We start from the raw sequence: 57,671 nt of genomic DNA, 5'->3' as shown, positions 1-57,671 counted from the left end.
ACGCTTTCCCATCTGCGAGCGAGGGAAAGGCAATCGTATTCAATAAACATATCTATTTTATTGCAGGTCGCAATTTCGATACTGGAATCTCTGATAAAATTTGGAAAAGTTCAAATGGCCAAAACTGGGAGCTGGTTGAAACCAGAACCTCGGGATGCGTTCGATCAGATTTCCTTCCGCGATATGGGCACGCCATGGTCGTTCATAATGAGCAAGTTTGGCTTATTGGTGGAAAAACCACTGATGGCATACAAAATGATATATGGTATTCGAAGGATATGGTCAATTGGCAAGGGGTTTATGCCAATCCTCGAATTCCCAGCCTATTCGACCATACTTTGATACGTACGAATAATAACATTCTTATACTTGGAGGACAATCGCAAACAGATCCTTTACTTGCTGCCAATCCATTCGAACAAATATGGAGTTTGACTACTAATTAAAGAATCTCCAAACTACAATCAACCGGGGCTACACCTCGGTTTTTTGTTTTATGACTTCCGCTTCAAAAAGCACTGCGAAGTGTTTTAATAGTTTTTCCTTCACCTCATCAACATGTACCACTTCTTTGCCCAACTCTACATTCAAAGCGGTTACCGCTTTGTCTTTTATTCCACAGGGAATCATTAAATCGAAATACCCAAGATTGGTATTTATGTTCAGTGCAAAACCGTGCATAGTAACCCATCGACTGGCACGAACGCCCATCGCACAAATCTTACGCGCAAAGGGTGTGCCGACATCTAACCAAACACCGGTTTCCCCTTTTGAGCGTTCGGCCTTAAGTCCGTACTCTGCCAAGGTCAGGATCACCATTTCCTCTAGAAGCCTTAGGTATTTATGTATATCGGTGAAAAAATTGTCAAGATCCAATATCGGATATCCTACAATCTGCCCCGGACCATGATAGGTAATATCCCCGCCTCGGTTGATTTTATAAAACTTTGCTCCTTTTTTGGAGAGCTCATCTTCGGTTACCAAAAGATTTTCAAAATCTCCGCTTTTACCTAACGTATACACATGGGGGTGTTCTACAAAGAGCAAATGATTCGGGGTTTCTTTTTGTTCACTTTCCCTTCGGTTCTTAATCTTAAGATCTACGGTCCGCTGAAATAATTCTTCTTGAAAGTCCCAGGTTTCTTTATAATCTTTAAGTCCGAGATCTTGTATGTCTACCCTTTTGTTCATTGGTACAAAGATATAAAATTGCCAACGCACGAATTACCTTCCAACTAAGATGGGCAATTACTTTTAAAACTGGTTTAGGGCGGACTAATTCGGATTGTTTAAAATAATCAATGCCGCAATGACACCGGGAACCCATCCACAGAGCGTCAAGAGAAATACTATTATAAAAGAGCCACAACCTTTTCCGATGACCGACAAGGGCGGAAAAATAATGGCCAACAAAACACGTAAGCAACCCATTTTTGATTTTTTTGATTTTTTTGATTGATGTAACCGATAAGACGCAAAAATCTATATTTTGTTACATTTATTTTAACTTGGAATAAAGATTTTAGCCGAGCACCAAACCTTAGCATGATAAACCTCGTATCTATAGTATGCGAACAACCCAATTTTTTATGTCAATCACTAACATACTTGCGCTCACCTTTATTTTATTTGCCTGTAGCAAAGGTGAAGATTCACCCCTAATGGCCACCGAAAACCTTAATAACATACAGCAAGAACCTCAAGATACAGATACAAAGCGAGAAAAGTATAATTATCTTGCCCTAGGCGATAGTTATACTGTCGGCCAAAACGTTGATGCCTCGGAAAGTTTTCCCAAACAGTTGGAGAAGTCGTTAGAAAAAAATCTTAATGCCAAGATAAATACCGATATTGTAGCTACTACGGGCTGGCGCACCGACAACCTCATCGACGGTATTGAGAACAGTTCTTTAAACCCATTATATGATTTTGTTACCCTACTGATAGGGGTAAACAATCAATACCAAGGTCAACCATTCTCGCAATATGAGGAAGAGTTCCCGAAATTATTAGATCAAGCCATTGCGTTTGCGGGCAATGACCCCAACAAAGTAATCGTGATATCAATTCCCGATTACGGCTACACCCCTTTTGGAGAAAATAACGGTATGCAAACAATATCAAAAGACATAGATGCCTATAATGCTTTTGCCGAGAGCACGGCCAGTCTTAGGAACGTCACTTATGTTTATATCACCGATATTTCCCGTCAGGGACTTGACCAACCCGAACTGGTCGCAGACGACGGGCTCCACCCTTCCGGCAAGGCTTATAAAATGTTCGTCGATCGAATAGCTCCTTTTATTGTTTCTGCGTTGAAAGATTAGTTCAGACTCGCTATATTTGCAGCCTTAATAACGAATATGCAACTTTCCGAGCAAGAAATCATCCGAAGGGAAAAACTGACCCAGCTAAGAGCACTGGGCATTGACCCTTATCCAGCCGCATTATTTCCGGTGGACACCACTACTAGTACGATTAAAAAAAATTATACCGAAGGAAAAAAAGTAATTATTTCTGGTAGGTTAATGTCACGAAGAATACAAGGTAAAGCTTCCTTTGCCGAACTTCAAGACAGCGAGGGTAGAATTCAGGTCTATTTCAATCGTGATGAAATCTGCACGGGAGAAGACAAATCACTGTATAACGAAGTCTATAAAAAATTACTGGATATAGGAGACATCATCGGTATCGAAGGCGTTCTGTTTACAACGCAGGTCGGGGAGAAAACGGTAATGGTCAAGAACTTTTCGTTATTGAGCAAATCGCTTCGTCCGCTCCCCTTACCAAAAAAAGATGCCGAAGGCAAAGTTTTTGACGAGTTCAATGATCCCGAACAACGTTATCGCCAACGTTATGTTGATTTAGTGGTCAATCCGAAAGTAAAGGATACCTTTATCAAACGGACTAAAATTACGAACAGCATACGTCAATTTTATAATGAAAAGGGTTATCTCGAAGTAGAAACTCCTATTTTACAACCAATTCCGGGTGGTGCCGCGGCACGTCCCTTTTTGACGCATCACAATGCATTGAATATTCCCTTGTATTTACGTATTGCCAATGAATTGTATTTGAAACGTTTAATCGTAGGCGGGTTTGACGGTGTTTACGAATTTTCTAAAGATTTTCGCAATGAAGGTATGGATCGTACCCATAACCCTGAGTTTACGGTTATGGAACTCTATGTTGCGTATAAAGATTACAATTGGATGATGGATACCACGGAGCAATTGCTCGAGAAGGTAGCCATTGATGCCAATGGCACTTCAAAAGTTACTGTGGGTAAAAATGAAATTGAGTTTAAGGCCCCATATGCCCGTGTACCCATATTAGAAGCCATTAAGATTCATACGGGCTTCGACGTTGCAGGCATGGGCGAACAAGAATTACGTGAAACAGCAAAAAAATTGGGCCTAGATGTTGATGACACTATGGGCGTTGGCAAACTTATCGACGAAATTTTCGGTGAGAAATGCGAGCACCATTATGTGCAGCCCACATTTATCACCGACTACCCAAAAGAGATGAGCCCGCTGACCAAAGAACACAGAACCAACCCGGCTTTGACCGAACGTTTTGAATTGATGGTCAATGGCAAAGAATTGGCAAACGCCTATTCAGAGCTTAATGACCCTATTGACCAACGCGAGCGTTTTGAGGAGCAATTGAAACTCTCGGAAAAGGGCGATGACGAGGCCATGTTTATCGATAACGATTTTTTACGTGCCCTGGAATACGGAATGCCACCTACTTCGGGTATCGGAATCGGAATCGACCGGTTAGTTATGCTTATGACCAACAATGCCTCGATACAAGAAGTTTTATTCTTCCCGCAGATGCGACCTGAAAAGAAACAGGTAGAACTTTCAGAAGAAGAGAAAGCTATTGTTCAACTCTTAAAACCAACGGGCAAAATGGAATTGAACGAACTAAAAGGAAAAGCGGGACTTAGCGGCAAAAAATGGGACAAATCGATGAAGGCCCTTGCGAATCATGGCTTGGTAAAAGTTACAGTCGACGGACCAAATAAACAGGTCGAGTTAAAAGCTTAGACGACATCTACATTATTCTATTTCAAAGGAGCTTTTTAAGCTCCTTTTTTATTTTTGTTCCACATAGAAACGCCTAGTTTACCAAAATCGCGCAAAGCAAAGTTCTTCAATGCATACATTCCGCTTGAACAAATTAAATGTTAAATAGTGATGGTATTGCAAATTAATAGCGGCCTTCTTATGCTATTATCTATATTTTAACAAAATTTAGCTATTTTAACTTTGAGTAATAGTTCATAATATTGCACAATTTCATAAATTGAAAAGTTGATTGTATGATTCGCTATTTTGATTAATGGGAAGGAATAAAGCAGAAGATAAATAAATGAAAAAGAACTTTTTTAAAAAGCTTTGGCAGCTAGGTATTGCGGCAATGGTCTTATTCATTAGCGCATGCCAACCCTCGGATAAGGTCGATTTCAGCACTCAGATCAAGCCAATACTCAACAAAAACTGTATCACCTGCCATGGGGGGGTAAAGAAAAACGGGGGATTCAGCCTGTTGTTTGAAGAGGAAGCCTTTGTCAATACGGAATCTGGCAAACCCGCCATTATTCCCGGTGATGCTGCTGGAAGCGAAATGATCAAAAGACTGCACGAAGAAGACCCTGAACTGCGTATGCCCTACGAAAAACCCAAACTTTCAACTGAAGAAATTGAACTATTGACGCGCTGGGTAGACCAAGGCGCCGAATGGGGCGAACATTGGGCCTATTCACTTCCGGAAGAAGTGATTGTGCCTGCGGTAACGGACGAGGCCGGATTTTCGTCAAAAGAATCATCGGAATTTATAAAGAACGGAATAGATAATTTTGTTTTAGCCCGATTAGACGGGGAAGAACTAACACCCAACCCTCCCGCAGCACAAAACATCATAGCTCGCAGACTGGCCCTTGACCTCGTCGGTTTACCACCGAGTCCTGAGCTTTTACAACGATTTGAATCGAACGATATCTCTTATGAAGTTTTGGTCGATACGCTATTAGCTCAAAAAACCTATGGCGAAAAATGGGCGACTTGGTGGCTCGATCTGGCGCGCTACGCAGACTCCAAAGGTTATGAAAAAGATATGGGGCGGTCGATCTGGAAGTATCGCGATTGGGTCATCGACGCCTTCAATAAAGATATTCCGTACGACCAGTTTACCATCGAGCAATTGGCGGGCGACCTATTGCCGCAGCCCACGACCGACCAATTAATCGCTACGGCTTTCCACAGAAACACCATGAACAATGACGAAGGGGGCACCGACGATGAAGAGTTTCGCGTGGCCACCGTCATGGATCGAATAAACACTACTTTTTCGGTATGGCAAAGCACCACCATGGAATGTGTGCAATGTCATAGCCACCCTTACGACCCTTTTAAATTCGAGGAATATTACAAATTGATGGCTTTCTTCAATAACTCAAGAGATGAAGACACCCCCAATGAATCACCCATCCTAAAGTTCTACACGCCCGAACAGCAGCAAAAAGTAGACAAGATCCTTGAATGGACCGCAAAACATGGTAGCGAAAAATCGTTTACGGCCTTGAAAAATTTTATGCAATTCACTGAGCCGGTGTACAAATCTCACTTTTTTAAACAGTTTGATAATGCCGTCTATGACGATCACGCCTCCGTGGTATTTTGGGACGATGGCAATCTTATCATTGACAATGCCTATACAAACGAAGCCAGTTACGTATACCTGAATTATCGCTCTCACTATAACGGCACGAAGATGATTATTCGGGAAAGGGATGCCAATGGCCCTATTTTAGGAGAATTTACGATTGATAAAACCAAAAACAATACCACGGCACAGTTCCCAATCAGAAAAATTGTGGAAAAGACCGATCTCTATATCGAGACCCAGAACAATGCAGCCTCCAAAGAGGCCAATATTCTTAACTTATATTGGGTCGGTTTTGTCGATGATATACCGGCAGCCGATCAGCTTGGATGGGCTGCGGTAAACGCTGCATTTCTAGAACTCTTGAATGCGAACACCGAAACGGTGCCGATTATGGCAGAGAATCCGGAGTATATGCAACGTACCACACAGATTTTTGATCGTGGTGGCTGGATGTCTAAAACCGATACCGTAAAAGCCGGGACTCCGGAAAGCTTGAACCAATGGAACGGCGACTGGCCCGATAATCGCTTAGGACTTTCAAAATGGATCGTAGACAAAAAGAATCCGCTTACGGCCCGCACATTGGTCAATCGGGTATGGCACCAAATCTTTGGCAGAGGTCTGGTTTCCACTGTCGAAGATATTGGATCTCAGTCAGAACCACCATCACACCCCGATATGCTTGACTGGCTTTCTTTGCGTTTTATGAACGAACACAATTGGAGCGTCAAAGCGCTTATAAAAGAAATTGTATTATCGGGCACGTATCGACAAAGTTCGGAGAGTACCCCCGAAATTTACCAAATTGATCCCGAAAACGAACTGTTGGCCCGAGGGCCCAGAATACGGTTGGGCGCCGAACAGATTCGTGACCAGGCTTTGGCCGTATCCGGACTTTTAAGCGAGAAAATGTATGGACCAGGTGTTATGCCCCCACAGCCCGATGGGGTTTGGCAAACAGTGTACAACGGCGCCAAATGGGAAGAAAGCACAGGAGAGGATAGATACAGAAGGGGCGTTTACACTTATTTAAAGCGTACTAGCCCATATCCTTCGTTTCTGACCTTCGATGCTGGTAGCCGTGAAGTCTGCACCATTCGAAGAACAGTGACGAACACACCCTTACAGGCTTTGGTGACCTTGAACGACCCGGTCTATCTCGAGGCATCGTATCAATTGGCCAAAAACAATCAAATGATCGGCGATATTGAAAAAAGTATCGAGAAGACCTACGAAAGAGCTACGCTAACCGAAATCGAACCTGGCACTTTAGAGGCCCTGAAGGAGCTTTACCATAATTCATTGATTACGTTTACCGAAAATGCCGAGGCACCTGAAATGTTCTTGCATTTTGAAGATAAACCAACCCCTGAATTAGGTGCTTTGACCGTGGTGGCCAACGCCATTCTGAATTTGGATGAGTTTTTAACGAAAGCCTAAAAAAGAAACCAACGTGAAAGACATTGTAGAAAGACTGATTCAAGAAAAACTGGCCCGCGAAGCTCAGGAAAAGACGCGAAGACACTTTATTAAATCCTGCGCCCAAGGTATGGGCGGTCTTGCGTTGAGTTCCATTTTTATGGGCTGTGATCCTTTAGGTAAAGCCGCACCAAAAAAACAAATGGCGTTTTCGGAACGCGATTTAAATCCGTTATCCACCCTGGCACCACATTATGGACCTAAGGTGAAATCGGTCATTTACCTACACATGGCCGGTGCCCCTTCACAACTGGAGATGTTCGATTACAAACCAACACTCCAAAAACTTGATGGGCAAGATTGTCCGCAATCACTGTTGGAAGGTAAGAAATTCGCGTTTATCAAAGGAACGCCCAAATTGATGGGACCCCAGGCCAAATTCGAACAAGAAGGAGATTCAGGAAACTATGTATCGGACTTTCTTCCACACTTCAAAAAAGTTGTAGATGAGGTCGCTTTTTTAAAAGCAGTGAATACAGATCAATTCAATCACGGTCCTGCCCAATTGTTTATGCATACGGGAAGCCCGCGATTGGGCCGACCAAGTATCGGGGCTTGGGCCACGTATGGTCTTGGATCTGAAAACCAGAACCTTCCGGGCTTTGTGGTTCTTACTTCGGGAGGTAATTCTCCCGATGCGGGCAAGAGTGTTTGGGGCAGCGGTTTTCTACCCTCGGTATATCAAGGGGTGCAATGTAGGTCAAAAGGCGACCCAGTGCTTTACATCGAAGATCCTGAGGGTATTACGCGTGATTTAAAGAAAAGTACCATTGAAGCGATCAACAAGATCAATAAGGAGGAGTACGCCAAATATGCCGATCCCGAAATTTTGGCACGTATCAATCAATACGAAATGGCATACCGAATGCAGATAGCCGTACCGGAAGTCATGAATATCAACAATGAACCAGAAAATGTAAAGGAAATGTACGGTGTAGAGCCAGGCAAAGAATCGTTCGCCAACAACTGTCTTCTAGCAAGAAAACTGGTCGAAGATGGGGTGCGCTTTGTGCAACTTTTCGATTGGGGCTGGGATAGTCATGGAACCGGACATGATACTGCAGTAGATTTAGGGTTGCGCAACAAATGCCGTGAAATAGATCGCCCAATTGCAGCCTTGATCTTAGACTTGAAGCAACGTGGCCTGCTCGATGAAACCTTAATCGTTTGGGGCGGAGAGTTCGGCAGAACACCGATGCAAGAAAACAGGGGAAATAAAAAAATGGGGTATAAGGGCCGCGACCATCACGGCGACGCCTTTACCATGTGGATGGCCGGGGGAGGCATCAAAAAAGGAGCTTCCCATGGCCAAACCGACGATATCGGCTTCTCAGGGGTTGAAGGACGCGTTTCTGTTCACGACATTCATGCTACGATTCTTCATCTTCTCGGTTTTGATCATGAGCAATTTACGTTTGACTTTCAAGGGAGACCCTTCCGATTGACAGATGTAGAAGGCCACATTATAAAGGAAATACTGGCATAAAATCTCCAAATCCCAAAAAGGAAACTTTTAAAACAATCAACCCGACGAACCAACCAATGATATTATTTTACACCTTATTCTTAGTCGCCAACATACGTTATTTTTTTTCGCATAAACCGCATTACGACCAGAGGGCAGTTACCATTACCACCGAATTCGGCCCACCAAATTATCTACCGACATTACGCTATATACAAGTTCATGTGGCCGACCAATGGAAGGCCAATGTCTATATGATGAAGGCGATAAAAAACGGATGAACATTGACTAAAAGGAACTTTTTATGGACGTTTTAAAACAATTGCTGGGGCGTTTGCATCCTCTCTTTGTTCATTTGCCTATTGGCTTTATCATTTTAGGATTGCTGCTACAATGGTACGACCGTAAAAAAAAGGAGTACCCTTTCGTAATTGGGTTCATTTTTCTTTGGGGTGCGATTACTGCGGTCTTGGCCTGTATTACAGGATATCTACAGTATTTGGGAGAAGGGTACGCTTTTGATACGATTAAATTCCATCTTTGGTCAGGGATTGCTACCGCGGTTTTCTGCTTCTTGATGTACCTGCGCATCAAGAAACCTAAAAATATCGAACTATTCAAACGTATGCCTGTAGCCGCTTTTTCAGTAGTGCTATTGGTCATGATTTCTTTAACAGGACATTTGGGTGGAGATATCACCCATGGTAAAGGGTACTTGACCGAACCACTTCCGAATTCGATAAAATTGGCTTTGGGTATCGCTACCTTTCAAGAAAAAGAAATCGCATTGAACGATGAAAATTGGCAAGAAGCACAATTATATGCCGATATCATTGATCCAATTTTGAACAACAAATGTGCTAGCTGCCACAATCCTAAAAAAAACAAAGGTGAGCTCGAACTGCATTCCCCGGAAGGCATTCTTAAAGGAGGTGAAAATGGGGAAATCATCGAAACAAACAATTCAGGGGAGAGTCCTCTTTATACGCGATTGGTATTACCCCAAGATGACGAAGACCACATGCCACCAAAAGAGAAGACTCAACCAACCAAGGAAGAAATAGCCCTTGTTAAAACATGGATCGACCTAGGTAACCCGTTTGAGGGCTCCATTGGTGAATTAGGAATTGAAAAAAGCTTGCTCCTTTCTTTTTTTCCGAAGAAACACGATTACGATTATCCCGACGTAGCAATCGCTGCCGCTTCACAAGACAGTATAAATAACATCAAATCAAAAGGCATACACGTACAAAATATCAGTAAAGCTTCTAACTTTCTTCGAGTGACGTGCATCAACAAACCCTCATTTGGCGATAACGACTTTCAACTATTAAAACCGTTAGGCCAACAAATTGCTGTTTTAGACCTTGGTGGCACCCAAGTAACCGATGCTATTTTTGAAAAATTGGCGACACTTAAAAATCTAACCGTTCTGAAATTGGACAATACAGCAATAACCGGGGTAGGTATTGAAAAATTGAGTCAACTCGAAAATTTAAAATCAATCAACTTAGCTGCAACAAAATTTGAGGAGAACCAGTTGCAAAAGCTTGCTCAATTCAAAAAGCTACAAGTTGTTTACCTATTCAACAGCGGTTTAAAAAAATCTGGAGTTCAAAACCTCAACAATGGCAAAATTAGTATTGATTATGGTAATTACGAGTTGCCTCTTATTCCATCAGACTCTATAATTTATTAATTTTCAGAACCAAAAGAAAAAACATAGATTAGGGGCTCCAACCGAAAAAAATGAACATTAGCAAAAAATTGGGACTTTTCGTAGGTCCTATCCTCTTTCTCATCATCGTCAACTTATCTTCACCCATCGTTTCTGAAATAGGCGATTCAGTAATTGCCGTTGCCTTGTGGATGGTCATTTGGTGGATTACCGAAGCCGTATCCATTTCGGTCACGGCGTTACTCCCTATCGTGTTGTTCCCCATACTAAACGTAATGACCGCCGCAGATGTGGGTGCCAATTACGGTAGTCCGATTATCTTTCTTTTTTTTGGCGGTTTTGTACTGGCTTTGGCCTTAGAAAAAGTGAATCTTCACAAACGCATTGCCTTAAATATCATAAAAATTACAGGAACCACCCCAAACAAAGTTGTTTTAGGATTTATGATTGCAACGGCATCGCTAAGTATGTGGATCAGCAATACGGCCAGCACTGTGGTGATGCTTCCAATCGCCATGTCGGTTATCGGGCTCTTGATCAATGATGCCGATGGCTTCACAAAAAATGACCGCAATTTTGCGCTAAGTGTAATGCTAGGAATTGCCTTTGCAGCAAATGCCGGAGGTATCGCAACAGTCATCGGCACTCCACCGAATTCGGTTATGATCGGACTTTTGGAAAACGAATATCAAATTGAAATCTCATTTCTTAAATGGATGATAATCGGGCTACCTTTTTCTATTGTTATGATAGCAATTATATACCTGGTAATGACCAAATTGATGTTCCCCAATAAACAACTTAAGTTCACCGCTTCAAAAGAAGTAATTACAGATGAGCTGGCCAAACTAGGCCCTATGGGCGGTAAGGAAAAAATGGTGCTTGTAATTTTTGGGGTAACGGTCTTTTTATGGATATTCAGAACTCTGATCAACAAAATTTTCCCTTCATTGGGACTTACCGATACCATAATAAGCATGTTTGCCGCAATCGCTCTTTTTGCATTACCCTACAACATCAAGAAAGGAGATTTTATAATTCACTGGAAGGATACCGAAAAACTTGCCTGGGGTATTTTAATTTTATTCGGGGGAGGATTAGCACTTGCCAAAGGAATGTCGGTCAGCGGTATTGTCGATATGGTAGCCAATATTATTGCTGCTAGCGATATCAGTGTCTTAATTACAGCCATACTCCTTATATTCTTAATGCTCTTTATGACCGAATTAATGAGTAATGTCGCACTGATAGCCGTCTTGGCCCCAGTGGTTGCCGGTATAGCCATTGGCCTCGAAATACCTATTCTCTATTTACTGATTCCTGTAACCATGGCCAGTAGTTGTGCCTTTATGCTCCCCATGGCGACCCCGCCCAATGCGATTGTATTTGCCAGCGGATATGTCAAAGTATACGAAATGGCACGCATAGGCATCATCCTTAACCTTATTGCTGTAGCATTGTTGATACTTATGTTCGAGTTTGTTATTCCACTAGTGTTCTGACCCTTTACAAACAACAGAGCCGCTTTTATCTAAAAAAAAGCCTTCGCGGGTAACGAAGGCCTGTCATTTATAGATTAAAACGCTTATCTCGCGTACGCATCAAAACCTTTTGGCAAATAAGTTGTGGTATCTAAATCTAGACTGATATTATCATTGAGGTCTATATAGTTAATGCTTTCAACATCCGAAGGATAGGCATATGCATTAAAATCCGATGGTAAATTAGCTTGCGAATCCTTCAAGTCAATCTCATCGCTCTCAATGTATTTTACAGTTTCTATATTGAAATAGAATTTGTAGGGATCAAACCCCTCAGGTAAATAATCTGAAGTATCAAAACCCAACTCAATTTCGGGCTCTTCCTCTATATAGACAATACTATCGATATCAAATCTACCTTCTGTTTTCGGATTGCTTGCCAACATCCCGTTGACAACAAATAATCCTAATACGATACTTAATGTTAAACTCCTTTTAATCATAACGCTTGTAGGTTAATTTATAAGCAAAGATATAACAGGGGTTTTCGACTATTATTGTATTTTCTAATGACCCGAATAAAATATCATAAAGCCAAAAACGGAACATTGGTAATATCTGATAACGAAAATTATCAACTTCTTATTTTAACAAATACTTCTTTACCGTCCTGACACTTTTTCCATACTTTTTTTACGACAAAAAATAGAAGGTTTTTAATGTTAATATTAAGTTAACACACCCAATGACGTTGTAATACTACCATTCATCGATATAAAAAAACATCAAAACTAGCCAAATCAAGCCATGCAATAAGCTTAAAAGTGAAAGCGCCAAGTAACTTCGACCGACGGAATAGGAAAACCTATACCCATAGAAAAAGCCTCCTAAACATATAGAAGGCTTTTATCTGGCTAATTCAAATCTTTTCATAAAGATCCTCTATTAATAAGACCGTCGAAAATTACAAATGTTACATCGGAGGGCTTCATTTCTTAGATCAGTTTATTTTTCGGTACTTTGAAACTTCAATAAATTAAGCTAAAAAATGAGCAAAACTTTACTTCTCAAAATCATTATTGCATTGGTAATATTGGGTGGCCATACCGGGCAAGCCCAAATTTTCAAAAAGAAAGAAACCAAATCTTCGGAAGACGCGCCTAAAAAAGACAAAATCAAACCATATAACAAAGTGATAACAAAAACGGCCAAAACCGATAAAGGCCTTTTTGATGTTCATATTGTCGATGACAAATACTTTTATGAAATACCCGATTCGCTATTCAATAAAGAAATGTTGATGGTCAGTCGAATTTCTAAGACTGCATCGGGCCTCGGGTTTGGTGGAGGAAAAATAAACACTAAAGTATTACGTTGGGAAAAGAAAGCTAAGAAGGTGCTGCTGCGGGTCGTAAGCTATAATATTATAGCCGCTGATTCGCTTCCTGTTCATGAAGCAGTATTAAATTCTAATTTCGAACCGTTACTGTACGCTTTTGACATCAAAGCTTTCAAAAAAGATAGTGTCTCACCGTCTACTGTAGTCGAAATTGACCCCTTATTTGCAAAAGATATACCCGCCCTAGGTTTACCAGAAAGGTATCGCGAACAGTATAAAGTATCAAAATTAGATGAAAGTCGAACCTATATAGAATCTTTAAAGAGCTATCCGCTAAACATCGAGGCCCGAAGTGTAAAAACCTATATCGCCAAAAGGCCACCAAGTAATGGTAGTCTGGGCTCTATATCGGTGGAAATTAACAACTCTATGGTACTCTTACCCAACAAGCCCATGAAACGTCGTTATTTTGATGAACGTGTGGGATGGTTTGCAAGAGGACAGACCGATTATGGCCTTGATGTTCAAGAAAGTAAAACCATAAAATTTTTAGACCGATGGAGACTTGAGATAAAAGACGAGGATATTGAAAAATATAAACGGGGTGAATTGGTCGAACCTAAGAAACCTATTGTCTATTATGTAGATAGGGCCACTCCGAAAAAATGGATTCCGTATATTAAACAGGGTATTGAAGATTGGCAAATCGCATTTGAGGAAGCAGGTTTTAAAAATGCCATTATCGCTAAAGAACCACCAACAGTTGAGGAGGATCCAGAATGGTCTCCCGAAGATGTACGCTATTCCGTTGTACGCTATTTGGCTTCTCCCATACCCAATGCGAATGGTCCGCATGTCAGCGACCCAAGAAGTGGTGAGATTTTAGAATCGGATATCAACTGGTACCACAATGTAATGACCTTATTACGCAATTGGTTCTTTGTACAGACTGCTGCCATTAACCCCGACGCCCGAAATCTTTCCTTTAAAGATAATGTTATGGGCCGATTGATACGTTTCGTTTCCTCACACGAAGTTGGGCACACTTTAGGCTTGCCACACAACATGGGAAGCAGTGTGGCTTACCCTGTGGACTCATTACGTTCGGTGTCTTTTACAAAAAAATATGGTACAGCGCCCTCTATTATGGACTATGCGCGTTTCAACTATGTGGCGCAACCCGAAGATGGTGATGTCGCCTTGATGCCAGATATTGGCATCTATGACAAATATGCCATTCGATGGGGCTACAAACCCATTCCCGATGCATCATCAGAAGAAGAAAAACCGATTTTGGACCAATGGATTTTAGCACATTCAGGAGATCCGCTATATCGTTTTGGTCACCAACAAATGGGCGAGGTTATTGACCCTAGTTCACAAACGGAAGATTTGGGTGATGATGCTATAAAAGCCAGTACTTACGGTATACTAAACCTAAAACGTATTGTGCCTGAATTGCTAACATGGACCTCAGAAAAAGGAAAGAACTACGATGATGTAAAAAAACTATACGGTCAGGTGATTGCTCAATTCAACAGGTATATGGGCCATGTGTCAAATAACATTGGCGGGGTATATGAGCACCATAAAACGTATGATCAAGAAGGCGCAGTATACACCCCGGTAGCCAAAGATCATCAGAAAAACTGTTTGATTTTCGTTCAAGAGCAATTATTTACAACTCCAGAGTGGCTTATCGACGAGAATCTTTTTAACAAAATACAATACTCTGGCGCCTTAGAAACCATTCGAAAAATACAAGTGACTACATTAGACAACATTTTAAGTTTAGGAAAATTACAACGCATTATCGAAAACGAAACCGTCAATGGAAATAGCGCCTACCGATTGCTCGACCTGATGGCTGATTTAAGAACAGGACTTTGGTCAGAACTTCGTGCCGGACAAAAAATTAACACCTATCGTAGAAATCTTCAAAAAGCACATATCGATAGATTGCAATACCTTATGACCGTCGGAAACAAAACTAAAAAACCTGATTTCGGTGGATACCAAAAATCTACCGCCGTAAACACAAATCAATCGGATATTAGATCAATCGTCAGGGCAGAACTTGTTGCTTTGAGCAATTCAATTAAAAGGGCTGCACTAAAGACATCCGATGCTATGAGCCGTTATCACTTAAGAGATATCGAGGCCCGTATAGCGCTAATTTTAGAACCGAAGTAACAGGGAATTTAATTTTTAAAATATATAAAATCCGATAAACGGTAGAAATTGTCGATGAAATAAACATTTAAACCACATTTTTTCTACTTTTGACAACACTAGGGGCCGCATTTCACAACAATACGCTTTTTTCGACCTACAGTTTACCTATCTTAGCTAAAGAATTTTAAAACCCGAATCATGTCACATAAAGTAAAAAGTCTTTTATATTTCGTTTGTTTTGTAGCTGCATTTGCTTTGTACTCTAATATTGAAGACGAAACCACTGAAGTTAATTATTCGGAGGCCACAGAATTGGCTAAAACTGACATAAATCAAATTTCTTCGACAGACCTTCCTGAAGAAAAAATACAGTAATAAATTACCAAACCTATTTCTATATTGTGAAAGGCGTGGATTAAAATCCACGCCTTTTCTTTTACCTCTACCCCAACAGTCGACCCGGTTAAAATAATCATAAAACATAGGCTTCTTTTAAACCTTTGAGATAACTCTGCGTCTTACTTATACTATCATTAAAATAAAAAATATGAAAAATGTAGCACTAGTAGTAATGCTTTTGGTTGGTATGACGGCCATCGCTCAAAAAGCCAAAGATAATCATAGGGGGGCGATGAAAGATCTGACCCCAGAACAAGTAGCAACCCTACAAACAAAACAAATGACCTTGGCCCTAGATCTTTCACAAGCCCAGCAATCAAAAATTCAAGCAATAAATTTGGAAAATGCCAAGCTTCGTAAGACAAAAATGGAGGAAAGAAAAGCGGCCAGAAAAGAGGGTGATGCCAAGAGACCCACTTCTGAAGAGCGTTATGCCATGAAAAACGAAATGTTAGATCATCAAATTGCCCAGAAGGCTGCAATGAAAAAAATACTTTCGGAAGACCAATTTGAAAAATGGTCAAAGATGAAACATGCCAAGCGAAAGGGTTTTCGCGGTAATAAAGACAAACAGCGCGCTAGAAAGTAAAAAGCACTATAAAATTTGGGTCAACTTTAAAAAGTTGACCTTTTTTTATTTAAAAAATTCTAAAACCTGCTTCAATAGCCCGACTAACATCATTGAGCCATAAAGGCCCAGGCCCTCTCCCTCACACAAGCCTCTTAATTCTATTTCCTTTAGTAGATATTTAGAAGCATATTTTTCGTCTACTATGTATCTTTAGCACTTAGATTAAACATACATTTCATCATGATGAAGAACAGCCATAAAGAATCTAGTTTCAATAGACGTACGTTCGTAAAATCTTCATTGATTGGCGGAATTTCGATTTCGTTCCTTCCTTTTTTCGCTAGCTGCGAGCAAGAGACCTTGAGTTACGACTTGGCTTTAGACACTCCCACAAAATTGTTTGATGGCAAAAGATGTTGGACCCACCCACGTGCTGGCATCGTACCTGGCTTAGGCACGAATGGAAACCCCAAAGTAGTAATGACCATGAATAATCTAGATTTAGCGGGCAGTGATGTTTTCTATGGAATGTTCGAACTTTTTACTAATAACTTGTCGAAAAATTGGTCTGCACCAAAAGAATTAAAATCATTGGCACCTAGATTCGAAATTATTAATAACATCGAACGACCCGTAGCATTAAGTGATTTTTGGCCTAAATGGCATGCTGCTTCAAAAACGCTATTAGGAACAGGGCACACGGTGGCTTATACTCCCGATTGGAAAGTAACCAATCCGCGACCTAGACATACGGGGTACGCTACTTATGATGTACAAACCAAAAAATGGAATGATTGGCAAAAACTTGAAATGTACGATAACGATAAGTTTTTCAATTCAGGGGCAGGGTGCGTTCAGCGTTATGACCTCGAGGACGGCAACATATTGCTTCCTATATATTTTAGTCCGAAAGGAAAAAACGCAAGAGTTACTATTTGCAAGTGCGCTTTCGATGGAAAAAAACTAACATACCTTTCCCATGGTACCGAACTTAATATAAATGACAAAACACGAGGCTTAGGAGAACCTTCATTAACCAAATTCAAAGACAACTACTTCTTGACCATGCGCAATGACAAAAAAGGTTTTGTCTCACGAAGCCAAGATGGATTGCACTTTGAAGACTACCACCCATGGACGTTCGATGATGGCACGGAACTCGGCAGCTATAACACCCAGCAGCATTGGTTAACGCATAGTGAAGCACTATTTCTAGTATACACTCGAAAAGGAGCGAACAACGACCATGTCTTTAGACATCGGGCACCACTCTTTATGGCAGAGGTCGACCCCGAACGGTTATGTGTGATTCGAGCGACCGAACAAATTCTTGTGCCTGAAAGAGGTGCCCGTTTGGGAAATTTTGGCGTCACCGATATATCAGCCGATGAATCATGGGTAACGGTGTCTGAGTGGATGCAACCGGAAGGTGTCGAAAAGTACGGCAGTGATGGCAGTGTTTTTGTAGCAAAAGTGAAATGGACTAAAAAAAACAACCTTTTTTCTAAAACATAGGGCGAATCGAACAGATTATCATGCATTAATTGATACCTTCATAGTTGTGCATGCATATTATAAATATTAAAAGTAGAATGATTCCCAAATAAAATAAAACGTAAGATGAAGATCTTTTTTTTGATTTTTACATTAGGCTCAATAATGACATCTACCGCACAAATCAAAGTCATTCTTGATACCGATATCGACTCTGACGTAGACGACGTACAGGCCTTGGCCATGCTGCATTCTTATCATGAATTAGGAATGATAGATTTGCTAGGGGTCGTTGTGACGAGCTCCGATACGTTTTCATATCAATGTGTCGATGCCATAAATACTTATTATCAACGCCCTGATATCCCCGTTGGGTTTTTAAAACAACAAAAAACACTTAACAACTTTTCAAAATACACAAAACAGATAAGTACAGCCTTTCCACACGATATCAAGTCAACAAATCAAACTACAGAATCGGCGCGATTATACAGAAAACTCTTAATAGAAAGCGAAGATAATTCAGTCATTATCGTTACAATCGGTCACTTGACTAGCCTTCAAAATTTACTGCAATCAGAAGGCGATGATCTCTCTCCACTGACCGGAAAAGAATTGGTAGCGGAAAAAGCAAAAAAATGGTTGTGCATGGGTGGCACATTCCCTGAAGGAAAGGAAGCCAACTTTTATCGTCCCGATCCCGCCGCTACTTTCTATTGTCTAGAGAACTGGAACAAAGAGGTTATTTTCTCTGGGTGGGAAGTCGGAAATCAAATTCTTACCGGAGGAGCATATCTTAAATCACGTTTGAACCAAGACAACCCCGTTTATCTTGGGTATGAGTTGTATAACAAATTTGCAGGAAGACCGGCATGGGATCAAGTCGCCGTAATGCTTTTAGATGAAGCCACGGCCCTAAACTATTTCGATATCGATTACAAAGGATATGTCACGGTACAGAGAGATGGCAGCAATAAATGGCACTCTGGCAAACGCCTGCCCGGAACCCATCATGCCATCGTTTCAATCAAAGAAGGAATCGACCCGAAAGATATCGCCCGAACCATGGATGACCTTATCCTTAATTTTAATTCAAACTAATCGTTTACCATGAAATATGCCTATACCATTATCTATGTAGATGACGTGCCTTCTACCATAACTTTCTACAAAAAAGCTTTCGGATTTGAAAACAGATTCATTTCACCCGAGAATGACTACGGAGAACTGAAATCTGGCTATACGACCATAGCCTTTGCCGCCACCGCATTGGGAAATTCAAATTTCAAAGACGGTTTTGAAAAAAGTACATCAACAAAAAAACCTTTCGGTGTAGAATTGGCTTTTACAAGTGAGCATATTGAAGCAGACTTTAAAAATGCCATCAATGCCGGTGCCACGGAATTTGAACCGATAACCCAAAAACCTTGGGGACAAAAAGTAGGTTACCTGCGTGACAATAATGGATTTCTAATTGAAATATGCACTCCAATCAAAGCAACCTAACTTCAAAATCACATGACTCGCTACTAGAATGTTAAACTATCTAACGCAGCAATTGTTTCATCCAAATCACCATAACTAAGGGCGTCGTTCAGAAAATAGCTTTCAAAAGCACTGGGTGGCAGATAGATACCTTTATCTAGCATTCCATGAAAATATTTTCTAAAATATTCATTGTTCCCTTTAGCCGAGCTTTCAAAATCGACAACCGGAGTATCAGTGAAATGTACTGATATCATTGATCCATAGCGATTGATTTGGTATGGCACACCTTTACTTTTCAGCACATTATCAAACCCCTCATGTAAATGTTCGGTCTTATCGGCAAGACTTTCAAATACTTCCGGATGTTTTTCCAGTTCGGTCAGCATAGCCAAGCCTGCGCTCATGGCCAAAGGATTCCCACTCAAGGTTCCCGCTTGGTATACTGGCCCTTCTGGGGCCAAATGTGACATAATTTCTTCACGTGCAGCAAAAGCCCCTACAGGTAATCCTCCACCAATGACCTTGCCGAACATCACAATATCGGCATTGATTCCTAAGGACTCTTGAGCCCCTCCTTTTCCTAAACGGAACCCCGTCATCACCTCATCGAACAACAATAAAATACCTTCTTGATCACAAATCTCCCGTAATCCGTTCATAAAACCTTGCTGTGGAATAATACACCCCATATTTCCAGCGATAGGCTCAATAATTATAGCGGCTATTTTGTCTTTGTTGGCAGTCACCAAAGCCCGAACACTATCGAGGTCATTATATTTTGCCAGTAGCGTATCTTTTGCCGTGCCCTGGGTTACCCCTGGACTATTTGGGCTTCCAAAGGTTACCGCCCCACTTCCTGCTTGAATCAAAAACGAATCGGAATGCCCGTGGTAGCAACCAGAAAATTTGATAATCTTGTCTTTGCCCGTATACCCTCGTGCCAACCGTACCGCACTCATACAAGCTTCGGTACCGCTGTTCACAAAACGTATCTTATCAATATTCGGCACCATGGAAACGGCCAGCTTGGCCAATTCAGTCTCAATTTCCGTCGGCATACCAAACGAGGTTCCTTTTTTCGCTTTTTCTACTACCGCATTAATTACGGGGGCATGGGCATGGCCCAAAATAAGCGGACCCCAAGAGGCGATATAGTCTATAAACCTATTTCCATCTTCATCATAAAAATAGGCTCCTTTGGCTTCCTTTACGAAAATTGGATCGCCACCGACAGCTTTAAAGGCTCGAACTGGTGAGTTCACACCACCTGGAATATATTTTTTGGCCTCAGCAAACAAGGCGCTACTTCTTTGATATTGCATAAAATGTTAGTTATAAGATTCGGTCTTTACCGTAAGTTTTTGACCTATAGAAATAGTGTTTCCCATCATGTAGTTCCAGCGTTTAAGCTGATCGACCGAAACTTGGTACCTTTTTGATAATGAATAGAGCGTATCACCTTTTTTTACTACGTGCACCCTATTTTCTTGGCCTGTAATTTTAGAGTTTTTAGCTATAACTTCGTGTTTTCGGCCATACCCTTGATTTATAACGGCCTTATCATATTGCCCCAAATCATAACGTTCGATAAGCGCTATCAATTTGTGGGGGTATCGTTTGTCGGTAGCGTAACCCGCCTGTCTCAAGCCCTTTGCCCATCCTTTATAATCATCAGTACGCAAATCAAACAAAAAGGAATAACGAGAACGTGTAGTCAGAAAAATACTATGGTCGCGATAAGAGTACATCGGGTGATTGTATTTTCTGAAGCACTCTCCTTTTTCATCGTCGTCGTGGTGGTCAAAATCACCCTGCCATCCCGTGTGGCATTTGATCCCGAAATGGTTATTGGTTTTCACTGCCAAAGCGCCTTTCCCAAAACCACTCTCTAGCATACCCTGTGCAAGCGTGATACTGGCGGGTATTCCGTATGCTTTCATCTCGAACTGGGCAATTTCGGCAAAGGTCTCAATATATTGATCCACGTTAGCTATTGGGAATTTTTGAAACCTTCCATTATCTTCAGGAAAGGGATAATCAGTATTTTGTTTTGGTGTTTTATCCTGCGGCTCGGCAACTACCGTAGGAGTTGTTTCTTTATGGGACTTGTTATAAGTCGTCTTTTTTTTCGCTTTACAGCCAATCAAGAAGATTCCTAAAACTAGCGTAACTATCAATTTTTTCGTCATACGGCGATCAATGGTAGATTTTTTTTCTCTAAAATTTTGTTCATTCCCGAAATACCCTGTAATCCTCCAGTGTGAACAGCTAATATTTTAGTACCTGCTAAAAAGTAGTCGTTTCTAATCATCTCAAAGAGACCGAACAACATCTTTCCAGTATAGATGGGGTCAAGGGAAATATGGGTCTCCCGTTGAAAATCATTGATAAATGCAATGAGTTCTCGCGATACCTTGGCATACCCCCCAAAATGGTACTCCGTTTTCAAAGTCCAATTTTCCTTACGTACAAATTTACGAATATCTTCGTTTAAAAAGTTGCCTTTTACCGCCGGGAAGCCCAAAACTTGCTGTTCGGGGTTTGATGCATTGACAATTCCTGATAAGGTACCTCCGGTACCAACAGCACAACAAATATATTCAAAACACGCATCCTCATGAGTTAAAATTTCCTCACAACCCCGTATCGCCAAGGTGTTCGTACCGCCTTCCGGCAACATATAATATTGGCCAAACTCTTCCTTAAGACCATTCAAAAATTCAGGCTTTTCTTTGTCTCGATACGCTCGCCTATCCACAAACTTAAACCGCATTCCGTGTGTACTTGCCAATTTAAGGGTAGAATTTTCATGCCATTTAACAGCAAGCTCGTCGCCACGAATCACACCAATTGTCTGAATACCACTCAATTTTCCTGCATAGGCCGTTGCCGCAATATGGTTGGAATAGGCTCCGCCAAAGGTCAACAAGGTGTCAAAGTGCTGGGACTTGGCCTCAAGAATATTGTATTTTAGTTTTCGATATTTATTCCCTGATATCAATGGATGTATCAAGTCTTCCCGTTTTATAGAAAGAGACACTTTTTTTTCTTTAAGAAGAGGAAGGTGAACGGGTTGATTTTCAATCTTCAAAGCGAACATTTTTCATCGCCAAAGATATTTAATAAAACTGAACATTTTTCGTTCGTTCAAATAATCAAGGTTTTTCTCATTATCGTAGGCTTCCCGCTCAAAACTTACATTCTGGTAACCTATATATCTATCCATATAAAAAATAGATTTCAAAATCCACTCAACGATATAAAAGATGTAAAAAGGGGCAATCAAGAGTTCTTGCTGCTGCTTCAGATGAATTTTCTCATGGTTGATGAGTACAATATCTTCTTTCAGCGCGTCGTTCTTAAGAAAAATGAAAGGCCATAATGAAAGCCCAACATAATTTTTATAAAAGAAATGTTTGAAGACTAAAATCATAATCCAGTTTTTAAACGTGTTATGACAAAGTTAATTGTAAACACACTTTGCAAATATAAGTAACCACTTTTCTTGCCAACAATTGCCTTAATTCGTTCAACTGCATATTTACTCCATAAAACCGGCGGTTTAACGATATATAAGGATGCTTTTCAACACATATTTTGTAATTTTATAGCCCTATGAAGAAAATAATTGCTGTCGAAGAAGGTGATTTCTACCTTTCAAAAGAAGGATATAGGGTCTTTACCGAACGATACCATCTTAAAAGAGGTTATTGCTGCGAAAGTGGCTGTCGACATTGCCCTTACGGATACAACACCAAGACCAACTCAAAATAACTTTACCCTCATCGACAATAGCCTAAAAAGTATTCGGCACAGTTTTTGAGATATTTTAAGATAAATTTAAACGTTATTTAACTCCAAAAAAAATTGCTATGAGAAGAATAAAAATCTTAGTGCTTCCCGTACTTGCCATGGTGTTTATGGCCTCTTGTACTTCGGTACGCGTTTTGTCCGATTACGATAGGGAAGCAAACTTTACCACCTACAAATCGTACGCCTTCTACAAAACCGGCATTGACAAGGCTCAAATTTCCGACCTCGATAAAAAACGGATACTAAAGGCCATTGACGCGGAATTAAGTTCCCGTGGTTTTGTAAAATCCGAGAATCCTGACATTTTGATAAGTATTTTTACCAAGGAAAAAGAACAAGTTGATATTTACAATAACTATTGGGGCGGTTTCGGCTGGGGCTGGAACCCTTATTATTGGGGACCCGGCTGGGGCGGAAACAATGTTAGCACACGTACCGAAGGTTCTTTATACATCGATTTGATAGATGCCAAGAATAAAGAATTGGTATGGCAAGGCAAAGGTGTAGGAAACCTTGGCAACATAGAGAATATTGCTAAAAAAGAAGAACGCATTCGAGAGTTTGTGTCTCAAATTCTTCAAGAGTATCCACCGAATGCCGTGGCAGCCAAATAACACCCATTACTAAAAAATAGCTCCAAGTATATTATAGAAAAGTCCCCGCTTCAAAAGAAGCAGGGACTTTTTGTATCTTTATAATACGTCATTCGCCATGGTAAAAAAGAAATATACATATACCGATGACCTACGAGAGCAATCCTATACTAGACAAATTACCCGAACACCTAAAGCAGTTCATCAAACCACAGAACTATAAAGATTATACGGCTATTGACCAAGCTGTGTGGCGCTATGTGATGCGCAAAAATGTCGATTATCTAAGTGCAGTAGCCCATGAATCATATACAGACGGGTTAAAAAAGACAGGCATCGCTATAGACCATATTCCGAATATGTATGGTATGAACCGTATTTTAAGAGAAATAGGCTGGGCAGCTGTTGCCGTAGATGGGTTTATTCCACCTGCTGCTTTTATGGAGTTCCAAGCCTATAATGTACTGGTCATTGCTTCTGACATTCGACAATTGGAACATATCGAATATACACCTGCACCAGATATCATTCACGAAGGTGCTGGCCACGCTCCGATTATTGCCAACGCCGAGTATGCTGAATACCTAAGAAGATTCGGCGAAATTGGGTGCAAGGCTATTTCTAGCGTCAAAGATTATGAACTATATGAGGCGGTACGATATCTCAGTATTATCAAAGAAGCACCGGATACCCCAAAGGAAGAAATTGAAAAAGCCGAAAAAGCAATTGAGGTATTGCAAGAAAATATGGGCAAACCCAGTGAGATGACGCTAATTCGTAACCTGCATTGGTGGACGGTAGAGTACGGACTTATCGGTTCGCTCGACAATCCCAAAATATATGGAGCGGGGTTACTGTCTTCAATTGGCGAAAGTGCTTGGTGCATGACCGATAAGGTTACAAAGCTCCCCTATTCATTGGAAGCCGTGAAGACCTCGTTTGACATTACCAAACCACAACCACAACTCTTTGTAACGCCTGATTTTGCATTTCTGAGCCAAGTATTGGAAGACTTTGCCAATACAATGGCTTTACGAACCGGCGGACTCGACGGCATACAAAAACTCATTGATTCTCAATCTTTAGGCACGGTGGAGCTAAGCACTGGACTTCAGATTTCCGGAGTTTTCGATAGTGTCATTGCACACCAAGGGCAGCCAATCTATATACAAACCAAAGGGGAAACGGCATTGGCTTTTCGTGAAAGGGAACTGGTAGGCCACAGTGCGAAACGACACTCCAAAGGATTCGGGACGCCCATCGGAAAACTCAAAGGCATCAATCTGGCTATTGAAAACATGAGTCCGCGTGACTTAAAAGCCTATAAAATTTATGAAGGGGAAACCGTTTCATTGGAGTTCGAAGGCGGAATTCAAGTTTCCGGACAAATTATTACAGGTACAAGAAATCTTCAAGGAGCGATTTTGCTAATTACTTTTAAGAACTGTAGTGTAACGTATAAAGACAATACCATTTTTACATCCCCTTTCGAATTATATAGCGTAGCAGTTGGCAAAGAAGTTGTATCGGCCTTTAATGGGCCAGCAGATCTTAAAAGTTTTGATTTGGTGACCCACACCCTACCTCCACCGGATCATAAGCCAGAAGCTTCTGAGCAGCAAAAGTCGCTTGAACGATATTACGAGCAAATTCGACATTTTAGGCAAGGAAAGAATACTACTATTTCACGCAATAAGGTTTTTACCGAACTACAAGAAAAGCATCCCTCAGATTGGCTACTTCCAATCGAATTATACGAGCTTGCCAAAAATAATGGTGATGAACGCTTTGCTTTAGAAATTAAAGCGCATCTCGAAAAAATAAAACACGACTGCCCGGGAACGGGACGGTTGATAGATGATGGGTTAGCTTTAGTGAATAAAAAATTAGTAACTTAACCCCTGTTATTTTTGGTTTGGATTAAATTAGGAATTATAAAAATATAATACAAAATGGATTGGACACGTAGAAAATTTATAAGCACTGGATTTATGACTACCCTCGGTGGTGTCTGGTTAAGTAGCGGTTTTGACAATCTATCGTTTCAATCTGGTCCTAATAAATTACCTGGTGGCTTTTGGCCAGTTATGATGACTCCCTTTAATGAAGATTTATCCATCGATTACCCAGGGCTAAAGCGATTGATTCGTTGGTACGAAGATGCCGGTTCTACAGGCCTATTTGCAAATTGCGGTTCAAGTGAAATGTACGACCTAAGTAATCAAGAACGTATAGATCTCACGAAGTTTGTGGTTGAAAACACCAATCTTCCTGTAGTATCTACAGGAACTTTTTCGGGGCAAATAACCGAGAATGCCGATTTTATAAAGAAAATTCATGATACGGGGGTTCAAGCGGTCGTTTTAATACCCTCCGTGATGGTCAAAAAGGAAGAAACGGATGCCGAACTACTACATTCGTTCGAAGGTATTCTGAACCAGACTGGAAACATTCCCTTGGGCATTTACGAATGCCCTAGTCCCTATTCTCGTAAGGTCAGTCCTGAAATACTGAATCAACTTCAAAAAACCGGGCGTTTCCTATACTTTAAAGATACAACGTGCGATGCAGAATTGGTCGCCCATAAAATAGCAATAACTTCTAATTCTTCTTTAGGTATTTATAATGCCCATTCGCCTGATGTATTGCATTCTATTCAACACGGCGGTGCAGGCATGTCTTGTATTGCCGGTAATTATTATCCTGAATTATTCTCTTTTTTATGGGAAAATGGAAGAGATAAAGAAGTCTCGAAATCGGTTAAAAAAGTCAATGACTTCATTCTCAAGAACAAATCTGTCATTGGTAAGAAATATTCAATCGGTGCCAAGTATTTTATGAACCTACGCGGGCTTGAATTGACCTTAAACAGTCGGAAAAAAACCCAACCGTTGGACAGTTCTGATAAAGCTAGGTTAGACTTGCTGTGGAAAGAGCTTTCTGTATTGGGCGACGAAGCGCTAATTAATCTTGTAACTTATTCTTAAATAGAAAACGACCCGCCCAAAGTGAGGTTGTTCCGATGCTGTCAATGTCATAATAAGGGCAGTTCTAAAATCTACCCACGCAAAATGAAAGAACTATTTTTTATTGCCATCCTTTTTGTATTTCACACGCAAAGCTCTTTGTCTCAATTTGAACCCAACTATGAGGAGAGCAAAATTCCCAATTTTGACCTACCCGATCCATTAACCACTTTTGATGGTAAAAAAATAAGCCGAAAAGGGCAATGGAAGCGTACAAGAAGACCAGAACTGTATGCTTTTTTCGAGGAAAACGTCTACGGAAAAATCCCTGCCGAATTCAACGATTTTTCGGCAAAGGTTCTGGAGCAAGGGGATAATGCCATAAATGGAAAAGCCAAACGCCGTCAGGTCGAACTTTCTTTCGAGAAAAATGGTAGAACATTGCAATTCACGATGTTAATCTATTTACCTAAGAACGTGAAGAAGGCACCCATTTTTTTAGGCTATAATTTTCTAGGAAACCACACGATTGCCGAAGATGAAAATATAATAATCTCAAAGGCTTGGGCTAGAAACAGTGACAAATATGGTATTTCAGGCAACAAATTCACTTCAGCTACCCGCGGTATTCGAACGAATCGTTGGGCGGTAGAGAAAATTTTAGACGCAGGGTTTGGCTTAGCCACAATTTATTATGGGGAAGTGGACCCCGATAAAGATGATTTTTCCGATGGTATTCATCCTTTTCTCTATAATCAAGGTCAACAAAAACCAGATGACAACGAATGGGGAAGTATTGCGGCCTGGGCCTGGGGATATAGTCGGGCTATGGATTATTTCGAAAAATCAAAGGAAATCAATTCGTCAAAGGTTGTAGTTTTCGGACATTCGCGATTGGGTAAGACTGCCTTGTGGGCCGGCGCAACCGATGAACGGTTTGCCGCGGTTATCTCAAATGATTCCGGTTGCGGTGGAGCCGCGTTGTCAAAACGCAAGGTTGGCGAGACCGTTGGACGTATCAACGATATTTTTCCATACTGGTTCTGTACTAATTTTAAGGCATACAATAATAACGAAGAGGCCTTACCGGTAGACCAACACGAATTGTTGGCGCTAATTGCACCGAGACCTTTATATGTCGCCAGTGCCAAAGAAGACCAATGGGCAGACCCCAAAGGTGAATTTCTTTCGGCTTATCATGCCTCTGAAGTGTACGGGTTGTTTAAAAAAGAGGGCATTCCCACAGACCAAATGCCAATGGTCAACCAGCCTATTCAAAACACACTCGCCTATCACATCAGAACCGGAATTCATGACGTTACAGACTTCGATTGGGAACAATATATAAAATGGGCCAAGCAGCAATTATAAGCCAATCATTCAATCTTTGAGCATAAGCTCATGAAGGTTTTGATCCACGATTTGATCTCGATAGATCAGGGTCCACCCCATAGAATTGGTCAAAATATAGAATTTCGAGAGTTCGCTTATCAATCGGTTCTGAGCGTTTGTTTTTAAAGATGATAGTGCTACTTTCTTCATTAAAGAAGCATGTACATTCTTTTTAATTTTGTTGTAGTCAGATTCGTTGAATTGGTTTAAGTAATCGGCCGTGACATCGTAATATTCAAAATCAGGATAAATTTTAATTTCGGCTTCCGGAATGCTTTTTAAACGTAAAACTTTTGTCTGCTGATCAATTTCCATATCCAATTTACTTAGATCATAGGCCACCGTAACTTCTGCATTCACCACAACCAATGCCTTTTTGTGTGCCGTAATCAATGGCCCAAAGAGCTGTTGTGAATCTTTGTAGTTGTAAACCTCGGCAAAATGCCCCTCGGTAACGATCAGTTTTGATACGTTGTCGATTTGTTGCTGAATCAACATAGAGTTTTCTTGAAGAATAGATTCACTTTCCTTTTCCTCAGAACAAGACCTGAAGATGAACACCACTGCCAACGTAACCACTACACCGATAAAGATTTTTTTCATAAAAATCACGAATAGTCAAGTCATGTACCACTACGAAATACCTAGTACAAACTTTTCAAAGTATATTTCAAAGGTACAGATTGCTGTGTACTTTACAAGGGCATTAAATTACAACGCTTTTACCTTTAATTGTTCTCTGGAAGGAAGTTAAAACGTCATAAAAGGATATGCTTGCCGAAGATCCCTAACCTTCGCTTCTAGACCTTTTTCAAATTTTTTGTGTTCCTCAGACGCAGCATTGAACGGTCGGTGCGACCTTCCCTTTTTAACAACATCAACTTTATCCATCGTAGGATAAGCGCTTTGTACAATGCAAATTGACTTGAATTTCTCCCAGATATAATCGATTGCCAACTCATTCGGGTGTATCATATCGGCCTTATAAAAACGATAATCCCTGAGTTCGTCCATCATCAGTTCGTACGAAGGGAAATATCTTTCGCATACGTTCTGGGCAATAGATTTTTCAAGAACTTCATGAAGGGCCGCAATAAGATGCGCCTTGCTTCTTTGATTCTCAACGAAACCATCTTTTAGATGACGCACAGGGGATACCGTAAAAATAAAATTGGTATTCGGGTTTATTGCCCGTGCATGCTGCATAGTATTTTCAATACTGGTGGCAATTTCGTGCACTGACAGGAGTTCTTTTGTGAATTTTTTCTGAGGCACTTTATGACAATTAGCTACAAAAGCCCTTTTTTCGACATGGCGGTAGGCCCATGCGGTTCCCAAAGTAATGACCACATGCGTTGTCTTCGCAATTTGTTCTTTGGTGATTTTCAGCCGTAAATTCAATTTTTTTACTAATTTTTCTTCAGATGCATCACTTAAATCTGAATGGCTATCAAAGCAATGCCACCGTTCATTGTGAAAAAAAACTTCGTCTTCGGTATATAAAACATCCCGAACCGCCCTTGAAACAAGGTTCTCAATCGAGAGGGGGTGAAATAAAATTCCAAAAGGGTTTTGAATGTTTCGAAATTTGAAATAATCTAATTTTCTTCCCAGATGTTGTGCAAAACACGACCCTATCAGTAACAGTTCGCTATCGTAACTGATTTGATTTTTTTCAGGTTTTAACGGTATTTGGGTCTGGAGTTTCATTTGAAGAACTTCTTTAATCGAATATTAGACATCCCTCCAAAAGTAAGAACATACCATATTATCCATAACAATTTCAAACAACGCGCACTATTCTATCATCCTGTTATGATGCAAGATAATCCTTTCCCTTTTCCAAAGCCTCAACAATACCCGCTGGGTTTTTACCCCCTGCAGTAGCAAAGAAAGGTTGACCGCCGCCGCCGCCTTGAATATATTTGCCGAGTTCCCTGACTATGGTTCCCGCATTCAAATTTTTCAGGGACACCAATTCCTTAGAAATATAGCAAGAAAGCAGTGCCTTGTTGTTCTGCTCGGTTGCAAATAACAGAAAAAGGTTGTCTTGATTATTTCCCATTTCAAAGGATAAATCCTTGATTCCAGCCGCATCGAGGTCCAGTTTTTTCGCAAGGAATTTAACGCCATTAATCTCTTGTAATTCTGTCTGCAATTCGCCTTTCAGATTCTTTGCCTTGTCTTTTAACAACTGCTCTACTTCTTTTTTGAGCTTAGCATTTTCCTCCTGTAGATTCACAACTGCCTTTACCGGATCTTGTGCATTATTGAGTACATCTTTAATCTCGTACAGCTTTCTATTATTATCAAAATAGAAATCTTTCACGGCATCGGAAGTTATGGCTTCAATACGCCGAATACCCGCAGCAACGGCACTCTCTGACCTAATTTTGAAATGCCATATCTCTGCCGTGTTCTGCACATGCGTACCGCCACACAATTCGATAGATTTCCCGAACCGTATTGTACGGACCGTATCGCCATATTTCTCACCGAACAGGGCCATAGCACCTTCTTCGATTGCTTGGCTCATCGTTGTATTTCTATCCTCTTGCAAAACCAATTGTCCGTCGATGCGTGCATTCACAAAATTCTCGATTTCTCGCAGTTCTTCGATAGTTACCTTTCCAAAGTGGGAAAAATCAAACCTAAGGTATTTTGAATGAACTGCGGAACCCTTCTGTTCGACATGTTTTCCCAGTATTTCCCGCAGTGCTTGATGCAATAAATGGGTGGCGGTATGATTCGCAGCTGTGCGATGTCTTTGTTTCTTATCAACGACTGCCTTAAAAGTGGCATTTAAATCTTTGGGAAGGTTCTTGGTAAAATGTACGGTTTCATTATTTTCCTTTTTAGTATCTAAAATATAAACAACATCCCCCTGTGAGGCTTCCAAATAGCCTTTATCACCAACTTGGCCACCCCCTTCAGCATAAAATGGGGTCATATTAAATACCAGCTGATACTGTTCACCTTCCTTTTTGGAGACTATTTTACGATACTTCACCAATTTCACATTGGCATTCAACATATCATAACCCACAAATTCTTGTTCGACATCGTCGCTCAGAATAGTCCAATCAGATTTTGATATTGCAGAAGCTGATTTCGAGCGATTCTTTTGGGCCTGCATTGCAGTTTCAAAACCCTTTTGGTCAAGAGTATAGCCCTTCTCACCAAGAATCAGTGCTGTTAAATCGATAGGGAAGCCGTAGGTATCATAGAGTTCAAAGGCTTTTCTACCATCTACTTCTTTGCCTTTTGTACCCGTTATTATAGAATCTAAAAGAACAAGACCTTGATCTAGGGTATTTAAAAAAGAATATTCTTCTTCTTTAACCACATTCTCGATCAACTGACGTTGTTCTTTAAGTTCAGGAAAAGCACTCCCCATAGTATTGACCAAAACCGTGACCAACCTATACATAAAGGGCTCTTTCGTATTCAAAAACGTAAATCCGTAGCGTACCGCCCTTCTTAAAATTCTTCGAATGACATAACCGGCACCAGTATTACTGGGCAATTGTCCGTCAGCGATTGAAAATGCCACTGCCCGAATATGGTCGGCAATTACGCGAATAGCAATATCTATCTCCTCTTCTTTTCCGTATTCGGAATTGGTTATCGTCTCTATTTCACGAATGATCGGCGTAAAAACATCAGTATCATAATTTGAACGAACACCTTGAAGTACCATGCATAATCGTTCAAAGCCCATTCCTGTATCAACATGCTTGGCGGGTAAGGGCTCCAATTCACCATTGGCCTTTCGGTTGTACTGCATGAAGACCAGATTCCATATTTCCACTACTTGAGGGTGATCTTTGTTTACTAAAGAAGCCCCTGAAACTTTAGCTTTTTCTGCTGCTGTGCGAATGTCAACATGAATTTCCGAACACGGGCCACAGGGCCCTTGATCTCCCATTTCCCAAAAATTGTCTTTTTTGTTGCCCATGATGATACGATCCTCAGGCACAATGGCTTTCCAAAGGTCAAAAGCTTCGTTATCCATTTTCAGGTTATCGGCATCTTGGCTTCCTTCAAAAACAGAAACATAGAGACTCTTGGGATCCACTTTACAGACCGAAGTTAAAAACTCCCAGGCCCAGGCTATGGCTTCCCCCTTAAAGTAATCTCCAAAACTCCAATTTCCGAGCATCTCGAACATTGTATGGTGGTATGTGTCTTTACCTACTTCCTCAAGATCATTGTGCTTTCCGCTAACGCGTAGACATTTTTGAGTATCGACCATGCGGGTACTTTTTGGCACCGAAACACCTAAAAAGAACTCTTTAAACTGGTTCATTCCTGCGTTGGTAAACATCAAAGTAGGATCATCTTTGATGACCATCGGAGCAGATGGAACTATTTTATGGTCTTTTTCTTTGAAAAAGTTTAAGAATTGATTCCTTGTTTCCTTGGAAGTCATAGAAAATGCTAAGGTTTTACAAATTTTAACGGTTTCTACAAAACAATTTTTATATTTGTTTGTTCTGTTAAAACGAATGCACAAAAATAGGATAAAATCCCTTCATGTCTAAGGTAAAATATTATTACGATCCCGATACGCTTTCATACCGAAAGATTGAACCCCAAAAATCTAAGCGGTATCGTAATTTTGCGCTGTTTTTTTTAGGCTCAATGCTTTTTGGACTTTTGTGCCTAGTCTTGTTACTGAACACTAACCTTATCAACACACCAAGAGAATTATCGTTACAACGTGAAGTAAAGAATTACGAGCTACAATTCGAGCTTTTGGACAAAAAGATGGAACAGATCGAAGAAGTCTTGGCCAATATTGAAGACCGTGATAATAATATTTACCGTTTATATTTTGAAGCCAACCCTATACCGGAAGAACAAAGAAAAGCTGGCTTTGGTGGAATAAACCGCTATAAATCATTGGAAGGGTTTAACAATTCGGAAATGATTATTGCCACTACCAAACGTTTGGACATCATTAAAAAGCAAATGGCCATTCAATCAAGGTCTCTTGACGAAATCACTAAATTAGCAGCAGAAAAAGAAAAGCTCTTGGCTGCCATACCGGCCATTCAACCCATAAGAAATGAAAATTTAAGGCACATGGCTTCAGGTTACGGGTGGCGTTCCGACCCTTTTACCAAAGCTCGAAAAATGCACCGAGGCATGGACTTTTCTGCCCCTAAGGGTACACCAATTTACGCTAGTGGAGATGGAAAAGTGACAAGAGCCGACAATAACGCTTCTGGTTTTGGCAAACATATTCGCATAGATCACGGTTACGGCTACATGAGTCTTTATGCCCATTTGAGCAACTACAATGTAAAAAGAGGGCAAAAAGTAAAACGTGGTGATCTTATTGGGTTTGTAGGAAATACGGGGCGTTCAGAGGCACCACATTTGCACTATGAGGTATGGAAAGACAAAGACCGAATCAACCCGATTAATTTCTATTATGGCAGTTTAACAGCAGCAGAATTTGAAAATATGCTGAAATATGCCAGCCAGGAAAACCAATCATTGGATTAATGAACATAGAGCTACCTGAAAAAAGATATTATGGTATTGGTGAAGTAGCCAAAGCTTTTGGCGTGAACACCTCTTTGATTCGATTTTGGGAAAAAGAATTCGATGCCTTAAAACCCAAGAAGAACGCCAAAGGCAACCGTAAATTCACACCCCAAGACATCAAGAACCTTCAGTTAATCTATCATTTGGTAAAAGAACGTGGTTTCACTCTTGAGGGAGCTAAAACCCACCTTAAGGAAAACAAGCAAAAAACATTGAATAATTTTGATATTATTCAAAAGTTGGAGCGTGTTAAGACCGAACTTTCCAAAATAAAAGACCAGCTATAATTCACTCTTAACAAACTGTATCATGAAAAAGGGATTAATAATTTTAATAATTCTCGGGGTCATCGCATTTGGCCTTTACAACTGGGCCGTTGGGTTTAATAATACCGCCGTGCAATATGAAGCGGATGCAAAAACTGCATGGTCGAATGTAGAAAGTGCCTATCAGCGAAGAAATGACCTTATCGGCAATCTGGTAAAAACTGTTCAAGGTGCTGCCGATTTTGAACGCGGAACTTTAACCGATGTTATCGAAGCCCGTGCAAAAGCTACTTCAACCACCATCGATGCAAATAATCTTACCACGGATAATATTGCAGCTTTTCAACAAGCCCAAAACGGACTTACAGGCGCACTAAGTAAACTGATGGTCGTAGTAGAGCGTTATCCCGAATTAAAAGCAAACCAAAATTTCTTGGAACTTCAGTCGCAATTGGAAGGTACCGAAAACCGAATCAATGTTGCCCGTGACCGATTCAATCAGTCAGTCAACATTTATGATGTGCACACCAAACAGTTCCCCGGCAAACTTTTAGCCGGGTTGTTCGGTTTCGAAGAAATGGCACGCTACAAGGCCGACGCGGGATCAGAACAGGCACCAGATGTGAACTTCGATTTCAATTGATCATATGTCAAGAGTAGAAGATTTTTTGTCGGCAGAAGAAGAAAAAGAGATTGTACAGGCCATTCTAGAAGCCGAGAAAAATACTTCGGGAGAAATACGGGTTCATATTGAACCACATACGCGTTTAGACCATTTTGATCGTGCCAAAGAAGTTTTCCATCTACTCAAAATGAACAACACCAAAGAAGAAAATGGCGTATTGATTTATGTCGCGGTTAACGATCGGAAGTTCGTAATATACGGAGATGGAGGTATCAACAAAGTCGTTTCCAAAGATTTTTGGAATACCACCAAAGATGTTATCGAAACACAATTTAAACAAGGTAATTTCAAACAAGGCATTATCGACGGCATCTTAAAAGCCGGTAGCGAATTGAAATCGCATTTTCCATGGAACTCCAACGACACAAATGAGCTAAGCAATGAGGTATCTAAAGGTTAATCTTTTTGCCTATATCATTTTTTTGTGCACCCCAGTGGTGGCTCAGTTTCAAATCCCCGAGAAGCCTACGAAACAAACGAGTGTTTACGATTACGTCGACCTTTTACCGCCAGGGCAAGAACAACCTCTTGAACAAAAACTGATACGCTATTCCGATAGTACATCAACCCAAATCGTAGTCGCCATTATTGCATCTACGGAAGGAGAGAACATCTCTTATCTCGGTGCCCAATGGGGACAAAAGTGGGGTATTGGCCAAGATGGCAAAGACAATGGTGTATTGATTCTTTTGGCCAGAAACGACCGTAAAATTGCAATTAATACAGGCTATGGTGTCGAAGGCAACCTTACAGATGCCCTATCGCGCCGAATCATTGAAAGTGTTATTATTCCCCACTTTAAATCAAATAATTATTACGAGGGGCTAAACGATGGTGCAGATGCCATCTTTAAAGCTCTAAAGGGAGAATTCAAAGAAGAACGTTCCTTTGATGACAGCAGTGGTTTCCCTTTCGGTTCGCTCTTACCTGTGCTCATTTTCTTTATTATTTTGGTTATTCTGTCTACTCGGAATCGCAGGGGCGGTGGCGGCAGTGGTGGTAAGCGCTCTTCAGGGCTCGACCTATGGGACATTATTATTCTAAGCAATATGGGTCGTGGTGGTTATAGCGGCAAATCTAGTGGCGGATTTGGTGGTGGCGGCTTCGGAGGTGGAGGCGGTTTTGGCGGTGGCTTTGGTGGAGGTGGCTTTGGTGGCGGCGGTGCTTCAGGAGGATGGTAACTCGAATAAAAACAAGCCTACAGTGTACTGTTTCAATTCAAAACTTTATAACCTCAATCAACATTGTCAAACCATACTCTTTTGTAAAAAAGGAGCTATACCATTCAATTATTTGAATATAGATTGTGAAACACAAAATTACCTATGGTTTCTTAAATATACTACCCCATTGAATACCCAAAATATTTAGGTCCCCGCTGAGATTTATTAGAAACTCCTTATTTTTTTTAGAGCGGTGCAAAGGTCAAACTTCCAATCGAAAAAAACTTCAGGCTACATTCTATAAGATCGCCCACGGCCACCATTTGGCTTTTTACCACCGAACTGGTCAAATTTATAAGTAAAACTGGCCATAAAATACTGCTGCAAAACAGTACCTTGATAATCTTGAATAAAATCTTCCCCCGTGGTTCTACGGGTATTAATATTCTGATCCAACAGGTCATAAGCGAGCACCTTAATTGTGCCTTTTTGTTCCAACACTTGAAGACCAAGGCTCATATTCCAGAACAGCGCATCTTTTCTAAAACCGGGACCTACATTGCCGTTATAGCTGTATCTCAAATCATTGCCCCAAATCAAGTTTTTGGGCCAATACGAAGTCATTCTTAAATTGGCATTTTGTGAGGTAAACTTGATATCCTCTATTCCCTCCAAATTGTATCTGGTATTATTAAAAGATATGCCATACCCTGGTTCGATCTCTAAAAGCTCCTTAAAATTGAATGTAGTAGAAATTCGTGGAGATACGTCAAACCTTTTTGCCCTTAATTCTACGCCGTTTGTAAAACTGACCTGTTGGCCAAAACTAAGACTCGGTCTTATGTTAAATTTTGCCGTAAACGTGCTGTCTTTTTTTATCTGCTTAGAATATCCTGCGCCTCCATAACCACTATAATTACCATCTATATTTGTAAATCTTGTGGTACGCAAAAAATTCTCGTCGGTAGTAGATATAGCAGAAACCCTGTTTTTCTGGAATTCGACTCCTGAATACACATAAATACCTGTACGCTCTTTCCAATTGAAATTGTTATAATTAAAACTGATGTTATGCTCTATCCCTAGGGATAAGTTCGGGTTACCAATAACAATATTCAACGGGTTATTAACATTCGGAACCGGTTGTAATTGATTAACAGAAGGTACATCTAAACTAGTCCGATAGCGGGCATAAAGCCGGTTATTCTTACCAATGCTATACCGCAATCTACTGCTAAAAAGTAAATTCTCGTAGTCTTTGGAAAACGAAGAATTTTGCTGAAAATCTTGGTTATCTAGATTGGTAAATCGATACGAGGCCCTAACATTAAAATTCAATTTTTCACCATTTATCCGCAGGCCGACCGAAGGTGTTTGTTGTACATTCTTAAAATTAAAATCAGAGCTTAAGGCCTCATTAAAGGCTGTGTATCTATTTGTACCTTCTTCGTAATCCATGACTTCCTTTCTATTATCCCTGTTATCATGGCTATATTCATATTCAAAATCAAAGGCCACTACTTCGTTCAGGGGCTGTCGATATGATACTTCAAGGTCGTACGAATCGCGTTTGTTATCAACATTGGAAAGTTGGTCGAGGTTTTCTTCACTGGGATCATCCCCGAAAACTTGACGATTGGAAACCAAATTAGAAATGTTCTTATTTTCTGTATTGGTGTTGGAAAAGGAGAAACTCACGAATCTTCCAAGGGTATCCAACTTCTTCATAATATTGAATTGGTTGGAGAAATTACGTTGAAACCCATCGTCATCAGAAGTCCGTTCATTGCTATTGATCAACTCTCCATCAGCATCCGTTGAAGTAGCGTTGTTAATATTCTTCGAAGTTGTTCTATTTACGCTCATGGAGGGCTCTATCGAAATTCGAAGTGTTTCATCAATATCATACTCTATATTGGCCCCTCCGCGGTTTGAATTTGTAGTACCCTTAAAGCTTGATTCGCTATCGCTGAAATAGCGACGATCGGGCAAAATATTCTCCCGACTGGTTTTTTGGTTGTTATAATTGTCACTATAGGCGAAAAAATAATTACCATCTATTTCGTACTCCCCTTTCTTCGCATTTGCGTAACTGCCCCCTACATTGGACGAAGTGGTAATTCCACTGCCATAATTATTAATTAGACCCGATTCTCGCGCTCCAGAATATCCTCCCCTGGTATTCCCGACCATATCATAAATTTCATCAAAGGAGAACCCCGAATTATTTATGTTGTTCGAACTCGCAATAAAACTGATCCGTTCTTTATTATTAAAATAATTGACTAGACCATTGGTTTGATACCTTTCATCTGTGCCGTAGCCTGCCGCGATTCTGCCCAAATACCCTTTATTCTTATCTTTTTTAATGGTCAGGTTTATGCTCATATTCTCCCCTTCGCCATCTTCTCCCGTAAACTGTTGCTTCTTAGTCTTGGTCTCGGATATTTGTATTTTATCAATAACTTCCTTTGGCAGGCTTTTGGTCACCACTTTTGGATCTTTACTGAAAAATACCTGTCCATCGACCAATATTTCATTGACCTCTTTTCCGTTTACCGTAATCTTACCATCAGTATCTACCTCTACCCCAGGCAGCTTTTTTAATATTTCCTCAACCGTAGCATCGGGTCGTACACTGAAAGAATCTGCATTGAATTCAAGTGTGTCTTTCTTTATCGTTATGGGCACCCGTTCCCCCAACACCTGAACACCTTTTAGTTCTTGAGCCTGTTCTTCCATTTGCACGGTAGCCAAATCAATGGAAGGCTTAATGTTAATTTTCATAACCAAGGTTTTATACCCATTATAGGAAAAGAAAACGTTGGCTTCTTTTAAATTCGTTTTGCCCTCTAACTCGAACGATCCATCGCCTTCCGAAATACTATAGGTAATCAATGTGCTATCTTTTATTGATTCGGCGTAAACCGTGGTAGCCTCGAGAGGCGTCTTCGAAAATGCATCTACAACTTTACCCTTGATAATAAAATCTTGGGCGTTGGAAAAACTAAAAAATAAAATAAGGAAGCAGAAAGGAATAGCTGAATTGTTCAAACTGAAATGTTTTTTAATCGATGATGGCTTGATGTTTTCAAAATAAACTAATCTTATAGTTTAAAGGTGTACGGTTAACATAACTTTAATAGTGATGAATCAATTCTTCAGGTTCAACAAAGTGCAATGACCGGAAAAACTATTTTTCATCGTTAATTGATGTCAAAAAAAACGAATACCGTTCCCATTCGATTTTTTACCGCCAAACTGGTCAAACTTAAAGGTAAAACTTGCCATGAAGTAGCGCTGCAAAACAGTACCCTGAAAATCTTGAACAAAGTCTTGTCCCGTAGACCTTCGCGTGTTGTTATTTTGGTCGAGCAAGTCGTATGCCAGTATTTTGAATGTACCCTTATCTTTGAACATTTGTACCCCTAGACTCATATTCCAAAGTAAAAAGTCTCTATCAAAACTGGGGCCTACATTTCCATTATAGGTATAACTTATGTCATTGCCCCACACCAGGCCTTTTGGCCAATAGGTCGTAGTCTTAAATTCAGCCGTATGGGAAATGAAATTAACATCTTCAAAAGTATCAATATTGTATTTGGTATCGTTGAACCCAATACGATACCCCGGTACAATTTCCAGCAATTCTTTAAAATTTAAAGTAGTAGTAATTCTCGGCGTTACCGACCATATTCGTGCCTCTAACTTATTACCGTTATTGAATCCAACATCTTTTCGATAACTTAAATAAGGGTTGAAATCTACCTTTACGGTTAGCGTACTATCTTTTTTAAACTCTTTAGAGTAACGGGTTCCCAGCTGTCCGTTTTGATTGCCTTTAACATTAGTATAGGTTGTAGTTCGCAAGAAATTCTCATCGGTAACCGTAACCGGAACAACTTTTTCTTGGTCTGCCGACAACCAAGCATATATAAAATACCCGGTTCTCTCTTTCCAACTATAATTATTGAAGTCAAAACTTACACTATGGCTTACCGAGGGATTAAGATTCGGATTTCCTATAATTACATTAAGCGGGTTATTGATATTTGCTACCGGTTGCAATTGGTTTATCGTAGGAAGATTCAATCTGGAATAATAACCCATATAAATTCGTTTGCTCTGATTCAGGTTATAATTACCAGACGCCCTAAACAAAAAGTTATTGTATGTTTTGGAGAAAGAGCTATTTCGGAAAAAATCTTCATTCTCAAGTTTTGTATTCATTAAACTTGCCGTAACCCCGAGACGAAGTTTTTTCCCATTTCGACTCAGTGTCAAAGAAGGATTATGTTGTCGGTTCTTAAACGTAAAATCAGAACTTAAGGCCTCATTAAAATCAGTGTATCGACCTACGGAACTATCAAAATCAAAGACCTCCCTCTTATTATTGTCTGTATTGTTCCGGTATTCATACCCAAAGTCTAGAAACAGTTTGTCTGCAAGAACCTCACGATAAGTGACCCCAAACGTATAGTTATCATGCTTGTCGGTTACCATGGTGTGTTGGTCAAGTATCTCTTGAATAGGACTATCCCCTAAAACCTCCCTAGTAGATTCAAAATTGGTAATATCTTTATTCTCCCGATTATTATTTGAAAAGGAAAGCCTAACGTAACGACCTAAAGTATCAAGCTTTTTAAAGAGGTCTATGCGATTGTTGAAATTACGCTGTTTCCCTTCACCTACTGTATATGTATCATTACGGTTGATTACCGTACCCGTCTCATCTGAAGAAACGGTGGACCCGGCATTTGAAGAATTAGTACGATTTACGCTCATCGAAGGCTCTATTGATATACGTAAAGTTTCGTCAATATCGAATTCAAGGTTGGCGGAACCTTGATTAGCCGAAGTGGTACCTTCAAAACTAGACTCAGAATCGGTAAAAAAGCGCCCGTTCGGCAGTATATTCTCTCTAGAAGTTTTCTGATCGTTATAAGAATCACTATTCGCATAAAAGTAGTTTGCATTGACCTTATATTCTCCTTTTTTAGAATCGGCATAACTAGCGCCTAAATTCGAAGAGGTTGTTATTCCCTCACCAAAGCCAAAGGATAGCCCGCCAACTGCAAAACCACCATCACTGTTCATGCTTATTCCACCTCTCGTTCGCCCCATCATACCATAAATCTCATCAAAGGAAAATCCTGCGCTGTTGATATTATTGCTTGATGCAATGGCGCTAATTCTTTGTTGACCATCAAAAAAATTCAGAAGCCCATTGGCCTGATAACGTTCATCTGTTCCGTAGCCCCCTGAAAGCCTTCCTAATACGCCTTTATTTTTGTCTTCCTTAATGGTGAGGTTAATGGTCTTGCTATCGCCATCACCCTCTTCCCCGGTAAATTCTTGGGTTTTTGTTTTGGTACTGGTAATTTGTATTTTATCAATAACTTCCTTAGGCAAACTTTTGGTTACTACTTTGGGATCCTTACTAAAAAAAACCTGTCCGTTTACCAAAACTTGGCTTACCTCTTTGCCATTTACGGTAATTTTTCCGTTGCTATCGACATCTACCCCAGGCAACTTCTTTAACACTTCTTCGACAGTTGCATCAGGTCGTGTCTTAAAAGAATCAGCATTAAACTCTAACGTATCCTTTTTTATACGGATTGGCACGCGTTCGCCTGTCACCTCAACCCCTTTTAGTTCCTCGGCTTGTTCCACCAATGTAATTTCCCCCAAGTTCACCGATGGTTTCAGCTCAACTTTTCTAAGGGTGGTTTTATAACCATTGTACGAAAAGAAAAGATTAGCTTCTTTCAAGTTTGTTCTACCATCAAGTTCGAAAAAACCCGTTTCATTTGAAATCGTATAGGCAATTAACGTGCTATCTTTTATTGATTCAGCATACACCGTGGTAGCCTCAAGTGGCTCTTTTGAAAGAGAATCAACCACTTTCCCGTTAATACGGAAATCTTGAGCGGTGGTCAAAGCGCAAAATAGAATGAAAAAACACAGGGCAATAGTAGACTTGTCCAAATTGATTTGATTTTGATTGATGAATTGATGCAATCAAATTAAACTAATCTTTTAGTTCTAACCCTCCCGGTTAACATAACTTTAGTAATTGATATTCAAAATTTTGTGATAAACGCCCCCCAAATGGTACTTGTAACCTATGGAAAATAGGGATAATAAAATTCAAGGCCAAAAGTTAAAAACCAATGACAAAAAATCATAGTATCGCAATTAACAACGCTACTTTTTACGCATAAAAATAGTAACCGGCACTCCGGTGAAGTCAAAATTATCGCGCAGTTTGTTTTCTAAAAATCGTTTATACGGGTCACGAATGTATTGCGGAAGGTTGCAGAAAAAAGCAAATTGCGGGTAAGGTGTGGGCAACTGGGTACAAAATTTGATTTTTACATATTTGCCCTTATAGGCCGGAGGCATATTGTTCTGAATAATAGGCAACATCACATCATTTAATTTTCGTGTCACCACCTTTTTCGACCTATTTTCATATACTTGTATGGACGTTTCGATAGCCTTAAAAATACGTTGCTTCGTTAGTACCGAGATAAAAATAATGGGAACATCGGTAAAAGGTTCGATGGCCTCTTTTATTTTTTGGGTATACTGCTTCATGGTATTGGTTTCTTTATCCTCTACCAAATCCCACTTGTTGACCAAAATAACAACACCCTTATTATTACGATGCGCCAACCAAAATATGTTTGATACCTGACCATCAAACCCTCGGGTAGCATCCAACACCAATAAACAAACGTCACAATGCTCAATGGCACGAACCGATCGCATGACAGAATAAAACTCTAAATCTTCCCTGACCTTCGCCTTACGACGAATACCAGCAGTATCCACTAAATTGAATTCAAAACCGAATCGATTATATCGTGTATCGATACTATCTCTAGTGGTACCGGCAATATCAGTGACGATGTAGCGCTCTTCCCCTATCAAAGCATTTATAAAAGATGACTTACCGGCATTTGGTCTACCGACAACGGCAAATCGGGGTAAATCTTCGACCACTTCCTCAACATCGGGAAGCACCTCTACCAAAGCATCTAACAACTCCCCGGTTCCACTTCCGTTGATGCTTGACAAGGTGTAATATTCCCCCAGTCCAAGCGCATAAAATTCAACGGCATCTGCGGCCCTCTGTGCATTGTCAACTTTATTAATTGCCAAAAAAACAGGTTTATTTACCTTACGAAGCAGCTTTGACACATCTTCATCCATGCCCGTAACTCCTGTTTCTACATCGACCATAAATATAATGGCATCTGCTTCTTCAATGGCAAGCTCTACTTGAGTGTCTATTTCTTTTTCAAAAACATCTTCACTACCTAGCACATAGCCGCCTGTATCTATCAATGAAAACTCTTTACCGTTCCAGTCACTCTTACCGTAGTGACGATCACGTGTCACCCCACTGACAGCATCAACAATAGCCTCTCTGCGCTGAATCAAACGGTTGAAAAAAGTAGATTTTCCAACATTGGGTCTTCCTACAATAGCCACTATAGCACTCATTCTTTGAATTTTGCGACAAAAGTACCACTAAATATCCGAGGAAAAAATGCTATCTCTTAGAACCTGTTTAAAAAGCAGAGGGTAATTAGAAAAATGCAAAGGGAAATTACATGGTTAATATACAGTCTTTACAAGGCCGATTTCCATCAAAGAATCATCGCACCGTACTTATTTGATTTCATAAATCGAAACCGTATTCGAAACTTCATTGGTAATGATTAACAGGTTTTCACCGTTGGGAGATTCTTCTGCAGGAATGACCAACAAGCCTTCTGGCCCGACATCTTCCGTTTTAAAAATCCAATCTAGGAATACAGGTGCCAAGGGGTTTGTTATATCATAAACAAGGGAACCCCCAGTTCTTTCCAATCCTACGAACAATAGTGTCGCATCACCAATTTTCAACGTGGTGACCGCCTCTGGTTCAGCCCCTTTGTCGTCACTTCGCCCATCGGCTTCCCCTTCATCATTATTAAATAAGAAAGGCGCAATATCAAAAGTTCTTCGCCCTATATCATCTCCGCTGTCATATATTACCTGCCCTTGCGTGCTCCAAATGGTAAATGATCGTGCCCCATAAGCATAGATACGGTCAAAATCACCATCTCCGTCGATATCCCCATTTGCCGAAGTAGTTTTCAACCTTCCTAAATTTTCTTCCAGTTGCAATTCCGCAGCGTTTGGAAAAACCGAAGCGTCCAAGGTAAGGTCTTTAACGCGTTCTTCTTCCGAATAGCCATCATAATCACGTGAATCACCTTCATTGGCCGAAATAATATAGCCTGTTCCATCAATTTCCGTAAAAGTAATGGCATCGGGCATATAGAATCCAAGCACAGGCCAAGTTTGAAAATTACCCACAATACCGTCTTCATTGCTGACATCAAGAGCATTCTCTGCCAAACTATGGTCTTTGACCCCTAGCCCGAAAACATCTACTATGGTCATGGCATTCAAATCAACCACCGCCATTCCGTTGTTCTCTTGCAAACTAATATATGCATGTTTACTATCTTTCGAAACAGCAACATATTCAGGTTCAACATCTTGCGATAAAATGGCCGCAGGACCGAATACCCTAAACTCATCGCCGATATCCTGGCCGTTGAAGTTGGTAAAAAACAACGTATTGACTTCATTCTTGGCAACATCTATAACCGTGACCGACCCTTCGGGATCTACCGTATAGTCATCATTTGGCTCTCCTTCATTGGCAGCAATAATATATTTTCCATCGGGACTGAAAGTTACCATATCGGGCAATGCACCTGCTGGATATGAATTTTCTAAAGTCAAAGTCGTCGTATTGTAGGTTTCAATGGCTCCATTAATTTGCTTATTGGAGTTTTCTACGGCAACAGCTAAAAGTCCGTCATGCACGGCCACGCTATTGGGAGTGCCTGACAAGCTTAAGGAGGTTTGTTTTAAAGGTGTGGATGGCACCGAAATATCCCAAACGGAAACTTCAGTTTCCACAGGATTAACAACAAACAATTTCGCAGTGACTTCATCGTAGGCACTGATTTCGGCGAAACCTTCATCACCAGAACCGTTCATAAAACCGCCTATTCTGGTAAAGGTCAAAGAAGAAGTATCGATACTGGAATCGTCATCGGGGTGGCCGGTAATATCTTCGATTTTCTCACAAGAAAAAATTAGAAAAGTGGTAATCAAAAGGGATACGTTCTTGAAGTTCTTCATCTTATTGTTTGGTTTATGGCCAAAGATGAAGTTTCAGTTTCAATTAAAGGTTACCAAAAAACCAAGCTATGTTTACTAGAACGCTACGAAATGGTTAACCCGCTTAATTGTTGTACCCAAAACGCTTTAATTGTCGCGCATCGCTACGCCAGTTTTTATTCACTTTTACATAAAGTTCAATGTGCACCTGTTTACCGAAAAACGTTTCAAGATCTTTACGAGCCTCGACCCCTACTCGCTTTAAAGCACTACCCTTGTGACCGATGATGATACCTTTTTGAGAATCGCGTTCTACCATGATTACGGCCCGCATTCGAATGATGTCTTCATCCTCTACAAATTCCTCGGTCTCGATTTCCACTGAATACGGAATTTCCTTTTTATAGTGCATCAAAATTTTCTCACGGATGGTCTCATTTACAAAAAAACGCTCGGGTTTATCTGTCAATTGGTCTTTAGGATAATATGGAGGTGCCTCGGGAAGCAACTCGATAATTCGCTCGAAAACTCCTTTTACATTAAAATTTTGAAGGGCGGAAATGGGATGGATTTCGACACTGGGAAGCTGGTCTTGCCAATATTGGATTTGTGCTTCCAATATTTCCTGTTCCGAAGTGTCGATCTTATTTAGCAACAATAGCACGGGTATTTTGCTGCTGCGAATCTTATCAAAGAAATTTTCATCCTTTAATGCTTTTTCCCCGATTTCGACCATATATAAAAGCACATCGGCATCCTCAAAAGCCGATTTCACAAAGCCCATCATACTTGATTGCAGCTCATAGGCCGGTTTGATGATACCCGGTGTATCTGACAAGACCACTTGAAAATCATCCCCATTGACTATTCCCAAAATACGATGGCGGGTTGTTTGGGCCTTCGAGGTAATAATCGATAATTTCTCACCCACAAAGGCGTTCATCAAGGTCGACTTACCTACATTAGGATTACCAATAATATTTACGAAACCGGCTTTATGCGACATCTGTTTTTAAACTTTTATAATGGCAAAGGTAATCGAATGAGACCATCTATATCATGATTAGGCCTAAAATAACATAAAGTATGACCGCTATTAGGCCGCCAATCAAGGCATAGGGCAGTTGTGTATTAATGTGGTCTATATGATCACTTGCGGCTGCCATTGAGGAAATAATGGAGGTATCTGAAATGGGTGAACAGTGGTCTCCAAAAACACCACCTCCCAAGGTAGCCGCCACTACCAAAGGTAAAGGTGCACCATGAATTTCGGTCATGGGTATGGAAATTGCCATCATAATCGCAAAAGTTCCCCAAGACGTTCCGGTCGAAAAAGCAATAAAGGAACTTATTACAAAAATAACTGCCGGCAAAAAGGAAGGAGACAACCAGTCTTTAGACCAATTTGCCACGAATTCCCCTGTTCCTAAGGCATTGCAAGCGTCTCCTATGGCAAAGGCCAATAACATCAATAAAGCCAGAGGCATTAATTCGCTGATTCCCTTCAGTACCAAATCAATCATTTCTTTGGTTTTCATTATTTTCTGTGTTCGATAGAGCACCATGGCAACTAAAATTGCGGTGAGCACGGCATATAGAACAGCTGATGAGCCCGAGCCATTTCCTATCGCCTTAAAAAGATGATCTGAAAAAGAAACGGCATTATCCACAGCATCCCAACCTGTATATGCCAAATTAATGGGCATCATGAACACCATGGTTGCCAAGGGCACGATCATATTATAAGCCTTGGCCTTAATTCCTTTTTTTGACTCAAAAGAGGTTATCTCACTTGACAGCATGGGTTGGGCAGTATCACTCAGCAATTTTCCCGTTTCCTTTGTACGTTTTTCCGCTTTCGTCATAGGACCTAAATCTTTTTTGGTGACAATCACCACAAAAACAATCACAATGGCCAGAATAGGATAAAAATTATAGGCTATGGAGGAAAGCATAATTCCGAAAGGATTTTCTATTCCCTGGGTCAATAAGAGTCCCATTATAAAAGCACCCCAGGCATTAAAGGGAATTAAAATGGAAGAGGGTGCAGAACTGGAGTCGGCGATATAGGCCAATTTCTCCCTCGGAATTTTCAGTTTATCAAAAATAGGACGATAAAGCGTCCCTACGGTTAGGGAACTTATACTGGTCTCCACAAACAATAAAACACCCGTAATCAGGGCCATGAGCTGAACTACAACCCTACTATTGCCACTTTGTTTTTTCTCAAAATAGGCTATTATCTTATTGAGTTCGTTTATAAACCCCTCTACCCCCTTAGAATACTGGATAAACAATAGCAATGCACCCACCAAGGCACTGAACATTATGGTTCTTGTATTACCGGCAGATTTAAAAACATTGACCATGCCCTCCACGGCCGCTAAAGTACCCGTGAGAAAATTCCAATCATTTATGATTATCCAAGAAAACCAAATTCCAAAAAGTAGCGCTATATAAACTTGCTTTGTTCTTAGGGCTAATATAATAGCAATGACTGGGGGTAAGATCGAAAGAAAACCATAGTTATCCATAATTGATCGGGCGAGTTAAAAGTGATGGATCATTATTAAAATCGATACAAAATAGAAAGATTTTGAACAAGGTGAACTACAACAGTGTCTTTTTAAATATTTGATAAAAATTTAGATCGATTTTCACTATTTAATTCCAAATAGATTTGGATAAGACCATTAAAGCTTTGTATCTTTGCCATCCACATCGCGGGGTAGAGCAGTAGGTAGCTCGTCGGGCTCATAACCCGAAGGTCGCTGGTTCGAGTCCAGTCCCCGCTACTAAGAGTAAAATCTTTAAAAACAACGGTTTAGTTTTCGCTAAGCCGTTTTTTTATGACTAATTTTAACGAACTGATTGCCCTTGAATACGAAAATGAATACGAAAGTGCATACGATTTGTCCGTAAAAAGAAACTTTTCCAACCCTAAAATATATTCTGCCAGCGGCGATCTCACAAAGCGCTGGTACGTCTATTTTTCCTTTCGTGATCCTAAAAGCGGAAAGCTAAAAAGATTGACGCCCTTTTATGGGAATGCCAATAAATATAAGACCAAGGAAGATCGGATGTCCGTTTTGGTCACCTATCGAAAGGTATTGCTCCGATTGTTGAAACAAGGCTATAATCCGTACACCGATAATACCGAACTGCACCAGCGTTTGACTTCCAAGAATAATGATGCCAGCGGTCAGGTCCCGACCAATAAGGAAAACAAAAAAACGGGCCGTGATGACGACGGGCCAAAAATGACGGTTCGGGAAGCTTTTGATTTCGGACTTGCCCGCAAGGAAAAAATATTGAGCCCTACGACCAAAAGAGGCTATGAGAACAAAATCAAGAATTTTCTCAAATGGCTTGAAGAAAACCGTCCGGAACTAACGGACATCACAGAACTTAATAAGCAGGTGGTCACTTCATTTTTAAACGATGTCGTCGACAGGACAAGCGCTCGGAACCGGAACAACTTCAGGACGGATCTGAGCAGTATAACCCAAGTATTGGTCGATAACGACATCCTGAAAGAAAACTTCATAAAAAAAATACCGACCTTAAAAACCGTTCCGGAGCGGAACAAGACATACTCCCAGGAAACCCAAGAAAAGATATTCGGCTACTTGGAAATAACCGATCCTATATTGCTGCTTTATATCAAATTCGTCTCCTATGGTTTTCTTCGCCCGATCGAAGTATGCAGGCTCAAGGTGAAGGATATTAAACTAGAGAGTAAAACAGTGGAATTCAAGGCCAAGAACAGTCCCATGAAGACAAAGATCATCCCCGAGATATTGTGGAACGATCTGCCCGACCTTGAAAAACTGGACAAAGAAGCCGTATTGTTCACACCGGAAAAGATCGGGGGCACATGGGAGACGGAAATCGGTAACAGAAGGGACTATTTCTCCAAACGCTTTAAAAAAGTCGTCAAGGATCATTTCGATCTGGGTACGGATTATGGCCTGTACAGTTTTAGGCACACGTACATTACCAAAGTTTATAGGGCCTTATCAAAGAAGTTTTCACCTTTTGACGCAAAGAGTAGGCTGATGTTGATTACGGGGCACTCCTCCATGACGGCATTGGAAAAATATCTGCGTGATATAGATGCCGAATTACCGGAAGATTATTCAACGATGTTAGAGAGCGAACATGGATAAAACCGCATTGGAAAATTTTTACAACGGCCTTATCCCAATTTTGTGGGAAGAATTAGTGTTCTATATCCCGGACCACATAATGTCGAACGGGATATTGGAAAAATATGAAAAATTTGATTTCCGAAAATTCCGTAACAAGATATTGGTCGTAGACTATATGAAAGGACCTATCCTCTATGAAACGGGCAGGGACAACAGCAAGGCCATAATGAAAGGGGCTTCGCTAAAAAAGAATATTTACCAATTATTGAACAAGAAGGCCGATTCCGATGCATCGGAGTTCAATTTTATTTTGGAACAATACTATGAACAGGCGGAGTGTTTGTGCTACATTACGAAATGGCTGGACGATAACCTGGCCCAGGTGCTTCCACTGGAGGATACTGTTAAAGGATTGTTCCGAATGCAGATGGATTACCATAAGGCCCATTTTGAAACGGTGCTGAAACATTTTTATCCCAAAAGGGAAAATGTACCCAAAGGCAATTTCAACTTAGCGGGAATTCTGGAATCCTCATTTCCAAAATTATCCGACCAATATAGCAATAAAGAAACACAAATAACGAAGCCCGACACATTAGTACGCGAAGAAGCGCTTATCGAAAAAGCGCCAGCACTTTCCACAAAAGAACCGGCTCTAAAAAAAGCAAAGAAACAACCGATTATTACCGAAAAAGAGGCTGAAACGGTCTTATTGAAGCATATTTTCAATATCGATTAAAGGGTTTAATAACTAATTTATACGTAAATTGAACGTTCGGTTTACGCATAATCATGAAAAAGACGGAGAATTGCGCCTATTGTGGTGAAGATTACGTGCCGAAACGAAGAGGTGCGCAGTTATTTTGCAGTAACTCGTGCCGTAGCCTTAATTGGAGAGATAAGCAACGGAACGGGGAACCGAAAAAGGAAATCGCGATACCCAAGAACGAGGCCTTTCCGGAAACCAAAATGGCATCGATGCCCGAGAAAATGTCCTTGGCCGGCGTTGGAAATGCGGCCGCAGGCGCAGCGGCCGTCGAACTTGCAAAAACCATGTTTACCCCTGCCGAAAATAAACCGGCAACAAAAAAAGATATCCAGGAACTTAAAGTATTCATCAGGTCCCGTTATTTATTTATAAAAAATCTTCAAAAAGACGCGACGGGCAGAAATCCTTATTATGATGTTCAAACGGGTTATGTGGTTTATATATGATGCATATATTCTTAATTGGGGAATGGACAGAGTATCAAACAGGATATTTCTTTAATTCAAAAAATTTGGCATTCCCCCTGTTAAATATATATTTAGTATTAATTTAGAGCGAGAAGGATGATGGAATAATCTATTGCACAAAATTCATAACATGCAAACGCCACTTTTTTTTCACAATTATAGGCCTTGCGCGTAGTAGACTCCCCCGCCCAATTTAGTTTAAAACTGGTTTTGCTATCCATTACATGAAATAGACTAAAGTCGAAAGAACTTGTAGTACAAGTCAAAATGATAAAGAAAATAAAATGATTTGGGCGCTAATATTTACGAAATAATAAATTGGTCAGAATGTTGAAAATAATTTTCACTCAAAATAACAATCCATAATTATTGGCACAGCACTGAAGAATTTTCAACTAATTGTGAAGTCTATATATTTGAAAAAGTAACTGAATGATTATGTAAAACGGGATTGGTATTTGCCAAGCACACCAAAATAAGAATGGACAATGTTGGGCTATATCAAATCGTCACTGATTCTTCATCTTTTGGCCTGCTACCAAATATACTAATCGGGTTGCACCTTCATTGATGTAGCCGCTATAATAGATAATATCAAAATCTGAAATAGTTATAGATTAAAAACAATGTACTCCTTTCATTTTTAACATTCTATTGTAAATTATAAATGGCATGGCAGTAGGTAAATTGATAAAAAAAGACCGTTACCCGGGTATTCGTTCGTTTGAAGCCGAAGACGAACGGCTTTTTTATGGGCGAACTAATGAGATCGATGATCTTTTCAGTCTGGTCGTAATCAAGGCCCACGTTGTTCTTTTCGGTAAATCGGGCTTGGGTAAAAGCTCTTTGCTTAAGGCGGGTCTGGGTTCTATTTTGTTGAAAAATCAGTTTTTCCCGATAATGATTCGTGTACAGGATACGGATGTATCGCCCATAAAAATGGTGCTAAGTGAACTAAAGCCCTTTATCGATGAAAAAAAGCTAGAACAATTCGGAGGGAGGAGTACGAACAAAATTTGGGAGGCGGTAAACGCTTGTAGCTTCCTTGACCAGAATGGTAATACCGTTACCCCGGTGTTGATCTTCGATCAGTTTGAGGAACTCTTCAACCATAAAATAGCGGAGCGAAACCAATGGGCATCACAGCTGGCCGACCTCATCGAAGGCCGACTGCCAAAAGATAGTATTGAAGCACTGCAACAAATCCCCAGAAAGGAAAGAACCGCAGCTCAGTTGGCATGGTTCAAACCCCCAGTATTAAAAATCCTCTTTGCTATTCGCTCCGATCGAATGAGCGAATTACATCAACTCCGTAAAGAAATACCTGGTATTCTGCAAAATCGCTATGAACTCAAACCGCTCCATGCTGCACAGTCTGGTGAGGCCATTGAGAAGCCCGCGGCACTTGTTGGAAATGAATTTACGACAACACCGTTTAACTATGCCCCCGAAACCTTAAAGGAGATACTAAGCAACCTTAGCAACGAGGCGGGCGAGATAGAATCCTTTCAATTACAGATTGTCTGTCAGCATGTTGAAAAGAAAGTAAAAGAGCAGGAATCCAAAGGCGAACAAAAGATTCAGGCAACTCCAGATTTTATCGGGGGTAAAGAAGGTATTCTGAGCATTCTTAAAAACTATTACGACAACCATATTACGAACTTGGGTTCTAAGAATGATCAATTGGCTGCACGAAAGCTTTTGGAGGAAGGGCTTATTGCTGACGGCCGTAGAATAGGAGTGGCGGATGCGGTCGTAAAGGGCACCTTTGGTATCAGCGACGAATTATTGGGCAAGCTGCTTGAAAGTCGTCTTATTCGCCCGGAGAACACCCGACTGGGCCGCACATTTGAAATTAGCCACGATACCCTGGTGGCCCCCATTCTTGAGGCCTATGAGAAACGACGACGTGCCGAAGAACGGATAGCCAAACAAAAAGAGTTGGAAGAACGCGAACAACAACTGGCTAAAGAACAGCGGAAACGGATGTTCTATTACAAGATAGCTGCTTTTACCGGTATCTTATCGTTAGTTGCCATAGGTGCATTCGTGTTTGCTTATATACAATGGGATAAATCTAAAATTAGTGAAGATATTGCCAAATCTTCGCTCGAAAAAGTGACAGCAATTAACGCCCAAAACGAAAAAATCATCAACTCCTTCTATTTTTATGGCGATAGTCTGGCATTGGCTACCAAAAAGGATGAATACGAGAGAACTATGTACGGCTTCATCGATAAAGAAGGGGAGATTAGAATCGACTACAGCTATACAGAGGCTACTCCATTTGATGATGAGACCGGATATGCCAAGGTAACTAGTGCCGGAAAAAAGTACTTGCTTTTGCCTGATGAGACGAAATATCTCCTTGCCGATAATTTGAATGGACTAAATTCTGAGATAGAGGCGTTGGATTTAAAGGATAATTACTTAAAATCGTTCTCCAATTCAATTTTTGAATACCCTCAGTTGAAGGTTCTCTTACTTGGAAATAACATGTACGAAAAAATTCCGCCGGAAATAAAAGAATTAACAAATCTGCAAATCCTGAATTTAACAGGAAATCGCTTGATCGGACTTCCTTCTCAAATCGAAAATTTGGAGCATTTGGAACAATTGGAATTGAGCGGCAATAAATTAGAAAAGCTTCCTCCCGAAATCGGGAAATTGACAAAGCTAAGACGGTTGATGCTTTTTTCGAATAACCTTTTGGACCTTCCTTCCCAGATAGGGAATCTATTGGATTTGGAAAGCTTGGACCTTGGTTACAATAAATTGGAAAAACTTCCAACCGAAATTGCAACATTGGTAAATATTAAGGAGCTCAGTTTAGAACACAATGTGCAGTTGCGTTTTCCATCTGAAATAGGAAATTTTTTAAAGTTGCAAGAGCTAAGTCTTGGAGGCGTGAAGCTGAAAAATTTTCCCCCTGAAATCGGAAGCTTGGGTGCACTAAAAAAATTGGATCTAAGCAGTACGTTACTTGAAAAACTACCACCCGAAGTAGGAAAATTGAAAAATTTGGAAGCATTGTTTCTTTTTGGAAACAAGTTGAGGAACCTACCACACGAAATTGGAAAATTGGCACATTTGAAGAGACTGAATTTAGATAATAATTCGTTGGTTATGCTACCCATGGAAATTGGGGATTTAGACAGTTTGAATAGCTTGTACCTCTCTGACAATGAACTTCCTGAAGTACCTTCAGAAATTGGAAATTTGAAAAATCTAGAAGAACTATGGTTGAACGATAACCAGCTTAAGAGCCTTCCTTCCGGAATTGGAAAATTACAGAAACTACAGGGGTTATATCTTGAAAATAATCAACTTGCAAACCTTCCTAATGAAATTGGAAATTTGTCAGAATTACGGGAATTACGTTTGTACCAAAACCAATTGAAGGTTATTCCCGCTGAGATTGGCCAATTAAAAGAATTAAGGGAATTGTGGTTGAGCAATAATGAACTTAAAAGCCTTCCTTCTGAAATAGGAAAATTAGAAAACCTACAGCAATTGGATTTGATTGGCAATCCAATTTCAGAGAATGAAAAAGACAGAATTAGAAAGTTATTACCACATTGTGAGATAGATTTTTAAAAGACTTATCCTGTTCAGAAAACGGAAAAGTAGGATAAAAAAACAAATCAAATGACATTAAAATCGCGCCAATGGAATAATTTGCTCGAGGCTCTTGAAAACGGCTCTTGCATCGTATTACTGGGCCCCTTGATTTCTACCGGTCTAGAGGGCGTCCGGCCCCTAGAGGCCCAGTTTGCCAAGGAGCTCAGTAAAACACTTGAGGAAGAAGAGGTAAGCTTTGACAAAGCGCATGAAGAGAATTTGACCTATATCATGCAGCGTTTCATGACTATTGATGGGGTAACGTCTTCCGATCCCGGCTATGAGGCCAAAAAATTCTATGAGAAGTACGACGGGCAGGCAAATGGTATTCAGAATTTAATCGCCACCTTACCGGTAAACCTTATTATCAATACCTCTCCAGACGACGCTATCGTTCAGGCCCTGAAGCAACAGGGAAAATACAGAACAGTACACGATTGGTATAATTACGAAGGCGAATTGGCTACCGATATCGAGTTGCCCACTGCCGAAAGCCCCCTGGTGTATAATCTCTTTGGGTACTATAAAGACACTGAATCTTTAGTGCTTACGGAGGCCGACCAAGTACGTTTTATTGGCAAGGTGGTCAAAGATCAGCCTGCTTTACCGCCAAAACTCTTGCGCCAGTTTCAAGGTAAAAAAAGTTTTCTTTTCCTTGGATTCAATTGGGAACATTGGAATTTGCGTTTACTCCTGCAAAGCCTCAACTTAAAAAGGGATAGTAGCATTATGGCGCACTCTAGAAATGATGATGCCCTGCAGCCCAAAACCCGTGATTTTTATGAAAGCTATTTTCGTTTTTCTTTTGTGACCGACGATATTGAGGATTTTGTAAAAGAGTTGCATGAAAAATACGCTCAGCACAGCGGGCACGAAGTGGCACAGAAAAAACTGTTGCTGATTTCCGCTCCCGAAGATGAGGCCTACTGCGATGAACTATATAAAAACTTAAAACCACTTCCTTTTGAAAGTTGGCATCGGGGCCTGACGCTAGGCGGGCAGGAGCCAGAGGTGGAGTTTCAAAAACACATGGCCAATGCAGATATTATTTTACTTCTTGTGAGTACCGACTTTTTGGCTTCAGACGCTATTACGGACGTAGATTTACCCAATGCACTGCAGCGACATCAAGGCAAAAAAGCAAAAGTCGTACCCATCATCACCCGCCCTTGCAAATGGGACGGAGTAAAAGAGCTGACCCAAATGCCTTTGATCTTACCAAAGAAAAATCGAGAGGTAGGCAAAGCGATTAGCACCTGGGAAAACCAAGAAAATGCCTATCAGAATATTATCTCGGAAATACAAGAACTTCTATAACTGTTTGGATCGTATTTCTCAGGAAGGTTTCATTATGCGATGGGGAGAAACCGTTACTATGATGTTCAAACGGGTTATGTGGTTTACATATAAAACCTTTGAGTATCCTTTATTTTGAACTTTTGGTCAGACCTGGATAGCGTTAAACAATTGAAAAGTTCGAACGATTTTGACCCATCTCTCTACGCACCCCGAAAAATCCTTTCCATGCTACGGCCCTTCGCCAACCTATCGACTTATTTTTCCAAATACCTTACTGGTAAGATTAAAGGGTGTTCGATCTCCCCCATCCGAAACCTACTTAACTTATGCCACCTGTAATAAGAAGTGCAATTGGGTTAAAGTTCGCTGCATGAATGAACCATCGGGCCATTCAAAGCCCTACAATACCATCATCTATATCCATGTTCCCAAAAAGGCCTGTAACATATAACAAGCCCATAGGACATTGCTGCAGAAAAATAACAAAAGCCGCTAAAGGCGAACCAAATGTCTCGATAGCCCGTCAGGAAAAAGGATAAAAGCGTAAATTAGGGCGGATATAACAAGTTGTACACCATTTGAATGAACATTGAGAATTTAATAGAAGATTACAAAAGACAAACAAAAATTTGCTCTGAAATTGACTATTCGGATAAGGATTCTGTGAAGAAAAATAATAAAGCGGTAGACCGAATGTATCAAATTGTAGAATTGATTTCGAAAAGTAATAATCAAAATGAAATTGATGAATTTTCAAAATTGCTAAAGGACAAAGAGAATCGAACTAACCTTTGGTCAGCAGTTCATTTATTAGAAAAATTAAGCTTCGACACGAAGACCGAAAAAGAAGCTTTAAAAATCATAGAAAAAGTAGCTAAAGGAAATACAAGTGAAGCTATGGGCTTTCAATATTGGCTGAAAGAATATAAATCAAAATAATCCTATGAGTTGGGACATTGTACTTTTTAATTCAAAACAGAAAATAGAATCAGTTGCGGAACTGGACGAAAACCAACTGGAACCGACTGATTTTACTGGAATTTTGGAAAACTCATTTGACCGAATTAAAAAAGATGATAAACACAGAGAAATAATCGGAACTGATTTTACGATTGACTTTTTTGCGGACAATGAACACTCAAGCAATTTTATGCTTTCATTGTACGGAGAAAATGGAATTTGCGCTCTAATCGAGCTTGCTAAAAAGCATAATTGGCAAATTTACGACTCTGGAATTGATGGAATGGTTGACTTGGAAAATCCCGAAAAGAACGGATTTGACAATCACAGAAAATATGTTGAACAGATATTAAAAAATAAATAAAAACGGTGTACAACATTGCCTATAATTCAGCGCTAAATTCCGCCCCGCTCCCCTTTTATTGCTATTTTTAAAGAGCAAACCAAAAAGAACCGTCAAGGCAAGTGGCTCGGCTCGCTAGAAAATCGCTAAGGCCAGCGCGCAACGCTCGCCTTCGCCCCCAAACCGCGCCGAAATTATAGCCAAGACCGTTGTAGGTAAGCTAAAAAAATGAAATTCAATAGCAGAAAAGACATATTATTTAGTTTCATAATCCTCGGAATAAGTGTATTTCTGACTGGAATTATGATTTTAGATATTGTTAATGGCAAAATGGAAAAAGAAGGGTATTGGCCTCTATTTCTAGTATTCGGCATAGTCGGACTTTTACTTTGGCTATTTTTCGGAACCAATTATGAATTATCAGAAAAAGACGGGTTGATTTACAGAAGTGGACCTTTTAATGGAAAAATAAATACGGACAGAATAACTGAGATAATAAAAGGGAAAACTCTTTGGGTCGGATTTAGACCCGCAACCGCAAGGAAAGGGCTAATTATAAAATATGACAAATACAACGAACTATACATAAGCCCAAAAACTAATGAAACGTTCATCAATAAAATATTAGAATTGAAGAGTGGAATAAAAATATCGGACGGACACAAGGAATTGAAATAACGTGCGGAAAAGCCTACCTACAACAAAACCTCCTATGAAAAGCCCTAGTCCAGTTCTCTAAAGTTAATTAATATTTTCTTTTTTACTTAAACCACCTTTTTTTCTTTTGATATAACTTGCTCCCACTCCTATATGTGATACACCTTTTTTTTAGGGTTCACCTGCATCTGTATGATTATAAGCTATAATAGACCTGTTCACTTGCTATACGATGTGATCCTGCCCTTGGACGGTCACGGGTTTTGTTTTGTGGTATAGGTCTTTAATACTTCTTTGTGAGCTTTGTTATTTGTTTACCTTTTCTTTTTTATTATTCCAATACACCTACCACATAAGGGGTCTCGGTCTTGATAACCGCAAGCGTTCTACTGAGAAGCTTTCTGGCCACCTTTACGATGATGCTCTTCACGTTCTTGCCCATATGCTTTCTATAGCATGCCTGCATCACGGGGTCGGTACGTATCGCCTGCCACGAGGCCTCTATAAAATAGCTGCGTATGAGTCGGTGTGCC

The 57,671-nt window shown here is 40.4% G+C and carries 48 protein-coding genes, 1 tRNA gene and 1 pseudogene (1 of these 50 running past the window's edge); 33 read left to right on the top strand and 17 right to left on the bottom strand.

The window, feature by feature from the left end:
• Nucleotides 1–446, top strand: partial view of a hypothetical protein gene (locus AACZ88_RS23175; RefSeq protein WP_339715954.1) — the 3' portion only. 601 nt of this gene lie to the left of the window's left edge; only the last 446 of its 1,047 coding nucleotides appear in the window; the start codon falls outside the window, past its left edge; it ends in the stop codon at nt 444–446.
• Between the two features lie 28 nt (nt 447–474).
• On the opposite strand, the gene lipB is transcribed toward AACZ88_RS23175, so the two are convergent.
• On the bottom strand, nt 475–1,191 hold the full coding sequence (gene lipB, locus AACZ88_RS23170; RefSeq protein WP_339715951.1) for a lipoyl(octanoyl) transferase LipB: 717 nt from the start codon (nt 1,189–1,191) through the stop codon (nt 475–477).
• Between the two features lie 84 nt (nt 1,192–1,275).
• The gene (locus tag AACZ88_RS23165; protein WP_339715948.1) at nt 1,276–1,431 is read right to left on the bottom strand and encodes a YqaE/Pmp3 family membrane protein; all 156 of its coding nucleotides are present in this window, start codon (nt 1,429–1,431) and stop codon (nt 1,276–1,278) included.
• A gap of 158 nt (nt 1,432–1,589) precedes the next feature.
• On the opposite strand from AACZ88_RS23165, the gene AACZ88_RS23160 reads away from it, so the two are divergent.
• The 7 genes from AACZ88_RS23160 to AACZ88_RS23130 all read left to right on the top strand — a co-directional run bounded on the left by AACZ88_RS23160 (nt 1,590) and on the right by AACZ88_RS23130 (nt 11,800).
• The gene (locus AACZ88_RS23160; RefSeq protein ID WP_339715946.1) at nt 1,590–2,327 is read left to right on the top strand and encodes an SGNH/GDSL hydrolase family protein; all 738 of its coding nucleotides are present in this window, start codon (nt 1,590–1,592) and stop codon (nt 2,325–2,327) included.
• Between the two features lie 36 nt (nt 2,328–2,363).
• Nucleotides 2,364–4,055, top strand: a complete 1,692-nt coding sequence (lysS, locus tag AACZ88_RS23155) for a lysine--tRNA ligase (RefSeq protein ID WP_339715943.1) — start codon at nt 2,364–2,366, stop codon at nt 4,053–4,055.
• A gap of 325 nt (nt 4,056–4,380) precedes the next feature.
• Nucleotides 4,381–7,116, top strand: coding sequence for a PSD1 and planctomycete cytochrome C domain-containing protein (locus tag AACZ88_RS23150; protein ID WP_339715941.1), 2,736 nt, complete (start codon nt 4,381–4,383; stop codon nt 7,114–7,116).
• Between the two features lie 13 nt (nt 7,117–7,129).
• Nucleotides 7,130–8,641, top strand: a complete 1,512-nt coding sequence (locus AACZ88_RS23145; protein ID WP_339715938.1) for a DUF1501 domain-containing protein — start codon at nt 7,130–7,132, stop codon at nt 8,639–8,641.
• A gap of 56 nt (nt 8,642–8,697) precedes the next feature.
• Nucleotides 8,698–8,901, top strand: coding sequence for a hypothetical protein (locus AACZ88_RS23140; protein ID WP_339715935.1), 204 nt, complete (start codon nt 8,698–8,700; stop codon nt 8,899–8,901).
• Nucleotides 8,902–8,924: 23 nt separating this feature from the next.
• Nucleotides 8,925–10,319 carry a c-type cytochrome domain-containing protein gene (locus AACZ88_RS23135; protein WP_339715933.1) on the top strand — a complete coding sequence of 465 codons (1,395 nt, stop codon included), beginning with the start codon at nt 8,925–8,927 and terminating at the stop codon, nt 10,317–10,319.
• A 50-nt stretch (nt 10,320–10,369) separates the two neighbouring features.
• A complete protein-coding gene (locus AACZ88_RS23130; protein WP_339715930.1) occupies nt 10,370–11,800 on the top strand; it encodes a DASS family sodium-coupled anion symporter in 1,431 nt (476 codons plus the stop codon).
• A gap of 83 nt (nt 11,801–11,883) precedes the next feature.
• Here AACZ88_RS23130 and AACZ88_RS23125 read toward each other — a convergent pair whose 3' ends face one another.
• The gene (locus AACZ88_RS23125) at nt 11,884–12,282 is read right to left on the bottom strand and encodes a hypothetical protein (protein ID WP_339715927.1); all 399 of its coding nucleotides are present in this window, start codon (nt 12,280–12,282) and stop codon (nt 11,884–11,886) included.
• 545 nt (nt 12,283–12,827) lie between these two features.
• On the opposite strand from AACZ88_RS23125, the gene AACZ88_RS23120 reads away from it, so the two are divergent.
• The 6 genes from AACZ88_RS23120 to AACZ88_RS23095 all read left to right on the top strand — a co-directional run bounded on the left by AACZ88_RS23120 (nt 12,828) and on the right by AACZ88_RS23095 (nt 19,263).
• Entirely contained in the window at nt 12,828–15,311 is a 2,484-nt protein-coding gene (locus tag AACZ88_RS23120) for a zinc-dependent metalloprotease (protein ID WP_339715924.1), read from the top strand.
• Nucleotides 15,312–15,491: 180 nt separating this feature from the next.
• Nucleotides 15,492–15,668: a hypothetical protein gene (locus AACZ88_RS23115; protein WP_339715922.1), complete on the top strand. Its 177-nt coding sequence runs from the start codon at nt 15,492–15,494 to the stop codon at nt 15,666–15,668.
• 172 nt (nt 15,669–15,840) lie between these two features.
• A complete protein-coding gene (locus AACZ88_RS23110) occupies nt 15,841–16,281 on the top strand; it encodes a hypothetical protein (protein ID WP_339715920.1) in 441 nt (146 codons plus the stop codon).
• Nucleotides 16,282–16,503: 222 nt separating this feature from the next.
• On the top strand, nt 16,504–17,778 hold the full coding sequence (locus AACZ88_RS23105; RefSeq protein ID WP_339715917.1) for a hypothetical protein: 1,275 nt from the start codon (nt 16,504–16,506) through the stop codon (nt 17,776–17,778).
• Nucleotides 17,779–17,883: 105 nt separating this feature from the next.
• Nucleotides 17,884–18,858 (top strand): nucleoside hydrolase, encoded by a 975-nt coding sequence (locus AACZ88_RS23100; protein WP_339715915.1) that lies wholly within the window; start codon nt 17,884–17,886, stop codon nt 18,856–18,858.
• A 9-nt stretch (nt 18,859–18,867) separates the two neighbouring features.
• Nucleotides 18,868–19,263 (top strand): VOC family protein, encoded by a 396-nt coding sequence (locus tag AACZ88_RS23095; protein WP_339715912.1) that lies wholly within the window; start codon nt 18,868–18,870, stop codon nt 19,261–19,263.
• A gap of 23 nt (nt 19,264–19,286) precedes the next feature.
• Here AACZ88_RS23095 and hemL read toward each other — a convergent pair whose 3' ends face one another.
• The 4 genes from hemL to AACZ88_RS23075 are packed head-to-tail and all read right to left on the bottom strand — an operon-like array spanning nt 19,287 to nt 22,678.
• Nucleotides 19,287–20,567, bottom strand: a complete 1,281-nt coding sequence (hemL, locus tag AACZ88_RS23090) for a glutamate-1-semialdehyde 2,1-aminomutase (RefSeq protein ID WP_339715909.1) — start codon at nt 20,565–20,567, stop codon at nt 19,287–19,289.
• Between the two features lie 6 nt (nt 20,568–20,573).
• Complete coding sequence (locus AACZ88_RS23085) at nt 20,574–21,434, bottom strand: glucosaminidase domain-containing protein (protein ID WP_339715906.1); 861 nt, start codon at nt 21,432–21,434, stop codon at nt 20,574–20,576.
• Nucleotides 21,431–22,345 (bottom strand): pyridoxal-phosphate dependent enzyme, encoded by a 915-nt coding sequence (locus tag AACZ88_RS23080; protein WP_339715903.1) that lies wholly within the window; start codon nt 22,343–22,345, stop codon nt 21,431–21,433. Before AACZ88_RS23080 ends, AACZ88_RS23085 begins: the two co-directional genes overlap by 4 nt.
• A 3-nt stretch (nt 22,346–22,348) precedes the next feature.
• Nucleotides 22,349–22,678 (bottom strand): hypothetical protein, encoded by a 330-nt coding sequence (locus AACZ88_RS23075; RefSeq protein ID WP_339715901.1) that lies wholly within the window; start codon nt 22,676–22,678, stop codon nt 22,349–22,351.
• Nucleotides 22,679–22,860: 182 nt separating this feature from the next.
• Between AACZ88_RS23075 and AACZ88_RS23070 the strand changes: the two genes are divergently transcribed.
• The 5 genes from AACZ88_RS23070 to AACZ88_RS23050 all read left to right on the top strand — a co-directional run bounded on the left by AACZ88_RS23070 (nt 22,861) and on the right by AACZ88_RS23050 (nt 27,988).
• Complete coding sequence (locus AACZ88_RS23070; RefSeq protein WP_339715898.1) at nt 22,861–23,019, top strand: DUF5522 domain-containing protein; 159 nt, start codon at nt 22,861–22,863, stop codon at nt 23,017–23,019.
• A 98-nt stretch (nt 23,020–23,117) separates the two neighbouring features.
• Nucleotides 23,118–23,672 (top strand): DUF4136 domain-containing protein, encoded by a 555-nt coding sequence (locus tag AACZ88_RS23065; RefSeq protein ID WP_339715896.1) that lies wholly within the window; start codon nt 23,118–23,120, stop codon nt 23,670–23,672.
• Nucleotides 23,673–23,797: 125 nt separating this feature from the next.
• Entirely contained in the window at nt 23,798–25,549 is a 1,752-nt protein-coding gene (locus AACZ88_RS23060; RefSeq protein WP_339715894.1) for an aromatic amino acid hydroxylase, read from the top strand.
• A gap of 54 nt (nt 25,550–25,603) precedes the next feature.
• Nucleotides 25,604–26,638 carry a dihydrodipicolinate synthase family protein gene (locus AACZ88_RS23055; RefSeq protein WP_339715893.1) on the top strand — a complete coding sequence of 345 codons (1,035 nt, stop codon included), beginning with the start codon at nt 25,604–25,606 and terminating at the stop codon, nt 26,636–26,638.
• 84 nt (nt 26,639–26,722) lie between these two features.
• A complete protein-coding gene (locus tag AACZ88_RS23050) occupies nt 26,723–27,988 on the top strand; it encodes an acetylxylan esterase (RefSeq protein ID WP_339715891.1) in 1,266 nt (421 codons plus the stop codon).
• 9 nt (nt 27,989–27,997) lie between these two features.
• On the opposite strand, the gene AACZ88_RS23045 is transcribed toward AACZ88_RS23050, so the two are convergent.
• The 3 genes from AACZ88_RS23045 to alaS all read right to left on the bottom strand — a co-directional run bounded on the left by AACZ88_RS23045 (nt 27,998) and on the right by alaS (nt 32,441).
• Entirely contained in the window at nt 27,998–28,612 is a 615-nt protein-coding gene (locus tag AACZ88_RS23045; RefSeq protein WP_339715888.1) for a DUF4230 domain-containing protein, read from the bottom strand.
• Between the two features lie 147 nt (nt 28,613–28,759).
• Nucleotides 28,760–29,719: a GSCFA domain-containing protein gene (locus AACZ88_RS23040; protein WP_339715885.1), complete on the bottom strand. Its 960-nt coding sequence runs from the start codon at nt 29,717–29,719 to the stop codon at nt 28,760–28,762.
• A 103-nt stretch (nt 29,720–29,822) separates the two neighbouring features.
• Nucleotides 29,823–32,441 carry an alanine--tRNA ligase gene (alaS, locus tag AACZ88_RS23035; RefSeq protein WP_339715883.1) on the bottom strand — a complete coding sequence of 873 codons (2,619 nt, stop codon included), beginning with the start codon at nt 32,439–32,441 and terminating at the stop codon, nt 29,823–29,825.
• A 104-nt stretch (nt 32,442–32,545) separates the two neighbouring features.
• On the opposite strand from alaS, the gene AACZ88_RS23030 reads away from it, so the two are divergent.
• From AACZ88_RS23030 to AACZ88_RS23010, 5 genes are read left to right on the top strand one after another with little or no spacing between them, the layout of a single operon-like run.
• The gene (locus AACZ88_RS23030; RefSeq protein ID WP_339715881.1) at nt 32,546–33,523 is read left to right on the top strand and encodes a M23 family metallopeptidase; all 978 of its coding nucleotides are present in this window, start codon (nt 32,546–32,548) and stop codon (nt 33,521–33,523) included.
• Complete coding sequence (locus AACZ88_RS23025) at nt 33,523–33,852, top strand: MerR family transcriptional regulator (protein ID WP_339715878.1); 330 nt, start codon at nt 33,523–33,525, stop codon at nt 33,850–33,852. The genes AACZ88_RS23030 and AACZ88_RS23025 overlap by 1 nt, the downstream gene beginning before the upstream one ends.
• Before the next feature lie 22 nt (nt 33,853–33,874).
• Nucleotides 33,875–34,474: a LemA family protein gene (locus AACZ88_RS23020; RefSeq protein WP_339715875.1), complete on the top strand. Its 600-nt coding sequence runs from the start codon at nt 33,875–33,877 to the stop codon at nt 34,472–34,474.
• Between the two features lie 4 nt (nt 34,475–34,478).
• On the top strand, nt 34,479–34,916 hold the full coding sequence (locus AACZ88_RS23015; RefSeq protein WP_339715872.1) for a TPM domain-containing protein: 438 nt from the start codon (nt 34,479–34,481) through the stop codon (nt 34,914–34,916).
• Nucleotides 34,897–35,697 (top strand): TPM domain-containing protein, encoded by an 801-nt coding sequence (locus AACZ88_RS23010; RefSeq protein ID WP_339715870.1) that lies wholly within the window; start codon nt 34,897–34,899, stop codon nt 35,695–35,697. Before AACZ88_RS23015 ends, AACZ88_RS23010 begins: the two co-directional genes overlap by 20 nt.
• A gap of 273 nt (nt 35,698–35,970) precedes the next feature.
• Here AACZ88_RS23010 and AACZ88_RS23005 read toward each other — a convergent pair whose 3' ends face one another.
• From AACZ88_RS23005 to AACZ88_RS22980, 6 genes are all read right to left on the bottom strand, one after another.
• On the bottom strand, nt 35,971–38,733 hold the full coding sequence (locus tag AACZ88_RS23005; protein ID WP_339715867.1) for an outer membrane beta-barrel protein: 2,763 nt from the start codon (nt 38,731–38,733) through the stop codon (nt 35,971–35,973).
• Nucleotides 38,734–38,895: 162 nt separating this feature from the next.
• On the bottom strand, nt 38,896–41,667 hold the full coding sequence (locus AACZ88_RS23000; RefSeq protein WP_339715864.1) for an outer membrane beta-barrel protein: 2,772 nt from the start codon (nt 41,665–41,667) through the stop codon (nt 38,896–38,898).
• A gap of 219 nt (nt 41,668–41,886) precedes the next feature.
• A complete protein-coding gene (gene der, locus AACZ88_RS22995; RefSeq protein ID WP_339715861.1) occupies nt 41,887–43,191 on the bottom strand; it encodes a ribosome biogenesis GTPase Der in 1,305 nt (434 codons plus the stop codon).
• Between the two features lie 168 nt (nt 43,192–43,359).
• Entirely contained in the window at nt 43,360–44,892 is a 1,533-nt protein-coding gene (locus tag AACZ88_RS22990; RefSeq protein WP_339715859.1) for a choice-of-anchor I family protein, read from the bottom strand.
• Nucleotides 44,893–44,995: 103 nt separating this feature from the next.
• On the bottom strand, nt 44,996–45,877 hold the full coding sequence (gene era, locus AACZ88_RS22985) for a GTPase Era (protein ID WP_339715856.1): 882 nt from the start codon (nt 45,875–45,877) through the stop codon (nt 44,996–44,998).
• A gap of 46 nt (nt 45,878–45,923) precedes the next feature.
• Nucleotides 45,924–47,405, bottom strand: coding sequence for a Na+/H+ antiporter NhaC family protein (locus AACZ88_RS22980; protein WP_339715853.1), 1,482 nt, complete (start codon nt 47,403–47,405; stop codon nt 45,924–45,926).
• 188 nt (nt 47,406–47,593) lie between these two features.
• On the opposite strand from AACZ88_RS22980, the gene AACZ88_RS22975 reads away from it, so the two are divergent.
• The 9 genes from AACZ88_RS22975 to AACZ88_RS22935 all read left to right on the top strand — a co-directional run bounded on the left by AACZ88_RS22975 (nt 47,594) and on the right by AACZ88_RS22935 (nt 57,159).
• Nucleotides 47,594–47,666 (top strand) — tRNA-Met (locus AACZ88_RS22975).
• A 54-nt stretch (nt 47,667–47,720) separates the two neighbouring features.
• Nucleotides 47,721–49,040: a site-specific integrase gene (locus AACZ88_RS22970; protein WP_339715850.1), complete on the top strand. Its 1,320-nt coding sequence runs from the start codon at nt 47,721–47,723 to the stop codon at nt 49,038–49,040.
• On the top strand, nt 49,033–49,761 hold the full coding sequence (locus tag AACZ88_RS22965; RefSeq protein WP_339715847.1) for a hypothetical protein: 729 nt from the start codon (nt 49,033–49,035) through the stop codon (nt 49,759–49,761). The genes AACZ88_RS22970 and AACZ88_RS22965 overlap by 8 nt, the downstream gene beginning before the upstream one ends.
• 53 nt (nt 49,762–49,814) lie before the next feature.
• Nucleotides 49,815–50,237, top strand: a complete 423-nt coding sequence (locus AACZ88_RS22960; RefSeq protein ID WP_339715844.1) for a hypothetical protein — start codon at nt 49,815–49,817, stop codon at nt 50,235–50,237.
• A 693-nt stretch (nt 50,238–50,930) separates the two neighbouring features.
• Entirely contained in the window at nt 50,931–53,855 is a 2,925-nt protein-coding gene (locus AACZ88_RS22955) for a leucine-rich repeat domain-containing protein (protein ID WP_339715840.1), read from the top strand.
• Nucleotides 53,856–53,906: 51 nt separating this feature from the next.
• Nucleotides 53,907–55,196, top strand: coding sequence for an SIR2 family protein (locus AACZ88_RS22950; protein ID WP_339715837.1), 1,290 nt, complete (start codon nt 53,907–53,909; stop codon nt 55,194–55,196).
• 564 nt (nt 55,197–55,760) lie between these two features.
• Entirely contained in the window at nt 55,761–56,117 is a 357-nt protein-coding gene (locus tag AACZ88_RS22945; protein ID WP_339715834.1) for a hypothetical protein, read from the top strand.
• Nucleotides 56,118–56,121: 4 nt separating this feature from the next.
• On the top strand, nt 56,122–56,502 hold the full coding sequence (locus AACZ88_RS22940) for a hypothetical protein (RefSeq protein WP_339715831.1): 381 nt from the start codon (nt 56,122–56,124) through the stop codon (nt 56,500–56,502).
• 207 nt (nt 56,503–56,709) lie between these two features.
• A complete protein-coding gene (locus AACZ88_RS22935) occupies nt 56,710–57,159 on the top strand; it encodes a PH domain-containing protein (protein WP_339715828.1) in 450 nt (149 codons plus the stop codon).
• 310 nt (nt 57,160–57,469) lie between these two features.
• Here the strand turns inward: AACZ88_RS22935 and AACZ88_RS22930 are convergent.
• Nucleotides 57,470–57,671, bottom strand: a pseudogene (locus AACZ88_RS22930) (IS110 family transposase); the annotation flags it as partial.

The organism is uncultured Kriegella sp. (assembly GCF_963975415.1).
In the GTDB taxonomy this organism is placed as follows: Bacteria; Bacteroidota; Bacteroidia; order Flavobacteriales; family Flavobacteriaceae; genus Kriegella.
This window is presented reverse-complemented; position numbering and strand designations above follow the sequence as displayed.

What these genes read in the sequence shown, in the direction of transcription:
- AACZ88_RS23085 (WP_339715906.1), bottom strand. Translation starts at nt 21,434, where the DNA reads ATGACGAAAAAATTGATAGTTACGCTAGTTTTAGGAATCTTCTTGATT.
- AACZ88_RS23135 (WP_339715933.1), top strand. Translation starts at nt 8,925, where the DNA reads ATGGACGTTTTAAAACAATTGCTGGGGCGTTTGCATCCTCTCTTTGTT.
- AACZ88_RS23100 (WP_339715915.1), top strand. Translation starts at nt 17,884, where the DNA reads ATGAAGATCTTTTTTTTGATTTTTACATTAGGCTCAATAATGACATCT.
- der (WP_339715861.1), bottom strand. Translation starts at nt 43,191, where the DNA reads ATGAGTGCTATAGTGGCTATTGTAGGAAGACCCAATGTTGGAAAATCT.
- AACZ88_RS22945 (WP_339715834.1), top strand. Translation starts at nt 55,761, where the DNA reads ATGAACATTGAGAATTTAATAGAAGATTACAAAAGACAAACAAAAATT.
- AACZ88_RS22965 (WP_339715847.1), top strand. Translation starts at nt 49,033, where the DNA reads ATGGATAAAACCGCATTGGAAAATTTTTACAACGGCCTTATCCCAATT.
- AACZ88_RS22940 (WP_339715831.1), top strand. Translation starts at nt 56,122, where the DNA reads ATGAGTTGGGACATTGTACTTTTTAATTCAAAACAGAAAATAGAATCA.
- AACZ88_RS23120 (WP_339715924.1), top strand. Translation starts at nt 12,828, where the DNA reads ATGAGCAAAACTTTACTTCTCAAAATCATTATTGCATTGGTAATATTG.
- AACZ88_RS22950 (WP_339715837.1), top strand. Translation starts at nt 53,907, where the DNA reads ATGACATTAAAATCGCGCCAATGGAATAATTTGCTCGAGGCTCTTGAA.
- alaS (WP_339715883.1), bottom strand. Translation starts at nt 32,441, where the DNA reads ATGACTTCCAAGGAAACAAGGAATCAATTCTTAAACTTTTTCAAAGAA.
- AACZ88_RS23025 (WP_339715878.1), top strand. Translation starts at nt 33,523, where the DNA reads ATGAACATAGAGCTACCTGAAAAAAGATATTATGGTATTGGTGAAGTA.
- era (WP_339715856.1), bottom strand. Translation starts at nt 45,877, where the DNA reads ATGTCGCATAAAGCCGGTTTCGTAAATATTATTGGTAATCCTAATGTA.
- AACZ88_RS23065 (WP_339715896.1), top strand. Translation starts at nt 23,118, where the DNA reads ATGAGAAGAATAAAAATCTTAGTGCTTCCCGTACTTGCCATGGTGTTT.
- AACZ88_RS23150 (WP_339715941.1), top strand. Translation starts at nt 4,381, where the DNA reads ATGAAAAAGAACTTTTTTAAAAAGCTTTGGCAGCTAGGTATTGCGGCA.
- AACZ88_RS23075 (WP_339715901.1), bottom strand. Translation starts at nt 22,678, where the DNA reads ATGATTTTAGTCTTCAAACATTTCTTTTATAAAAATTATGTTGGGCTT.
- AACZ88_RS23165 (WP_339715948.1), bottom strand. Translation starts at nt 1,431, where the DNA reads ATGGGTTGCTTACGTGTTTTGTTGGCCATTATTTTTCCGCCCTTGTCG.
- AACZ88_RS23130 (WP_339715930.1), top strand. Translation starts at nt 10,370, where the DNA reads ATGAACATTAGCAAAAAATTGGGACTTTTCGTAGGTCCTATCCTCTTT.
- AACZ88_RS23160 (WP_339715946.1), top strand. Translation starts at nt 1,590, where the DNA reads ATGTCAATCACTAACATACTTGCGCTCACCTTTATTTTATTTGCCTGT.
- AACZ88_RS23060 (WP_339715894.1), top strand. Translation starts at nt 23,798, where the DNA reads ATGACCTACGAGAGCAATCCTATACTAGACAAATTACCCGAACACCTA.
- AACZ88_RS23055 (WP_339715893.1), top strand. Translation starts at nt 25,604, where the DNA reads ATGGATTGGACACGTAGAAAATTTATAAGCACTGGATTTATGACTACC.
- hemL (WP_339715909.1), bottom strand. Translation starts at nt 20,567, where the DNA reads ATGCAATATCAAAGAAGTAGCGCCTTGTTTGCTGAGGCCAAAAAATAT.
- AACZ88_RS23070 (WP_339715898.1), top strand. Translation starts at nt 22,861, where the DNA reads ATGAAGAAAATAATTGCTGTCGAAGAAGGTGATTTCTACCTTTCAAAA.
- AACZ88_RS23115 (WP_339715922.1), top strand. Translation starts at nt 15,492, where the DNA reads ATGTCACATAAAGTAAAAAGTCTTTTATATTTCGTTTGTTTTGTAGCT.
- AACZ88_RS23020 (WP_339715875.1), top strand. Translation starts at nt 33,875, where the DNA reads ATGAAAAAGGGATTAATAATTTTAATAATTCTCGGGGTCATCGCATTT.
- AACZ88_RS23050 (WP_339715891.1), top strand. Translation starts at nt 26,723, where the DNA reads ATGAAAGAACTATTTTTTATTGCCATCCTTTTTGTATTTCACACGCAA.
- AACZ88_RS23125 (WP_339715927.1), bottom strand. Translation starts at nt 12,282, where the DNA reads ATGATTAAAAGGAGTTTAACATTAAGTATCGTATTAGGATTATTTGTT.
- AACZ88_RS23110 (WP_339715920.1), top strand. Translation starts at nt 15,841, where the DNA reads ATGAAAAATGTAGCACTAGTAGTAATGCTTTTGGTTGGTATGACGGCC.
- AACZ88_RS23015 (WP_339715872.1), top strand. Translation starts at nt 34,479, where the DNA reads ATGTCAAGAGTAGAAGATTTTTTGTCGGCAGAAGAAGAAAAAGAGATT.
- AACZ88_RS22980 (WP_339715853.1), bottom strand. Translation starts at nt 47,405, where the DNA reads ATGGATAACTATGGTTTTCTTTCGATCTTACCCCCAGTCATTGCTATT.
- AACZ88_RS23105 (WP_339715917.1), top strand. Translation starts at nt 16,504, where the DNA reads ATGATGAAGAACAGCCATAAAGAATCTAGTTTCAATAGACGTACGTTC.
- lysS (WP_339715943.1), top strand. Translation starts at nt 2,364, where the DNA reads ATGCAACTTTCCGAGCAAGAAATCATCCGAAGGGAAAAACTGACCCAG.
- AACZ88_RS23140 (WP_339715935.1), top strand. Translation starts at nt 8,698, where the DNA reads ATGATATTATTTTACACCTTATTCTTAGTCGCCAACATACGTTATTTT.
- lipB (WP_339715951.1), bottom strand. Translation starts at nt 1,191, where the DNA reads ATGAACAAAAGGGTAGACATACAAGATCTCGGACTTAAAGATTATAAA.
- AACZ88_RS23045 (WP_339715888.1), bottom strand. Translation starts at nt 28,612, where the DNA reads ATGAAAAAAATCTTTATCGGTGTAGTGGTTACGTTGGCAGTGGTGTTC.
- AACZ88_RS22960 (WP_339715844.1), top strand. Translation starts at nt 49,815, where the DNA reads ATGAAAAAGACGGAGAATTGCGCCTATTGTGGTGAAGATTACGTGCCG.
- AACZ88_RS22955 (WP_339715840.1), top strand. Translation starts at nt 50,931, where the DNA reads ATGGCAGTAGGTAAATTGATAAAAAAAGACCGTTACCCGGGTATTCGT.
- AACZ88_RS23040 (WP_339715885.1), bottom strand. Translation starts at nt 29,719, where the DNA reads ATGAAACTCCAGACCCAAATACCGTTAAAACCTGAAAAAAATCAAATC.
- AACZ88_RS22990 (WP_339715859.1), bottom strand. Translation starts at nt 44,892, where the DNA reads ATGAAGAACTTCAAGAACGTATCCCTTTTGATTACCACTTTTCTAATT.
- AACZ88_RS22970 (WP_339715850.1), top strand. Translation starts at nt 47,721, where the DNA reads ATGACTAATTTTAACGAACTGATTGCCCTTGAATACGAAAATGAATAC.
- AACZ88_RS23030 (WP_339715881.1), top strand. Translation starts at nt 32,546, where the DNA reads ATGTCTAAGGTAAAATATTATTACGATCCCGATACGCTTTCATACCGA.
- AACZ88_RS22935 (WP_339715828.1), top strand. Translation starts at nt 56,710, where the DNA reads ATGAAATTCAATAGCAGAAAAGACATATTATTTAGTTTCATAATCCTC.
- AACZ88_RS23095 (WP_339715912.1), top strand. Translation starts at nt 18,868, where the DNA reads ATGAAATATGCCTATACCATTATCTATGTAGATGACGTGCCTTCTACC.
- AACZ88_RS23010 (WP_339715870.1), top strand. Translation starts at nt 34,897, where the DNA reads ATGAGGTATCTAAAGGTTAATCTTTTTGCCTATATCATTTTTTTGTGC.
- AACZ88_RS23080 (WP_339715903.1), bottom strand. Translation starts at nt 22,345, where the DNA reads ATGTTCGCTTTGAAGATTGAAAATCAACCCGTTCACCTTCCTCTTCTT.